The sequence below is a fragment of the Shewanella sp. SM20 genome, from assembly GCF_025654545.1.
Classification (GTDB): Bacteria; Pseudomonadota; Gammaproteobacteria; order Enterobacterales; family Shewanellaceae; genus Shewanella; species Shewanella oncorhynchi.
In genome coordinates, this window is sequence record NZ_JAKKRK010000019.1 from 1 (window position 1) to 57,671 (window position 57,671).

The window sequence follows — 57,671 nt, forward strand, 5'->3', positions numbered from 1 at the left end:
AGCACAGTAAGCTCAATTTTGTATCACCGAGTGAGCGACATGCGATGCAAGATAAAGCGATTTTATCTAAGCGTAAGGAGGTACTAGAAGAAGCAAGATCAAGAAACCCTAAACGCTGGCCAAACGGTATAAGGAACTGTGACGTTATCGGTGAGGTAGTGTTGAACCCAGAAAAAGAGTCTGAAACTGAAACAAGAAATGCAGCTTAAAATTTAAGTAAAGAGTGCCAACTACCTTGAAAAACACCGCGGGCATGGGCATCTCACTCGGGCAGTTTTTTTAATGTTTAAAAAAGCGGCGAATCATCTGCGCAAACATCACCCAATCTGCCATCAAACTGTAAAAAGGATACTGAAATGTCGCGGGTCGATTCTTCTCGAATACGAAGTGTCCTACCCATGCAAAACCATAACCAACAATAGGAATAAACCAGCATAGCCACCAGTCTTGTGAAACCAAGGCAATGCCAATCAGCAGCAGAACTAAACAACTGCCAACAAAGTGTAATTGCCGACAAGTCGGGTGCTGGTGTTGGGATAAATAGAAAGGATAAAAATCGGCGAAACGTTTATAAGAGTTAGTCATCTTGTTGAACCGAATAGAATAAAAGCTGGCCATGGACACTGCCGATACTCAGCTCGCCTATGGATACAAAGTCATGCTGAGTAAACAGTTGCAAGTGGTTCTCCTGAGCGATAAACACACCAATGCCATCCAAATCAGGCTGCTCATCACACCAACTCACCACAGCTTGCACTAACTTATGTCCAAGTCCCTTGTGCTGTTCATTTGGTGCAAGAGCAATAAACTGCAAAATACCGCAGTGCTTACTGGGTAAAAGTTCAATAATACTGGACTCTTTGTTCATTAGTGCTTGAGTCGATTGCCAACCTGTACCTAACAACATCTTTAAGCGCCAATGCCAATAACGCCCTTCCCCTAAAGGCACTTCTTGAGTAACTACACAGGCTAACCCAAAGAGTCTTTCATGGTCGAATAAACCAATGAGAGCTTGTTTTTGTTGCCATAACGTATTGAGTTCTTCCCTGATTGCGGCGCGCAATTTTTGCTCATAAGCGGCTTTGTCTGAGGTAAAGAGTGAATCGACAAAAAAAGGATCATCATGGTAAGCGTTATAGAGAATAGAAGCGGCAATGCGTAAGTCTTCCGCGGTCAAATAGACTGCGCGGCAGTCCTCCAGAATTTCATTGTCCATCGTTAGCATTCCTTGACTTAGCTCACACTTTTTATGCGTAACTGTTAATCTACCAAGGAAACTAAAAAGTGCAAATTTTAATCATAGATTGCATTTTTCAATCAGGCGCTTACTCTAAACGAAGGCACTATACTGAAAAGGAAATAATGATGGATACAACTCCAGTAGACTTAAGCCACTTGTTTGAGCAACTCGGTTTAGACAGTAGCGACGAGGCCATAGCGCAGTTTATTGCAACCCATGATATCGACCATCACATCCATTTAAGCCAAGCGCCCTTTTGGACCCCTGCCCAAAAGAGCTTTATCATTGAAGGTTTAGAAGCCGATGCCCTCTGGACTGAGCCCATTGAGCAATTAGACACTCAGCTACGTAAACGATAAGACTCGTTGGTTCAGATTTTACCGTAAGCCGTTTCACCCCAACCCACTAAGGCATTGTTGCTCAGCACGATAGGCGTGCATTCATCCTTAGTGGTTTTTCCATCGCCATTATTACGCTGGGTACGATAAAACAACACTAAGACTTCTTTATTGGCTTCACCTTGTTGAGCACTTTGTTGAATATAGGCTTCACTAAAATCAGCGGTGCCCATTAAGATCATCACTTGGTCTTTAGGCATGCCTAAGCTCAGTTTGGTTAAGTTAGTGCGATTTTTATCCTGCACTTTCTCCCAAGATTCGCTGCTATCCCAGCCCGATTCTCCATCACCGACATTGACCACGCAGCCGCTAAGACCTAAGCTTGCGAGCCCTAAAAAAGTGATGGCGATAAGTTTGTTATTCAATTTATGGTTCATCATGTGACATCCTGTGTAATTATTATTGAAGCTTAAAAAATGGTATTTCGGCTGGACAATAAGCAAAATAAATGCCACAAGACAACACACTGTTTTTAAATGAAAAAATTAATTATTATTTTAAAATTGGTTTAAATAATTCAACAAATTAAGGAATTTTGCTAATTATGAGTCCCCTTGACCAAGTATTAGCGGCCGCACGTTCGCTCGAAGCCTGCGGTAAAGTACCGAGCCTTGCCTTAATTAAAACCCGTTTAGGTAGTAGCCTACCTTTACCTATATTGATCCAAGGCTTACAGCAATTTAAATCTATGCCTAAGGCGGATCGCGAGCGTTTAGCTGAGTTGCAAACTATCAGCCCTACAACTGACACTCCCGCAACTAACGATACCTTAACCCTTGCAGTGCTCGCCGAGCGCCTGCAGATACAACAGGCGTATTTTGAACGTCATGCTGAGCAGCAAAAAACAGAAATAATGCAATTAAAAAACGAACTGCTTGAACTTAAACAACGCATCAACTTATTAGAAATCCAAGGAAAAACAGCTTAATGTTTGTTACTGAACTGCGCTTCGAATGCTTCGCCGACACCACGATATCTGCCGCCGAGAAGGCCATTAATCAGCTCCTTGAAGCCTATCGAGCTAATGGCCAAATCTTAGGACGAGAATTTGCGGTCGCCTTTAATGACGGTGAGTTTAGAGTGCGTTTATTGATGCCAGAGAAAAGCAGTTTAGCGCACAAATATCACAGCCCTTGGGTCAAAAAAGCCTTAGTAGAATTAACCGACGCTAAACTACTCGCGCCGCGGGAAAAGTTTATTGGTCAGGATATCAATTCTGAAGTAAGTAATACCGAAACACCCAGCTGGCAACTGCTATACACCAGTTTTGTGCATATGTGCTCGCCCCTACGCAGCGGCGACACTTTATTGCCCATTCCCCTGTACCGTATACCCGCAACCTTTAATGGCGATCATAAACGTATTATCCGTTGGCAGAGCGAATGGCAAGCCTGCGACGAGCTGCAAATGGCGGCGGCCACCAAGGCTGAATTTGCCGCGCTAGAGGAATTATCGAGTCCTGACAGTGATTTATTTCGCAGAGGTTGGGATTTGCGCGGTCGTATCGAATATCTCACTCAGATCCCGACCTATTACTACTTATATCGCATTGGCGGCCAAGATTTGGCCTCAGAAAAAACGCGACCTTGCCCACGTTGTGGCAGTCATGATTGGAAACTCGATGAACCTTTATTGGATATGTTCCATTTTCGCTGCGAGCCTTGCCGCATAGTGTCGAATCTGTCTTGGGATCATCAATAACATCTGTTTATCCCCTTGCAGAACTCAACCTAAGATAAGCCAGGCTTAGGTTGAGTTAATACTTAGGTTGATAATAAAAATGTCGCTCACAGAAGTTAACGTTTACCGAAAAGGTTTTGCCACATACGTTTAAAACTGGCGAAAATACCAGGATGTTCTAATGCGGGCATAGGTAATTCTTCATGTTTAACGGGTGGTGCTATCCGTGGCGATAATGCTTCAATAAACGCAGTCAAACTCGAGGACAATTGCTCAGATTGCACTTCACCAGGGATTTCAATCCATACGCTACCATCACTGTTATTGATGGTGAGCATTTTATCTCCCTCATCTAACAGACCGATAAACCAAGTCGGTGACTGCTTCAGTTTTTTCTTCATCATCAGATGACCAATCAAGTTTTGTTGCAGGCAATTAAAATCGTCATCATTCCAGACTTGCAGTAACTCCCCTGTGCCCCACTTAGAGTCAAATAATACTGGGGCGGAGAAATAATGACCGTAAAAATCATTGATCTCTGGCCATAAAGTTAACTCCAGTGCATGCTCTACATTGGCGAAACTGCCTTCAACTTTGCGTTTCACTGGCTGCCAAGAAACGGCCTGTTCAAGATCCGGTTGAAATTCGCCTTGAATACACACAGAAGACTCACCCTGTGGGTAATAACGCGGTAGTTCACCTAAACTCGTTAAGTAAGCTTGATGATAGTTTTGCAAAAATTTATCGAGTGCGGGCAGACAAGACACTTAAGCACAATCCAATTTCAGGTATAATGTGCGCCTATTTTGACATGGAAACAGTATTGATGACACAGAATCACGATCCCTATAGTGATGCGCAAGCGCTTGTTGGCCTGACTTTAGGTAAAGCCACCGACTACCAAGCCGAGTATGATGCGTCGCTGCTGCAAGGGGTTCCACGCTCACTAAACCGTAATGCTATTGCACTCACTGGGACGTTACCGTTTCATGGTGCCGATATCTGGACGGGTTATGAGCTGTCTTGGTTAAATGCCAAAGGTAAGCCTATGGTGGCCATAGCTGAATTTCATTTAAGCTATGAAAGCCTGAATCTGATTGAGTCGAAATCGTTCAAACTGTATCTCAATAGCTTTAATCAAACCAAGTTTGATAACCTAGATTCACTGCAAAAAACCTTAGTGCAAGACTTAAGTCAGTGTGCTCAAGGTGATGTTAGCGTTAAGATTATCGAGCCAAAAAGCTTTGGTATTCAGCGTATTATTGAGTTACCAGGCACTTGTATTGACGATCTCGATATTGAAGTCAGCGATTATAGTTTTAATCCTGATTACTTAGTTAACAGTACAGACGATAAGCAAACGGTCGCGGAAACGCTTAATTCAAACCTGCTGAAATCCAACTGTTTGATCACTTCGCAACCCGATTGGGGCAGCGTGATGATCCGTTATCAAGGCCCTAAAATCGATCGCGAGAAACTGCTGCGCTATTTGATTTCTTTCCGCCAACATAACGAATTCCACGAGCAATGTGTCGAGCGAATTTTCGTCGATTTAAAACGTTTCTGTCATTGCACTAAATTGACGGTTTACGCCCGCTACACGCGTCGCGGTGGTTTAGATATCAACCCTTATCGCAGTGACTTCGAGCAACCAGGCGAAAGCCACAGACTCGCAAGACAGTAATGACCTTCTTAGGCTATTAGATTAACAATCTGAGATAGAAAATAAAATTTAAAAACTGCAACAAAGCTCTGAATCGCTAGCCCTAGCTGCTCGCTAGATTCAGAGCTTTTTTATTCACAGTGTTTGCACTCGTATTGAGCAATAAACGCCGTAACCATTGATGGCTCGGGTTTTGGGTATATTTACTGCTCCACACCATATACAAATCAATTGGCCGAGTTTTCAGGGGCATAGGTAAAATCTGTAAGCCGAACATCTCAGCGTACTGACTGGCGTACCGCAAAGGCGCTATGCCTATCGCCTCACTTTTGCCAACAGTTGCAAACATACTCAATAAAGATGATTGCTCACTGTACATTTTGCGCCTTGGTAACACACCTTCGGTAAACAAATCCCCTGCAGTCAAATTAAAACGCCGCATATTTAAAAAGACGTGTTTCTCCTCAAAATACTGCCCATGGGTAATAGCACCTTGAATACGAGGATGCTGCAAACTGACGATACAAACGAGGGTTTCGGTGAAGAGTAATTTGCTCGAGAGCAAACTTTGCTGCGCGGGCTTAATATCTATGGCAACGGCGACCCGCTCAAGCAAAATATCGCGATATAGCTCATCCTCCTGCGGCGGTGACTCGCGGAAAATGACTTCAATATCCGCATTCTGTAACAAAGCCTGCACGCCTGATTGCAGCGCTTCGATAACTGACTCATTAGCATATACATAAAAGCGCCGCTGGCTCGTGTTGGGATCAAAATGCTCAAACCCCAGTAATACGGTTTCAATATCCGCCATGGGCTGCTCAAATTTACGGTACATCTCCCGTGCCACCGATGTAGGCTCAATTCCCCGTCCAACTCGATTAAACAGTGACTCCCCGACCCAAGCCCTGAACCGGCTTATCGCATTGCTCACGGAAGACTGAGTTAAATCTAACTCCTGTGCCGCTTGGGTGAATGAACGAGTACGGTAAACCACCATAAACACGCGTAATAAATTTAAATCTAATGGCTTTCGTGTCGGCATAAGGGAGTGCACTCATTCACTATATGAATATTACAACCCAAGCTAACTCGAGTTATCTAAATACACAAGCTGGCTATACTCAAACCATCAACGACACTATCCCACTTTTCGGTAGGTAAAATAATGCAAAAATCTTTGATGACAATGAGTATTATCGCAAGCTTCTCTTTAAGCGCCGTGGCCGCTGAACACGAGCATGAACATATCAGCCTGCACTATCAGGGAAAGCCTGCCACCGAGCAAACCATTGCGGTAAATAAAACCTCAGCAGCAAGCCTTAATTTTGCTGACAAAAAAGCCTTTGAAGAGTTTTCTAAAAATCTTATTGCTGAACTCGATGAACCAACAGCAGCCATTTTACGTGCCGATTTCAGCTTTATTGGCGACAAAACCCCAGACACAGTAAACCCTTCACTTTATCGCCAAGCTCAATTGAATATGGTGTCTAACGGCTTATACAAGGTCACAGATGGCATTTATCAAGTGCGTGGCACAGACTTATCGAACTTAACCCTTATCCGCGGTAAAACAGGCTGGATCCTTTATGACGTGCTGCTGACCAAAGAAGCGGCAAAATTATCCCTCGAATTTGCACTAAAACACTTGCCCGAGGGCAATAACTTACCCGTAGTCGCAATGATTTATTCCCACAGTCATGGAGATCATTTTGGCGGATCCCGCGCCATCAAAGACATGTTCCCAAACGTCAAAGTCTATGGTTCCAATAACATCACCAAAGAAATTGTCGACGAAAACGTCCTCGCTGGTAATGCCATGAGCCGCCGCGCCGCCTATCAATACGGCGCAACATTAGAGCGAAACGATCAAGGCATTGTCGATGCCGCACTTGCTAAGGGATTATCCAAAGGCGAAGTGACCTACGTTAAACCCGATGTCACCTTAAATGCCAAAGATAAGTGGGAAACACTCACCATTGATGGTATAGACATGGTGTTTATGGATGCCTCAGGCACAGAAGCCGCCTCGGAAATGGCCACCTATATTCCCTCAATGAAAGCATTGTGGACCGCAGAGCTCACCTACCACGGCATGCACAACATTTATACCTTACGCGGGGCAAAAGTTCGAGATGCGATAAAATGGTCTAAGGATATCAACGAATTACTGACCCATTTTGGTAATGATGCACAGGTTATATTCACTGCCCACTCAGCCCCCGTATTTGGCAATACTGATATAAACCAATACTTAAGAATGCAAAGGGATAACTATGGCCTAGTGCATAATCAAACCCTGCGTTTAGCCAATAATGGCGTGGGTATTCAAGATATTGGCGATGCGATTCAAACCACTATCCCTAAGGCTGTGCGCGATACTTGGTACACAAATGGTTACCATGGCACCTACAGCCATAATGCCAAAGCTGTGTACAACATGTACCTTGGCTATTTCGATATGAATCCCGCCAACTTAAACCCACTACCGACAAAAGATGAAGCGGCAAAATTTGTGGAGTATATGGGCGGAGCTAAAGCCGTAGTGAAACACGCCAAAGCCGACTATGCCCAAGGCGAATACCGTTTTGTGGCCACCGCACTCAATAAGGTCGTGATGGCAGAACCTAATAATAAAGAGGCAAGACAATTACTTGCCGATACCTATGAGCAATTGGGTTATCAAGCCGAAGGGGCTGGCTGGCGCAACATTTACCTCACTGGCGCCCAAGAGTTACGCGTAGGCATTCAACCCGGCGCGCCTAAATCGGCCTCAGCAGATATTTTAGGAGAAATGGACATATCGACCCTGTTTGACTTCCTTGCCGTAAAAGTCGATAGCCTCAAAGCTGCTGAACTTGGGCTAACCAGGCTTAATGTGATTAACCCCGACACCCAAGAAACGCTCTATGTTGAACTAAGCAACGGTAATTTAAGCAATATTAAGGTTGATAAACCAATGGAGGCCGATGCCAATCTTTATATTGATAAACGCTATATTACGGGGATTTTACTCGGAAAAGTCACACTTAAAGAGTTACTGGCCAAGGGTACTGCCAAGTTAGAAGGTGATAAAGATGCCTTCGGTAAGATAGCGTCGACCTTAGTAAAGTTCGATGAAAGCTTTGAAATCGTCCCATTACCAAGCACAAAATAACCAAATAAACGCCCCGAATCTTCAGGGCGTTTTATGGAAAAATTACACTAGCACTAACCATTCTGACACTTGGCGAGTCGAGTTCTGTAAGCAAAAGAGTGAAGTACGGATAGCCATTTTCACGACATGTTCTCTCTCGCGCACTCCTTAAAGGCCAGATTAAAGTAAGATAATTAATTCGCAGACTCTGGCGTTGGGACTGAAGTTTTGCACTCAAGCAATAACTGCTGAAAATGCGCGCCTAAGTCTTGCTGGGCAAATTGCTCGCTCGCGGTCACCATTTGCTTAAGGCTTTGTAAGGCTTGATCTAAACCTTGTTGCTCGATAAGACTTTTAGCATAGGCCGCCGCATCGGCGCCCTTTTGTAGCAAGCTCGCGACCTGATCAAAACTGATGTCTTGCTCCATTACTTTCTGTAAGTCACCCAGCAGTTCTGCCACCTTAGCAGACTCCACCAGCGAGCCTTCAACATTGACTAACTTACCCAGCGGATCTTGGCTGAGTTTTTCAGCCACACAGGCCGAAACTGTGCCTGCTGCCGCGCTTTGAGCCACAACATCTAAGCCATTGGCACGAATTTGCTCAACCACTTGCTGCAACTGTGGATCTTGGGCTAACCAAGCCTGCTCCAATTGCTGCTTTTCATCGCCACCAAAATAACCACAACCAGATAGCAACACCATCATAGTGGCAGGTATTAGGCACTTAATCCGTTTCATTGTTAAACCTCATTTATTTCATTCAAATTCAAAATATTATGGGCGTGACTATACCCAGCAATGTTTAACCGAAGATGAATAAGACCAGTTAACCATAATTGGCAAGTAAGGCTTCTATGCTGCTCAGTTGCGCCGTTAGCATTATGGAAATCTCGGTGTTACCAGCATGCCCTAAGCTCACGGCAAAACGGTACTCCTCGGTCAAACGCCCAAAATAGGTTTGCCAATACAATGAACTTGCATCAATGGTTTGCAGCGGGATATTAGGATAGACACTCAGCAAAGGCGCCACACCATAGAACGGCATCAACGCTGCATCTTGGCATCTAAGCTCAACCGATCCGGCCACCAATTGCTCGAATGGCTTTAGATCAAAGCCGAAGGATTTAAGCGACTGCGCTAAACCTAGGCCAGTCGCCTTAATATAGGATTCCTTTAACGCCCATAAATCGAAAAAGCGCTGCCGCTGACTCGCTTCATCGGCGAGAGCTAACAAAGTTGCAGTTTCTTGGGCGGAAAAATAATGATTTAGGATTGGATAGATATCCGTCTTCGGCCGCGATCTTTCAATATCGACCCCAAATAAACCAGACTCAACACCATGAAACTGAGTCACACCAATCAATAACCAATCGCCGCTATGGCTTAGGTTAAACTCAAGCCCAGTTTGCTGCCGTAATGCCGTCGTTAAGCTCGGTTTACCCTTAGCGCCATATTCGAAACACCACTCCTGTGGCGATAAATCCGCATAGCGAGATAACACGGCCCGCAACGCTGCCCTGACCTGTAATCCCTTCATTTGCGCCTTCGGATCGCGATAACGCGCGACCTTAGCGAGTTCATCATCACTTAACCAAGACTGAGCGAGTGATGTTTGCGGCAATGAAATATCGCTCAGAGGAATAAAAAATAGATCCACATTCACGCCGTTTTTGCTAGATGTTCTGGAGTCGGTCATTTGAGGGCCTTGCAGGACAAAGCCTTGCGGCTGATGGTTATCATTGTCTGGCTTTTTAGAGAGCACTTAGCAACATTCTTATCTCGGTATTGTCTAGGTTCATCGTTATCTGAGTTCATTATGCATCTTAAATAGTTTCAACTAAGCCCTATTTCAATTCTTAGCCACACTCTAATAAGAGCAATTCTTAGCAGCACTCTAATTAGAGCAATTCTTAGAACGACTCTGAACGCCATCCTAAGCGCAAATTTTTGCTGCAATTGCGCCAAGATTTTGCGCCCAAATTAACAGGTTTAGCCGCACAGTCTCATTCATGACGAAAGGGCAGTAAGCCAATATTGGGCTATTTTACCCCGCTAACTCAAAAAAGCGGTCTTTATCGCCCCTAAAAATTTAATTCTTCCACTATCAAAGTATTAAAAAGCCCAAGCGGTCAACGAAAACCCAACATAACGCACAGAAAATACCATTACTCAACGAAAGCCAATAAATTCCAGTCCCAGATGATTGTATCGACCCGAAACCTCAGGTAATCTGCATCCCCATTAAGTGACACAGATGATAAGCACAGGTTTTACGATGAGTGTCACTATGTTTTTCAAGAGTGCAACAGCTGACTCAGCCAAAATGGCTTCTCAGTCCCAATAGATTATGTCGGATGATAATTATTATTAATGGCAGCTCGCGACTCTCAATCTAAAGCGCCGTCTTACGCCCCCAAGAGCACGACTCAAGCGGCGAAAAAAGACAGCGCACCTCGGCATCGCAACGCCACCACCACGCCTGAAATGCGACTCTTTATCCAGCAATCGGATCTGAGCGTCAGCCAGCTGGCAAAAATTTTAAATATTACTGAGGCAACAGTCCGCAAATGGCGGAAGCGTGAGTCCATTAGTAACAGTTCGAACACGCCCCATCACCTCAATACCACGCTCACGCCGATGGAAGAATATGTGGTGGTGGGATTACGCTATCAACTCAAACTCACCTTAGATAGATTGCTCAACGTCACCCAAACCTTTATTAATCCCAATGTGTCGCGCTCCGGTCTTGCCCGTTGCTTAAAGCGCTATGGCATATCGCGGCTCGATGAATTTGAAGCACCGCAAGTCCCCGAACGCTATTTTAATCAATTGCCTGTGACGCAAGGCAGCGATATCCAAACCTATACGGTCAATCCAGAAACCTTGGCTAAAGCCCTCGCATTGCCGAGTACCGACGGCAATACTGTGGTGCAAGTGGTGTCACTCACCATACCGCCGCAACTCACAGAGCAAGCACCAAGCTCAGTACTATTAGGCGTAGACACAGCAAGTGATTGGATTTACCTCGATATTTATCAAGACAGCAATACCCAAGCGACCAATAGATATATCGCCTATGTCCTCAAACATGGGCCGTTTCATTTACGAAAGTTGCTCGTTCGCAACTATCACACCTTCTTAGCCCGTTTTCCCGGTGCCCATGGCACGCCAAAGACAAGCGCGGCTGGATCCCAAAACAAGGTCACCGTATCCAGGTCGACCCGTGGAGACTCTTTATGAGCCATACCCCTTCTGTACCTAATTCTGCGACTGAGTCAAAAAAAGATAAACGACTCAACAAACGTTTAAAAGATATGCCCGTTGCCATCGTCGGCATGGCCAGCATCTTCGCTAACTCGCGTTATTTAAATAAATTTTGGGATTTGATCAGCGAAAAAATCGATGCCATTACTGACATCCCAGACACCCATTGGCGCGCCGAAGATTACTACGATGCCGACAAAAGCAAAGCCGATAAAAGCTACTGTAAACGCGGTGGTTTTTTACCAGAAGTCGACTTCAATCCAATGGAATTCGGTCTGCCGCCCAATATTCTTGAGCTGACAGATACCTCGCAACTGCTGTCGCTGATTGTCGCCAAAGAAGTGCTTGCCGACGCCAATCTGCCCACCGATTACGATCGTGATCGTATCGGCATCACCCTAGGGGTTGGCGGTGGTCAAAAAATCAGTCAGAGCTTGAACTCGCGCCTGCAATATCCAGTGCTTAAAAAAGTATTCAAAAGCAGCGGCCTGAGCGATGAAGACAGCGAAATGCTGATCAAAAAGTTCCAAGACCAATATATCCACTGGGAAGAAAACTCTTTCCCAGGGTCCTTAGGCAACGTGATTGCAGGCCGTATCGCCAACCGGTTTGATTTTGGCGGCATGAACTGCGTAGTCGATGCAGCCTGTGCGGGCTCGCTTGCCGCTATGCGTATGGCGTTGACTGAACTGACCGAAGGTCGCAGCGACATGATGATCACCGGCGGTGTCTGTACCGATAACTCGCCATCCATGTATATGAGCTTCTCAAAAACGCCAGCCTTCACCACCAATGAAACCATTCAACCCTTTGATATCGATTCAAAAGGCATGATGATCGGCGAAGGGATCGGCATGGTCGCGCTTAAACGCCTTGAAGATGCCGAGCGCGATGGCGACCGAATTTATGCCGTCATCAAAGGCGTTGGCGCCTCATCGGACGGTAAGTTTAAGAGTATTTATGCGCCGCGCCCTGAGGGCCAAGCTAAAGCTCTCGAACGCGCTTACGACGATGCAGGTTTTGCCCCGCACAGCATTGGCTTAGTTGAAGCCCATGGCACGGGTACTGCCGCAGGTGATGTGGCTGAATTCAACGGCTTAAAATCGGTATTTGCCCAAGGCAACGACACAAATCAACATATCGCGTTAGGTTCAGTGAAATCCCAAGTGGGCCACACTAAGTCCACCGCAGGTACTGCGGGGGTGATCAAAGCCGCGCTAGCGCTGCACCACAAGGTATTGCCTGCGACCATTAACGTTAGCAAGCCTAATCCAAAACTGAATATCGAAAGCTCACCATTCTATTTAAATACCGAAACTCGCCCATGGTTCCAGCGCGCCGATGCAACGCCGCGCCGTGCGGGTGTAAGCTCCTTTGGTTTTGGCGGCACGAACTTCCATCTTGTATTAGAAGAATACAAACCTGAGCATAGCCGTGACGAGCAATATCGTCAGCGCAGTGTGCCGCAGACGCTATTGTTTGCCGCAGCCAATAAAGCCGCGCTGCTTAGCGAGTTAAAAGCTGCGCTGAGCCAAAGCGTGAACACGAGCGCAAACGCGAATAAGAGCAGCGCTGCGAGCCTGAACGCTATCGCTCAGCAATATCCGCTGCGCCCGCTGGCAGACACAGATGCCCGTTTAGGTTTTGTGGCTAAGGATATCGCTCAGCTGCAAGCTCAGTTAAATCAATCGATTGCGCATTTAGAAAGCGGGCACCTAGAAACCAGTGCAAGCGAGGCGTGGCAGTTACCTTCTGGTATCAGCTACCGTTCTCATGCCTTAATGGCTAAAAATGAATCAAAGAAAGTGGCAGCCCTGTTTGCCGGTCAAGGTTCACAGTACCTGAACATGGGCCGCGAACTCGCCTGCCATTTCCCGGAAATGCGCCAACAAGTGACGGCCAGTGATAAGGTATTTGCTCACCACGGCCAAACGCCGTTATCGAACATCCTTTACCCTATTCCGGCATTCGATGCCGATGCAGTTAAAGCCCAAGAAGCGGCGCTGACCAATACCCTGTTCGCCCAAAGCGCCATAGGCGCGGTTTCAATGGCGCAATATTCGCTATTAACGCAAGCGGGTTTTGCACCCGATATGGTGGCAGGTCACAGCTTTGGTGAACTGTCAGCCCTTTGCGCGGCAGGCGTGATTTCCAATGAAGATTACGTCGAACTGGCCTTCGCTCGTGGACATGCCATGGCGCAAGTGCCGAGCGATACTGGGACTCAAGTTGATTTAGGAACCATGTTCGCGATTATTCTTAAGCAAAAGAATGATATCGATGCGATCAATAGCTGTTTAGCCCAGTTTGATGGCGTTAAAATTGCCAACTACAACGCGCCGACGCAATTAGTCATCGCAGGTGGCACAGAGCAAACTCAGCTGGCCGCGAAAGCCATTAGTGAACTGGGCTTTAAAGCGATTGCCCTGCCTGTCTCAGGCGCGTTCCATACTCCATTGGTTGGACACGCACAAAAGCCATTTGCCAAAGCCATTGATAAAGCTAAATTCAGCGCACCTTCAATCGCGCTTTATGCCAACGGCACAGGTCAACTACACCCAAGTGATGGCAAAGCGATTAAAGCAGAATTTAAGCAACACATGCTGCAATCGGTTCGCTTTAGCGAACAACTGCAGGCCATGTATGACGCTGGCGCCCGTGTGTTTGTTGAGTTTGGCCCTAAGAACATACTGCAAAAGTTAGTTGAAAATACCTTAGGTGAACACTTAAATGAGCTTTGCCTTATCAGCATGAACCCGAATCCTAAGGGCGACAGTGACAGTCAATTACGCTTAGCCGCAGTGCAACTCGCGGTAGCCGGCGTGGCGTTAACTGAGGTTGACCCCTATCAAGCCGTCACGTCACAAGAGATTGCCGAGCGTGAAGCGCCATCAGCGATGAACATCAAACTCACCGCCACTAACCATATTAGTACTGCAACCAAAGCTAAGATGGCCAAATCCCTCGCCACAGGCAGCGTGACTAGCCAAGTGCAATATGTGGATCGCATCGTTGAAACGGTTGTCGAAAAAGAAGTCGAAAAAATCGTTAAGAAAGAAGTCATCGTCGAAAAAGTTGTTGAGAAAATAATAGAAGTGGAAGCGAATCAAGTGGCAGCTGTTGAAATGAAACAAACATCCCCAAGCGTTGTGCAAGGCTTAAGCAATCACCAGCAGCAAGCGACGGCGCAGTTAAGCCCAAGCACACCAAACGTCAGCAGCGATGCGTTAACGGCATTTTTCAGCGCACAATCTCAAGCGGCGCAGTTGCATCAACAGTTTTTAGCTATCCCACAGCAATACGGCGATACTTTCACGACACTGATGACAGAACAAGCCAAGATGGCAAGCCTTGGCATTGCAATCCCTGAAAGCCTGCAACGCTCGATGGAAATGTTCCACCAGCATCAAGCGCAAACCCTGCAAAGCCACGCCGAATTTATGCAACTGCAAAGCAGTAGCAGCCAAGCGGCCTTGGCGATGTTAAACAATGCGCCGATTAACTTTACCCCAGCGGTTGCAAGTCAGCCACGAGCAACTGCGCCGGCTCCTGCACCTGTTGCTCCAGCGCCTGTTGTTGCAACGTCAGTGGCACACAATGCCGCACCAGTGACTCAAGCTGTTGCAACGAGACCAGCGGTTAGCACACCTGTTGCGCCTGTTGTGCAAACCGCTCCCGTTGCTCATGCGCCTGCTGCGACAGTACAAGTTGCGCCAGCAGCTCCTGTTTTAGTTATGCCAGAGATGACATCTGTGGCACCAGCAACAAGCGGCTTAAGTGCTGCACTTGTTCAACAAACCATGATGGCTGTGGTGGCTGACAAGACTGGCTATCCGACTGAAATGCTGGAGCTCAGCATGGATATGGAAGCCGATTTAGGTATCGATTCGATTAAGCGCGTTGAAATCCTAGGCACAGTGCAAGACGAGCTGCCGGGCTTACCTGAACTCAGCCCAGAAGATTTGGCTGAGTGCCGTACCTTAGGTGAAATCGTTGACTATATGAACTCTAAGCTTCCAGCAGTGGGTTCAATTATCGTAGCGCCTATTACTGCTGCAAATGTGGCAACTCAAGTGGCAACAGCCGCACCTGCCGTTAACGGTTTAAGCGCTGCGTTAGTACAACAAACCATGATGGCTGTGGTTGCCGATAAAACAGGCTACCCCACTGAAATGCTGGAACTTGGCATGGATATGGAAGCCGATTTAGGTATCGACTCCATCAAGCGCGTTGAAATTTTAGGCACAGTACAAGACGAACTGCCGGGCTTACCTGAACTCAGCCCAGAAGATCTGGCAGAGTGTCGTACCTTGGGTGAAATCGTTGACTATATGAACTCTAAGCTTCCAGCAGTGGGTTCAATTATCGTAGCGCCTATTACTGCTGCAAATGTGGCAACTCAAGTGGCAACAGCCGCACCTGCCGTTAACGGTTTAAGCGCTGCGTTAGTACAACAAACCATGATGGCTGTGGTGGCTGACAAGACAGGCTATCCGACTGAAATGCTGGAGCTCAGCATGGATATGGAAGCCGATCTAGGTATCGATTCAATTAAGCGCGTTGAAATCTTAGGCACAGTGCAAGACGAGCTGCCGAGTTTACCTGAGCTCAGCCCAGAAGATTTGGCTGAGTGCCGTACCTTGGGTGAAATCGTTAACTACATGAACAGCAAATTGCCAGTAGTTAGCGTGGTAGCAGTTGCACCAGCGGCAAACGTTGAAGCAACGCCTGCACAAGTTCCAGCGAATAACGGTTTAAGCGCTGCCTTAGTGCAACAAACCATGATGGCTGTGGTGGCTGACAAGACTGGCTATCCGACTGAAATGCTGGAGCTCAGCATGGATATGGAAGCCGATCTAGGTATCGATTCTATCAAGCGCGTTGAAATCTTAGGCACAGTGCAAGATGAGCTACCGGGCTTACCTGAGCTGAATCCTGAAGATCTGGCCGAGTGTCGCACCTTAGGCGAAATCGTTGACTACATGAACAGCAAACTACCTGCGGTTGGCTCGATTTCAACTACAACAACAGCGCAAGTCACTGTTACCGCTACAATAAATAACGGCTTAAGTGCTGCACTTGTCCAACAAACCATGATGTCAGTAGTGGCCGACAAGACGGGCTATCCCACTGAAATGCTGGAACTCAGCATGGATATGGAAGCCGATTTAGGTATCGACTCCATCAAGCGCGTTGAAATTTTAGGCACAGTGCAAGACGAGCTACCGGGTTTACCTGAACTCAATCCTGAAGATCTGGCCGAGTGTCGCACCTTAGGTGAAATAGTTAGCTATATGCAAGGTAAGCTAGGCCAAAACGCGGTAAGCCAGAATGCCGCGCCAGTTAGCACTGTCGTTCAGCCTAAACCTACTATCGATTTACCGCCACACAGTGAGGTAGTGCTAAAAAAGTTGCCAGCGGCGGCTGAGCTAACGCAACTATCGTCAAAGCAATCGTCAAAGCAATCAGCGCAACAAGCTGTGACACGAACTTTCGCTAAAGATGCCTGCATTATCATTAGCGATGATGGCCACAATGCTGGCGTACTTGCCGAAAAATTGCATGCTCAAGGTCTAACGGTTGCGGTTGTGCGCTCGCCTGAAAGCCTTGTGGCCAGTGCATCACCGCTCAATAGCCACATTGCCAGCTTCACATTGGCGGCGATTGACGATGCCAACATTGGTGCAGTAATTAATGAGATCAAAAGCTTAGGTACGGTTGTAGGCTTTATTCATCTGCAACCACAACATAAAACCTCAGCAGATACTAAAGGTTTAGTGCTGTCGAATGCCGCCAAGGCATCTGTCGAGCAAGCATTCTTGTTCGCCAAGCACTTACAACCGTTTTTAACAACAGCAGCAACCGCCAATACTGGTAGTAGTTTTATCAGCGTCAGTCGTATCGACGGGGGTTTTGGTTATCTTAACCACAGCCAAATTGCCCGCAGCGAGTTAAACCAAGCAGCATTGGCAGGTCTAACGAAAACCTTGAGCCACGAGTGGCCAAGCGTGCATTGCCGAGCCTTAGATATCGCGCCAGCACTTGATGCCAAGCAACTGGCCAATGCAGTGATCGCTGAGCTATTTGCAACAGATAAGCTATTAGAAGTCGGTGTTAGCCAAGGCGCAGCCCAAGCACTTGAGCGTGTGACCTTAGTTGCAGGCAAGGCTGATACCCGCCACGGCGCTGCAAACTTGACGAGTGCAGATAAAATACTGGTGACCGGCGGCGCAAAAGGCGTGACCTTTGAATGTGCGCTAAGTTTAGCTAAACGCAGCAAGGCGCACTTTATCCTTGCTGGCAGAAGCAGCCAACAAGCCATTCCCGCTTGGGCACAGGGTAAGAATAACAGTGAACTTAAAGCCGCAGCTATTTCCCACATTCAAAGCTTGGGCGAGAAACCCACGCCAAAACAAGTGGATGCCTTAGTATGGCCAGTTCAAAGCAGCCTAGAAATTGCAGCCGCACTAGAAGCCTTTACCGCTGTGGGCGCGAGCGCCGAGTACTTAAGTCTCGATGTTAACAATCCAGATGCGATCGCCAGCACGATAGTGCCGATCACCGAGTTGTCGCCTATTACTGGCATCATCCATGGTGCGGGCGTACTCGCCGATAAACACATCCAAGACAAAACCTTAGATGAGTTAGCACGGGTGTATGGCACTAAGGTCACTGGTATAAGCAATCTACTTGCCGCACTGGATTTAGATAAATTAAAACTGATTGCCCTATTCTCTTCGGCGGCGGGTTTTTACGGCAATACTGGCCAAAGCGATTACGCCATGTCCAACGACATACTCAACAAAGCCGCACTGCAACTGGCGCAGCAACTGCCAAATGCCAAAGTGATGAGCTTCGATTGGGGTCCGTGGGACGGCGGCATGGTGAATCCTGCGCTGAAAAAGATGTTTATGGATCGCGGTGTTTATGTGATCCCGCTAAAGGCGGGTGCTGAGTTATTTGCTAGCCAATTACTGAGCAACACAGGCGCACAATTGCTGGTCGGTACTGACATGCAAGGCACAGTTCCAAGTGACGAGCAAGCAACTCAAGGTAGCAATCTAAAAAAGCCTGAAGCGGATCTGACCACTAACGCGTCGGATCCGCATGCTTTGCCTAACGCTGTAAAACTAAAGCGCACACTGGACCCTAAGGCAATGATCTTTATTGAAGATCACTGCATTAACGGTAATCCCGTATTACCGACTGTGTGCGCGATTCAGTGGATGCGTGAAGCCGCCTTTGATGTGCTCAAGCAGCCTGTCAAAGTGCAAAGCTACAAGCTATTGAAGGGCATTATTTTCGACACTGCCGTGTTACAAAATGGAGTGTTAGAAAGTGCAGCCCCCATCACGCTGGAACTTGAACTTGCACCCTTAGTCAATGCACAAGCTAGTGTACAAATTAATGCCTTAATCAGCTTTGAAGGTCGTCCGCAATATCAAGCTATCCTAGTCGTTGATGATGCTGTTGATGACGCGGCTAACGATTACTTAGCCACTAACAGCAAAGCAACCGCCTTTGACGCGCAAAGCTTGGCAGGACTTTCTGTCATCACAACCGCGAGCAGCCTTTACAGCGACGGCACGCTTTTCCACGGTCCAAGACTGCAAGGTATTGAGTCTGTGTTGAAGTTTGACGATGCAAGCTTAATCGCCAAGGTGAGCCTACCCCATGTTACGTTAGCAGACTGCGGGGATTTTGTGCCTAATCTCACGCCTAAGGGCTCACAAGCCTTTGCGGAAGATTTGTTGCTACAGGCGATGCTGGTGTGGGCGAGACTCAAATATGGCGCGGCGAGTTTGCCATCAAGCATTGGTGAGTTTATCACCCATGCGCCGTTTGCCTTTGGCGATAAAGGCCATTTAGTGCTCGAGGTGGTGAAACACTCTGGCCGCGCCCTTGAAGCCAATATCACGCTGTATCATCAAGATGGCCGCTTAAGCTGCCAGATGAACAACGCCAAAGTCACCATCAGCAAAAACCTTAACGGTGCATTCTTAGCTAATAAAGTTACTGCTAATCAAGCTGCTGCGAATAAAGCCATTGAAAGCGTGGAGGCAAAAGTCGAGTGAATTTAGCCCACACTTTAGCAACGACCCATAGCGGCCCAGCTGACACGGCTATGACTGAAAAGCTTGCCAAGCCATTGCGTATTGCAGTGTTGCTTGGCGATGCGGTCAATCTTTCCCCTCACTCAGCCCAAGTATTAGGGACGTTTGAGGAACGTGAAAGAGTTCAGATTTGCGCTGCCGATGCCAACCAATCAACAGTACATGTGCCGACAGCTCATGAACCAAGAGGGCATGAACCGTCAGTGCATGAGCAAAGCTCGCTCACTGCCTTGTTAGGCCAAGCAACAACAGCCATTGAGCAAGGCAAGCTCGTTGAACTTAAATTCAATGATGGGGAACAGGCACAGCCTTTTACTCAATCGCTGTATTTGCTCGATGGTTTACGCGCCGCCAAACTGCGCCTTCACGCCCACGCGTTCATTGCAGGCTTTGCCGCAGGCAATGAGGCAACAAGTGGCGAGAATGCGACTGTTGCTAATACGGAAGCAGTTGCTAACACGGCGGCTGTTGCTAATGCGGCATTAGCGGCGGCAAAGCGCAATCCAGCACAAACCGTTCAGCATCAGCTTATCGCCAACACGCTCAACGAAGCATTTGTTGCGCTGCGCCAAGGTGTAACCGCCCTCGCCGCACGAACACAAGCGCCGCTTTATGGCAAAGAAGGGGAAAATCAGCAAACGGGCTATTGGTTTAGCGACCAACATCAAGCGCGGGTGTTGTGCCTAAATCTTGTAGCAAAAACGTCAAGTCAAACGGATGAATCTCGACATCTAAACCAAAGTATTGTGCTGACCCAAGGCTCACAAGTTATCGTGCCCAAAGCCCTTGTTGATAAAAACCGGCTGTTTGTGCCGATAAGTGATGACAGTATTTATGAGCTAAAAGCAAAGCTGTTTCAGCTGCTTAGTTCACTAGAGATTGGCGCACTAAACACGTCATTTGCATCACATCAACTCGCATTCTGGTTTGAACGCTATGATGCCAACGCACCACTAGCATTAGTCTTAATGGCAGCATCGATTGATGATCTCAAACTTGAAGCTAAGGCCATGCTTACGGCGCTTGAAAATGATGCGGTGCGTCATCATGGTCAACACTTTAAGACACCAGCGGGCAGCTGCTTTACCGCTAAGCCGCTAGGGGATGCGGGGCTCACCTTCGTGTATCCCGGCGTTGGCACGGTTTACGCCAATATGTTCAATAACTTGCATGAATATTTCCCCACGCTGTATCACCAGCTAGAACGTGAAGGCGATTTAAGCGCCATGCTGCAATCACCGCAGATTTATGCGGCAGATGTTAAAACCGCAGCTGGCATGAGCTTAAGTCAGCAAGCGATTAGTGGCGTGGGCGCCAGTTACCTATTCACTAAGCTGTTGACCCAAGTCTTTAATATTAAACCAAAAATGGCGCTGGGTTACTCAATGGGCGAAGCAGCCATGTGGGCCAGCCTAGATGTGTGGCAAACACCCCATGCTATGATCAACGCCACCGAAAATAGTGATATTTTCAACCATGCCATTTCTGGCGAGCTAACCGCAGTCCGCCGAGCGTGGCAGCTTGCGGATAATGAAGCCATAGTGTGGAACAGCTTTGTGGTGCGCGCTGATAGCCATGAAATCAAGGCATTATTGCCAGAGTTTCCTCGTGCTTATTTAGCCATCACTCAAGGTGATACTTGCGTCATTGCAGGCTGCGAAACAAGCTGCAAAGCCCTGCTTGCCACGTTAGGCAAACGCGGGATTGCCGCCAATCGCGTCACGGCCATGCATACCGCGCCAGCCATGTTAGTCCATGGGCAAGTACAAGATTTCTATACTCAAGCAGTGAAACCTGAGGCGCTGGAAGCGGCGGCGCAAGATTCCCCTATTCGCTTTATTAGCGCAGCGCAAACTGCGCCAGTAACCGTTGATAGTCACAGCATTGGCCGCGCGATTGCCGATACCTTTTGTTCGCCACTCGACTTTAGTGCACTCATTCAAAATGCCACTGAGCAAGGCGCAAGGCTATTTGTCGAAGTGGGCGCCGATAGGCAAACCAGCACACTCATAGATAAAATCAGCCATGCCCATGCAGGCCAAAGCACGGTAAACGAGGCAACAGCCGCCATTGCCTGCAATGCCAAAGGTGCCGATGCGATTACCAGCTTACTCAAGTGTTTAGCTCAACTGATAAGCCACAGAGTACCGCTGTCGCTCGCGTCGCTCATGCAGCCATTAAGTGCTAACGCAGCCCCTTTATCATCAGCAGTATCACCAAAAGGAGAACCCCTGTGAGTTCTCAGCATTCCCCTACTATTGATAAAACTACCGTGCCTATGATTTTGTCAAAAAGTGCGTCAAAAAGCGCATCAAAAATTGCGATTGTCGGCCTCGCGACTCAGTATCCTGACGCCGATAATCCTCAAACTTTCTGGCAAAATCTGCTGGATAAAAAAGACTCTCGCACCAAAATCAGCCGCGAGAAGCTCAATGCCAATCCCGCCGATTACCAAGGTGTGCAAGGTCAGTCTGACCGTTTTTACTGTGATAAGGGCGGCTACATCCAACACTTTGAGTTTGATGCCAAGGGTTATCAACTGCCTGAGTCCGCCTTTGACGGGTTAGATGAAAGCTTTTTATGGGCACTCGATTGCAGTCGTAAAGCCCTGCAAGACGCAGGGATTGCCCCAAGCGATGCAGTACTGGCGCGCACTGGTATCGTAATGGGAACCTTGTCGTTCCCGACCGCCCGCTCCAACGAACTGTTTTTGCCTCTGTATCATCAAACCGTTGAAAAGGCGCTGCAAAACAAACTTAACCAAAGCGCTTTTCAACTGGCTGATTTTAACCAAGCTCACGCTGGAGAAGCGTTAAACGTCGAGCAAGCATTAAACGTCGCCAATGGCGCCGTTGCTCACACAGCTTCAAAGCTAGTCAGCGATGCACTCGGTTTAGGTGGTACTCAGTTAAGCCTGGACGCCGCCTGCGCTAGCTCGGTTTACGCACTTAAACTCGCCTGCGATTACCTGACCACAGGCAAGGCCGATATGATGCTTGCGGGCGCAGTATCGGGCGCAGATCCCTTCTTTATCAACATGGGATTCTCGATTTTCCACGCCTACCCTGATCATGGAATCTCGGCACCCTTTGATAGCAACAGCAAGGGCTTATTCGCCGGAGAAGGCGCAGGGGTGTTAGTCTTAAAACGCTTAGAAGATGCCGAGCGCGATGGCGATAACATCTACGCAGTCGTCAGCGGCATTGGTTTATCGAACGACGGTAAAGGCCAGTTTGTATTAAGCCCCAACAGCAAGGGCCAAGTTCAAGCCTTCGAGCGCGCCTATAGCGCGGCAAATACACTTCCTGCCAATATCGAAGTGATTGAATGCCATGCCACGGGCACGCCGCTTGGGGATAAGGTCGAACTCGCCTCGATGGAGCGCTTCTTCGAGGACAAACTCGCTGGCTCTGCAGTGCCGCTGATCGGTTCAGCAAAATCCAACTTAGGCCATTTACTCACCGCCGCAGGCATGCCGGGGATCATGAAGATGATTTTTGCCATGCGCTCGGGCCGACTGCCGCCAAGTATTAACTTATCAGCGCCGATATCTTCGCCTAAGGGCTTGTTTAGCGCAAAAAATCTGCCAACTGAATTGCATGCTTGGCCAGATAAAGCCGGCAATGACCGCCGCCACGCCGGTGTTTCCGTGTTTGGTTTTGGCGGCTGTAACGCGCATTTGTTGCTGGAATCCTATGCTGCTAATACAAACAAAAAGAGTGAACAAGCCGCAGTAAGTTACCAGCATACGCCATTAAATATCATTGGTTTAGCATCGCACTTTGGGCCTTTATCCTCCATTAATGCACTGGATAACACGATAAGCGCAAAGCAGCATGCCTTTATCCCGCTGCCCGCTAAACGCTGGAAAGGCTTAGACAAACACCCTGATATTCTGGCCAACTTTGGTTTAAGCGGAACTGGCCTCGCAGCCGCACCACAGGGCGCGTATATCGACCAGTTCGATTTTGACTTTCTGCGTTTTAAAGTGCCGCCCAATGAAGATGACCGCCTGATCTCCCAGCAACTGCTGCTAATCAAAGTGGCTGATGAAGCGATTCGTGATGCCAACTTAAAGCCCGGTGGCAAGGTTGCTGTATTAGTAGCGATGGAAACTGAACTGGAATTACACCAGTTCCGTGGCCGCGTAAATCTACACACTCAACTGGCCGACAGCCTTAAAAAACAAGGGATAACACTCACACAAGCTGAGTATCTCGCCCTTGAAAAGATCGCCATGGACAGTGTGCTCGATGCCGCCAAACTGAACCAATACACCAGTTTTATTGGCAACATCATGGCGTCACGTATCGCATCCCTTTGGGACTTTAACGGCCCAGCTTTTACCATTTCGGCGGCGGAGCAATCGGTCGCCCGCTGTATCGATGTGGCCGAAAACCTGTTGTCCCAAGAATCCTTAGATGCAGTGGTGATCGCCGCCGTCGATTTAAGTGGCAGTTTAGAGCAAGTGATCCTTAAAAACGCCGTATCGCCAGTGGCATTTACTGCCACTGACGCAGGCTGGAAAGTCGGTGAAGGTGCTGGCGCGTTAGTGCTCACAACAGCGCAATCAAGTGCAGCCCAGCCAAGTAATGCCGCTGACAATGCTAATGCCAATAGCAGCTATGGCGACAGTTATGGTCACATCAGCGGCCAAGTATTTGGCGCGATTTGTGACATACAAGGTAATAGCAACACTGTGCGTATTTGCGATGACTTGCTAACCCAAGCCAAGGTGAATAGCAGCCAGATTAGCTTGATTGAAACCAGTATTGCGGTTGAGCAACTTGCCGATTCAGAGCAGGTACTCAATACCCTGCTGCCGAGTGTGAGTGAGCGCAGCCAAGCCGCTGATACCCTAGGCCACAACTTTGCCGCTGCGGGAATGGCGAGTATTTTGAGCGCGCTGCTTCAGCTTAAAAATCAGGTGCAGCTTAAAAATCAAGCGCAACTTAACAAGCATTCTTCTCAAGCTCAGCAGCACGCGCTCGTTGCCACGTTTAGCCAAGGTAAATGCTCGCAGTTACTGCTCAGCCAAAGTGCCACGCAAGCATACAATTTGCAGCAAAGGCTTGAACAAGATTTAACGCTTTCTGAGCAAAAACACTTAATAAAACAAGTAACGCTCGGTGGCCGCGATATCTATCAGCATATCCTAGATACGCCGCTCGCAGGCCTTGATGCTATACAACAAAAAGCCCAAGCCATGACAGCACTGCCAGCGCGCAGCCAACGCAAACATTTGGCCCAAATAGCGAGCAAAGACACGAGTCGCTTTGCAACAAGCAGCCCAACCACGGCTCAACAAAAAGAGACATTAAGCAGCATGCCAATGAATGCCCTAAGCACCAATAAAAACGCCACTCAAGCAGAGCTAAAAGACGCGGCATTTTTAAGCAATCAGCAACTCGCCCGTGAAGCCCATTTAGCCTTTTTACAAAGCCGTGCTGAAGGCTTGAAACTAGCCGATGCCTTGATGAAAGCCCAGCTTGCCAGCGAGTTAGCCGTCAATGGCCAAGCTGCGCCAGTACAACAGCAAGCCATTGTTCAGGCATCTGCGACAGCGGTTCTTCCACATCCAGTGCTTTATCCCAATCATGCAAAAGTGCCTGAGTACACGCCGCCAACACCGATAAGCAAGCCTTGCATTTGGGATTATGCGGATTTAGTCGAGTACGCCGAAGGTGATATTGCTAAAGTATTTGGCCCAGATTATGCCATTATCGACAGCTATTCGCGTCGTGTACGCCTGCCAACGACTGACTATTTGCTGGTATCTCGGGTAACGAAATTAAACGCCCAGATGAACCAATATCAGCCTTGCACTATGACCACGGAATACGACATTCCTGTGGACGCGCCGTATTTGGTCGATGGCCAAATCCCTTGGGCCGTGGCGGTCGAATCGGGTCAATGCGACTTGATGCTGATCAGCTACTTAGGTATCGATTTTGAAAACAAGGGCGAGCGCGTTTATCGCCTGCTCGATTGCACCCTGACCTTCCTTGGCGACTTACCGCGCGGTGGTGACACCCTGCGCTACGACATTTCCATCAATCACTTTGCCCGCAATGGCGATACCTTGTTGTTCTTCTTCTCCTACGAATGTTTCGTGGGTGACAAGCTGATCCTTAAAATGGATGGCGGCTGTGCCGGCTTCTTCACCGATAAAGAACTGGCCGACGGTAAAGGCGTTATTCACACCGAAGCTGAAATCAAAGCGCGCAACCTCGCCTTGAATAATCCGAATAAACAGCGCTTTAATCCGCTGCTTGATTGCGCGCAAAGCCAATTTGATTACAGCCAAATCCATAAATTGCTCGGCGCCGATATCGGTGGCTGTTTTAGCGGCGCCCATGCGGCGCATCAAGCCCAACACGGTTTGCAGCCCTCTTTGTGTTTTGCCTCTGAAAAATTCCTGATGATTGAACAAGTCAGCAATCTTGAGGTGCATGGCGGCGCATGGGGCTTAGGCTCAGTGCAAGGCCATAAGCAGCTCGAAGCCGATCATTGGTATTTCCCATGTCATTTTAAGGGCGACCAAGTGATGGCGGGATCATTAATGGCCGAAGGTTGTGGTCAATTACTGCAATTCTTTATGCTGCATATTGGTATGCACCTCGGTGTTAAAGATGGTCGTTTCCAACCGCTCGAAAACGCATCACAAAAAGTGCGTTGTCGCGGTCAAGTGTTACCGCAATCAGGCCTGCTCACCTATCGCATGGAAATCACCGAAATCGGCATGAGCCCGCGCCCCTATGCGAAGGCGAATATCGATATTCTGCTCAATGGTAAAGTAGTGGTGGATTTCCAAAACCTTGGGGTGATGATCAAAGAAGAAGCCGAATGCACTCGTTATATTACGGATAACGATACGAATACTTCACTGATTACAACCACAGCAGCCGCGCCGCTGATGGCGCAGCTGCCCGATTTAACTGCGCCAACCAACAAAGGCGTAGTACCGCTTAAGCATGTAGCTGCGCCCGTCGCGCCAGCGGATTCAAAGTATGCCAACCGCGTGCCCGATACCCTGCCGTTCACGCCGTATCACATGTTCGAATTTGCCACGGGCGATATCGAAAACTGCTTCGGCCCCGATTTCAGCATCTATCGCGGCCTAATTCCACCGCGTACGCCCTGCGGTGATTTGCAGCTCACGACTCGTGTCATTGCGATTGACGGCAAACGCGGCGAGCTGAAAAAGCCATCATCGTGTATCGCTGAATACGAAGTGCCCGCAAACGCTTGGTATTACGCTAAAAACAGCCATCATGCTGTGATGCCCTATTCTGTGCTGATGGAAATATCACTGCAGCCAAACGGCTTTATCTCAGGCTATATGGGTACCACCTTGGGCTTCCCCGGCCAAGAGCTGTTTTTCCGTAACTTAGACGGTAGCGGTAAGTTGCTGCGCCATGTGGATTTACGCGGCAAAACCATAGTGAACGACTCACGTCTATTATCGACTGTGATTGCAGGTAGCAACATTATCCAGAATTTTAGCTTCGAGCTAAGCTGCGATGGCGAGCCTTTCTACCAAGGTAAAGCGGTGTTTGGTTACTTCAAGGGCGATGCGCTGAAAAACCAACTCGGCATAGACAACGGCAAAATAACTCAGCCTTGGCATGTGCAAAATGGTATAACCGCCGATAGCCAAATCAATCTGTTAGATAAACAGCATCGCAGCTTTAACGCCCCACAAGGCCAGCCGCATTACCGTTTAGCGGGCGGTCAGCTTAACTTTATCGACAAGGCCGAAATCGTGAAAGCCGGCGGTAAAGCGGGCCTTGGCTATTTATACGCCGAGCGCACCATTGACCCGAGTGATTGGTTCTTCCAATTCCATTTCCATCAAGATCCGGTAATGCCTGGCTCATTAGGGGTTGAAGCGATTATCGAGCTGATGCAAACCTATGCGATTGACCAAGACCTTGGCGCAGGCTTTAAGAGTCCAAAATTTGGCCAGATATTGTCGGATATCAAATGGAAGTATCGCGGCCAAATTAACCCATTAAACAAGCAGATGTCGCTGGATGTGCACATTACCAGCGTGACAGACGACAATGGCAAACGCATCATTATGGGCGATGCCAATTTGAGTAAAGATGGCCTGCGGATTTATGAAGTCAAAGATATCGCCATCTGTATTGAAGAAGCTTAATGCGGTAAATTCTATTTATTGAATCACTTAAAAATAATCCTGCCGCTGCGTTGGCTTTTTACACCCGAACTTTTTACTCAAGTAATAGCAACGCAGCAGCATTAAAAACGAGACCCAAGATGACTAGCCATACTCTAGATCAATTCAATAGTAATAACGAAAAACTCAGCCCTTGGCCGTGGCAAGTCAACGATGCAGCGCTGAGCTTTGATATCGACTCATTAGGCAAAAAACTCAAAGATTTAAGCCAAGCCTGTTACTTAGTCAATCACAGTGAAAAAGGCTTAGGCATAGCGCAAACGGCCGAAGTGACCACCAGTGACAGCCAAGCGCCATTGGGCTCACACCCTGTCAGCGCCTTTGCCCCTGCCCTTGGCACCCAAAGTTTAGGCGACAGTAATTTTCGCCGCGTCCACGGTGTCAAATACGCTTACTACGCCGGCGCTATGGCAAACGGTATTGCCTCGGAAGAACTGGTTATCGCCCTTGGCCAAGCGGGCATTTTGTGCTCATTTGGCGCGGCGGGGTTAATTCCATCCCGTGTTGAAGCGGCCATTACCCGCATTCAAGCAGCGCTGCCCAATGGCCCTTACGCTTTTAACTTAATTCACAGCCCAAGCGAGCCCGCATTAGAGCGCGGCAGCGTTGAGCTGTTTTTAAAACATAAAGTGCGCACGGTCGAAGCCTCGGCATTTTTAGGTTTAACGCCGCAAATCGTCTATTACCGCGCCGCAGGTTTGAGCCGCGACGCACATGGCGACATCGTCATTGGCAACAAAGTTATCGCCAAAATCAGCCGCACCGAAGTCGCGACTAAGTTTATGGAGCCGGCGCCTGCCAAAATCCTCCAGCAATTAGTAAGTGATGGCCTTATCAGCCAAGATCAAATGGCGATGGCGCAACTTGTGCCAATGGCGGACGACATAACAGCCGAAGCCGACTCTGGCGGCCATACCGACAATCGTCCATTGGTCACGCTATTGCCGACAATTTTGGCACTAAAAGATGAAATCCAAGCTAAATATCAATATAAAACGCCAATCCGTGTTGGCGCAGGCGGCGGCGTCGGTACACCCGATGCAGCATTAGCCACCTTCAACATGGGCGCGGCATTCATCGTCACAGGTTCTATCAACCAAGCTTGCGTCGAAGCGGGCGCCAGCGAACACACCCGTAAGTTACTCGCCACCACAGAAATGGCCGATGTGACTATGGCGCCTGCCGCCGATATGTTCGAAATGGGCGTGAAATTACAAGTGGTTAAGCGCGGCACTCTGTTCCCGATGCGCGCCAATAAGCTTTATGAAATCTACACCCGTTACGACTCGATTGATGCCATCCCTGCGGACGAGCGTAAAAAGCTCGAAGAGCAAGTGTTCCGCTCATCACTCGATGACATTTGGGCTGGCACAGTCGCCCACTTTAACGAGCGCGATCCCAAGCAAATCGAGCGCGCGCTGGATAACCCAAAACGTAAGATGGCATTGATTTTCCGCTGGTATTTAGGTCTTTCGAGCCGCTGGTCAAACACAGGTGAAGTCGGCCGCGAAATGGATTACCAAATTTGGGCAGGCCCAGCGCTAGGTGCATTTAATGCTTGGGCGAAAGGCAGTTATTTAGATGACTATAAGGCCCGTAATGCGGTGGATTTAGCCAAACATTTAATGGTGGGCGCGGCGTATCAATCCCGGATTAACTTGCTGTTATCCCAAGGCGCGAGCATTCCAGTTAGCCTGCAGCGCTGGAAACCATTAAATCGTTTTTAAACGTATTTAGCTCCTATCATCTTGTATTATAAGATCATAATATCTTCAAGCCGACACAAACTCACAGTGTCGGCTTTTATTTGTCTTTACTTATGGACGACATCAGCTCACAGTCTTTGATTCAACGTATTAGGCTGAAACTCTTACCGAAGCTTAGGTAAAAATTGCCTACCCCTCTTTTAATTCACTCACACCATTTTAAATAAAATGATTTAAATTATATTTAAAATCAATTAACTACTTAAAATTTTTAAAGTTGGCATTAAGATCGCAATCAAGTAAGAGCCATTAGCCGTTACCTTACAAGTGACACAAACGGTCATGAGAAGGATTAATACAAGGGCAGGAGGTTATTATGCTAGGTTGGACATTAGTATTTCTAGTTGTTGCCGTGATTGCCGGGTTGTTAGGATTTGCTGGGATTGCTGGCGCAGCGGCGGGAATAGCGAAAATCATTTTCTTCATATTTATTGTGTTATTAGTGATTTCTCTGCTGATCAATGCCCTTAAGGGTAAATCACCGCGACTATAATTTTTTTAGAAAAGGAGATAGATATGAAACCATTTACCCTGATGACAAGTGCTGCATTCGCATTATTACTCGCCCTAGGTTTAACGGCCTGTAGTGATAACAAAGCCGAAGACGCGGGCGAAAAAATCGATGAAGTAATGACTGATACAGGTAATGCCATCGAAGATGCCTGTGAAGAAGTCAAAGAAGGTGTTAAAGCTAAAGATACTAAGTGCTAAACAAACCTCACTTTAGGGTGGCAATAGACTCGTCTACTGCCACCCTTTTGGTTTAGACTCGCTCATTTCTGCATCTCTCATCTCGACATCTATCCATTCAAGTGCAACGATTTTAACCAAGAACAATGGCATTGGAGGACTTGCATGCTAACGAAGATCCACATCAAATATTTGTACACTGCAGGTGCAGTATTGTTAGCCTATTTTGCAGTAACAGACACTTCTCCCCTGCTCACTTTCATTTGTGCATGGACAAGTCTGTCACTGTTTTTAGTCGGTTCAGCCTATTGGTTTAATCTCGCCAGTATTTTTAGAAAACGCCAAGATGGCACTATTCCTTGGTATATTCGTTGGGGTTTTATTCCCTTTTTATTAGGCAGTCGACTCTATAATCACTGGGCCAGAAAATACGATTCAGTACCGCCCATGCAGAGGATTGATGAACATCTGTATCTCGGCTGTAGACTCTTTTCCGCAGATCTGGAAACGATTAAAGCCAATAAGATCACTGCCATTCTGGATGTCACCGCTGAATTTGATGGCTTAGATTGGTCGCAATTTGAAGATCATATCGAGTATTTAAATATTCCCATCCTCGACCATAGCGTACCGACCAGCGCCCAACTCAATCAAGCCGTTAACTGGCTGCACCGCCAAGTGCGCGCCAATAAACAGGTACTCATTCACTGTGCTATGGGTCGTGGCCGCTCAGTGCTTGTACTCGCCGCTTATTTGGTTTGTAAAGATAAACAACAGCACTTCGCCGAAGTACTGCAACAGATAAAGCAAATCCGCAAAACCGCTGGCTTAAACAAATGGCAATTACGCGCGCTAGATCGCATGCTCAGTCAAGGGAAAATTAACATCCACAAAGTGGCGTGGATTATCGCCAACCCAGTTTCTGGTGGCGGGAAATGGCAAGAATACCGCGAGCAAATCCAAGATGAACTCAAAGCCTATTTTGACCTGACTTTAAAACTCACAACAGCAGACGAAACCGCAAATGTCTTCGCCGAGCAAGCCCGTAATGCAGGCGCTGATATCATTATCGCCTGTGGTGGCGATGGTACTGTGACTGAAGTGGCCTCTCAAATCGTCGATACGGATATCGTCTTAGGCATCATTCCTCTTGGCACAACTAATGCCCTCAGTCATGCCCTCTTTGGTTTAGGCAGTAAGCTTATTCCTATCTCTCAGGCGCTGGATAATATTATTCAAGGGCATTGCCAAGCCATTGATACCGCGCGTTGTAATGAGGCGTTAGTGTTGTTGCTTGTAGGCATAGGGTTTGAGCAACAAATGATTGAATCCGCAAACCGTGAGCGTAAAAATGCTCTCGGCCAGTTTGCCTACCTCGATGGCTTATGGCGCGCAGTGAATGCCGATATCACTTTAACCATCCAGCTCAGCTTAGATGATGCAAAACCCACAACATTGACGACCCATAGCCTAATCGTTGCCAATGCCGCACCGTTTACCAGCGTGTTGGCGCAGGGCGATGGCGAACCAAACATGACCGACGGGTTGCTCGACATTACTTGGTTGGATGCTGGCGATGAACCCAAAGAGCAGTTGCTTAGCCTCGCTGAATTAGCGATTGCAGGATGGATGAAAGAAGGCAATAAAAATGTGCGAGATCAACAAGCGAGTGCAAGTAAAGTCCATCATGCCCATGCTAAAAAGGTCACTATCAGCAGCCAGCCTAAGTGTAAATATGTGATTGATGGTGAAGTATTTGAGCCAGCGGATCTCACTATTGAAGTCCAGCCAGCATCTCTTAAAGTGTTTGTTCCTTATCAGGAAACCACTGGGCAAGATGAGTGATCGTTGTGGAGGACATCCAGCCTAACTTTTTAGGCTGGATGACTGAGCATTTATAGAACGAACAAAAAATATAAAATATTCAACAAAATAAATATAACCAGCAGAACCAGTACCCGCATGAAATTAAATTCACTACCTTTGGGAAGTGATTTTTGAGTGGTGTTACTAAAATCCTGAAATTTACAGTCTATTGCCTGCGCACATTGCTGCAACGCTTGTTGTAATTCCTTTCTATCAGTGCTGTTAGCCAATTTTAGTTGCGCGCCCTTAGGCTGCTGCAATTGTAGATAAGCGAGATAATGCTCAACGATATCTTCTGCTTGGCGATTACGCTCGAACTGGTGCCAATGGGTTGTTTGCAGCAGATAGAGTTGCACGGAGTGAATATCCGAAAAGGCATAGGACCGCCAGCGCCATAAGCCAAGCGATTTGCCATTAATAACGCCTTTGCCAAGCCACAATTGTTGTCGTTCGACATCTAACCAACACTGTTGCTGAACAAACGCAGTCGGTAACACGGGTAACAATAGAAACAGTGTTACCCAGCCGAGAACGAGCTGTAGTATCGGATCGGGTTGTAAATAGGTTGCTCTGGCGCAGAGTAAACCAAGCAGTAATAACCCAGCAGCAAACAGCCATAATAGAGGTCGGTACTGAGTACTCAGAGTTTGAATATAAAATGCATTTTTAGAAGGTTGATTGAATTTCACTGAACTTGTTCCTTGTTCCAAAAATTATCTCACCATTCAATATTGACCTGTGCCAGTCACAATAAAAGGCATTGATAGTTTGCACAATCAACACCTAACTCATTTCTAGACGCTTTCGAGTTAAACCAAAGACTCACATCAACGTAAATAAACAGTTGCGATATAACTCATACTGCAAATATAAGCTGCAACTTTGCAGTTGCAGCTAAGGTGTTATTGACCCGCAGCAGTATCCTCACCGGTCCAGAGTCGCATGATACGGTAAGGCGGTTTGGCGGTTTCGGCTTTTCCATTAAAGGCTTTTGCTTTATGCAATTGATTCACTGAAATATATAACCAGCCTGTTTCACCAAATTGCACACTATCTGGAAAATCCAGTAGTGGAGAACTGACCGCTGTTGTTAGCGTGCCTTTGTTATCTAGCATGGAAATGGCATTGTGGTTCAAATTGGTAAAGTAATGATTACCTTGTTTGGACGTTGCTGCGCCATCTGATACAGGCTTAGCTCCGACTAATTTTACCGTGGCGATAATTTTATCATCGTTGCCTGTTTGTAAAGCCGCAGTCGATAACTGATACCAGTGAGTGCCATTCATTGCACCATAATAGAGTGTACTTCCGTCGGCAGATAAACTGATTGGATTGACCGCGACACTGGCGACTTTGCCATTAAACAATGTTGTTTTGTTATCTATGTTCATTACTGCATCCGTTTCGGCCTGCAGCGAGCTATGACCTGAAAAACGTATTGTATGACCATCGTCGATACGCACCGCTAAGAGGCCAGGGTTGGCGATATCGGCTAAATAAATCCAGCCTTTTTGTGAATCGACAACCAGATCCTGCATAAAGCTGCCTTTAGGCGCGAGAGTTTGTGGTAGGACGATTTGTTTATATAGACTGCCGTCCTTAATGTTAAATCCCCAAATCCTTGTCGGGCCTAATTCTAACCCCATATCTGCGGTCCAGAGGTGTCCAGCCTTGTCCTGAGCAATACCTAATAAGGTATCAAATTGAGCAGTATTGGCTGTCGATGTTTTTTGCAAATCCATTGAAGGCCAAGCTTTATAAGCGTTGGTCTCACGATTAACTTCAATCAATTGCAAACCTGATGGTGTATCAAATGGATGTACTGTGGCAAAAATCCGACCTTGTGCAGTGACGCTGACATTGCCAGGTCGTATTGGCAATTCAGCGACTGTTTCAAGACTTCCTACTGCTGGGGTGGCGTTCACAAAACTACTGGCTGTCAAAGAAAGCCATAATGCTGTTGTTAATAAGTGTTTCATATTCTATCTCCGCTTTTTCTGTTTAAGGGCTGTAGAATAGGAGTTATTATTTACAAAAAAAAGAGTATAAAGTTTAGCTCTGTTTCAATATTAATTTGATAATTAATGTTTATTCAGCAGTCGTTTCACCGGTCTCGACTTGCTGCTCGTACTTGCTGAGCTTGTTGTAGAGGGTTTTAACGCTGATCCCCAGTTGTTCGGCGGTATCCGTTTTATTACCCTGAGTGGTTTCTAGTGCTTGATAAATAGCGATTCTCTCTAAATCATCTAAGCGCATGCCTTGGGGGATAACAACTTGTTCACCACCACATAAACCCACTTCATTCGTCTGAGGTAGCTGTAAATGGCTGGGTAAAATATCCTGATCGGCCAGAATATAGGCTCGCTCAATAGCATGTTTTAATTCGCGCACATTACCAGACCAAGGGTACTTAGCAATCATCTGAATACAGTCTTCAGCTAAGCTCTTATTCTGCTTTTCGGCCACGTTACGATAGGCAAGAAAATGCTGCGCAAGCCCAATAATATCCTCGCCACGTTCCCGTAAGGGCGGAACGCGAATGGGAAACTGAGCCAAACGAAAGTACAAATCTTCTCGAAATAACCCAGCCTCTATCGCCACTATGGGATCACGGTTAGTCGCTGCCACAATACGTACGTTTGCACGTTGCACTTTGTCGCCACCCACAGGACGATACTCGCTATTTTCCAACACTCTGAGTAACTTCACTTGATGATCAATCGGCATTTCAGTGACTTCATCGAGAAACAAGGTTCCGCCTTCAGCCTGTTCAAATACGCCTTTGTGATCGCGATTCGCCCCCGTAAATGCACCTTTGACATGACCAAACAGCTCACTGTCGACCAATTCAGGGCTTAATGCACCACAGTTAATTGCAATAAAAGGCTCGTTTACCCTAGGGCTGGCAAGATGTATGGTATTAGCAACCAGTTCTTTCCCGACCCCACTTTCCCCAATAATCAGCACATTACTGCCTGTAGCAGAGACGCGACGAATTGTGCGGTATAGCTTGTGCATAGGAGCTGATGAACCAACAAGCAAACCGTATTGGTCTAGCTCGCTAGCAAAAGGATGCAGTCGATTAGGCGATGACGCTAAATACTGTGCAAAATCAGCAAAAATTTCGCTGATTAGCGGCATATCGTAAGGTTTGCGAAAGTGGTAACCAGCAAAATGAGACATTAACTGATCAAGATTAGGGTTTGGCTGACCATCGGAGAGAAAAATAAACTCAATATTTGACATGGCCGCATTATCCAGCAGCACAAGGTAATCTTCACGACTAAGACTGGATAACTCAATAATGGCAACATCGACGTGATTTGCCCCTAGCTGCTCTATCCAAGGCAAGTCATCGACACTGCGTAGCTTATTAAAGTCAGCAGCGCCAGCAAGTTCGATGATTGCTTGCTCGGCGCCAACATCCTGCAAGTGATAAAAAAGTGTCAGTCGAGCCATGCGTATCTACTCCCTGTATGAAAAACTACTGTATGTCAGCCATGAAATTTTAACAACAGCAACGGTAATAGTTGCCGATGTTCTAAGATGATATCTCGATGAACTGAGAATATCAGTCTAAAAATCAGCCTGTTAAAATATCATTAAAAACGAGAACAGAATATGCATGGTAGCTGAACGAAACGAAATCAGTTTACCCAAGCAGTTAAACAATCTATGTCGAACACTGGCATTAGGAGGCCCATAATGAAGTCTAATGTTGTGCAACATCAGACTGATATCCGCGCCGATATCATGTTGATCGATGAAATCATCAAGCTGAATCAGGAAGGACTCACATTTTACAACCAAGCGAGGAGGTATGTCGAAGACTATAATCTTAAGCGTGTTTTTTCCGCCAAAGCTAACATCCACCAACGAATGTTAACTCGGTTTGAACAGCTGAGACGTTTGGCTGACGAGCCAATTAATGGCCTAAGTCACACCGTGCCCGTCACTTATACTCAAGCAACAGAATTGCTGCAACAGTGCCAAATTTCGCAGGCTATGACCGCCCTTGTCGATATAGAGCAGCAAGTGCTAATCCAAATAAAACAAGCAGTAAGGCAAGCGCATCAGCCACAACTTGCAAACCAACTTGCAGAGGGTGCCGCTTGGCTGCAAATGAGTTACGACGGTACGGGATCGCTCAATCACCATTAATTCCCTGTCGCTAAGTGAGCCATATTTAACCGACTCCCCTCCACTTTTACTACAGACATAATACCGCACTGATGAGTGCGGTTTTTTATGCTCGAATGATGGCTCAGCATGCCAGAAAAAATTACATTTTGTCGGTAAAAAAGACCGACCAAAAGGAAAACGCTAAGGTATAAAAACGCCAAATAAAACAATTAAAACATTAAAAATCATTACCTTAAAAACATTGGCACGATTGGCGCATTATCTAGCTTCGAGAAAACAACGGAGGATATGATTATGAAAACTACAACAGCATCAGTACTAGTGGCTTTACTTGTCGGTTCAATCAGTTTAAATGTGGCTGCCGCCCAAGATTGGAAAGGCGGAACCAAGGATGCGTGGATCGATGGTAAAGCAGAAACCACTTTACTGCTCAACACGAATCTCAATTCCTTCGACATCATTACAGATGTCAAAGATGGTAAAGTGACGTTAACAGGTAAAGTGGAAAGCAGTGTGGATAAAGCCCTCGCCACAGAGCTCATCAAGAGTTTAGATGGGGTGAAAGATGTCGATAACCAACTCACTGTGATGAATGAAAAAGAAGGCACCAGTGAAGTTGTTGCCACCTTAACTGACTCTAAAGTTGCCACTGTCATCAAAACGCGTTTACTGTTTTCAACTGACGTATCCGGCACCCAAATTAATGTGGATGTTGCCAATGGCATAGTGACATTGAAAGGTGAAGTTGCCAGCGATGCCGAACGTCAACTAGCACTGAAAATTGCCGAAAATACCGACGATGTGAAAAAGGTCGTTGATAAAATTAAAGTTGTTAAAAAAGTGTCTTAACTCTCGCGACAACGGCATTTTTTAAATTAAACGTATTTTAAGTAACAGCACGCCGATCTAGACTCAAGGTTCGATAGTGCTTTATGAAAAAAGAATCAAAAAAACCAGCCTCAGCTGGTTTTTTTATGTCCATTTTCAGACTCAATCGAAAAGACTTACTCACTTAAATTAAGAGGAGTGAATTAAGATGACTCGAATGATCATAAAGGAGAAGAGTTACAGAAAACTGAGCTAAAACGCAGGCGTTACTCAAGCTTCAAAGCCAAACTAAGCTTCAAAGTCAAACTAAGCTTCAAAGCCAAACTGGAATGCATAAAAATGTTGGCCATTCTCAATATTGATGGTCATAGTGCCAGTTAACCCCAGCAACTCCCCCGCCCCAGAATGGGGTATCACTTCTAAGATCAGACGATTTTGTCCATCGGTCATAATGCCAAAATGTTGTAATACAAAACTGCCCTGCTTACCGCACAAATTACCAACCACTTGTTCAATGGCCACATAGCCAGCTGAGCCCTTGACTGACGTCATAGCACTGAGCATTTCCCCTTTGCTGCGACCCTCAAGCTCACCATAAAAGGTTTTATCTAAGCCCATACGTCCTAACGTCACACCACCAATACCAGTAGCATAGGGGCTATCAGGAGTGAGCTTAACATCAAATTTCCCAGTGATTTTGCTAACTTGCATGACACTCTCCTTGTCGAAATCTTATGCTGACCTATTACCTGCTAACGCTTGCTATTGAAGCAAACATCACCCACTGACCGAAAAACAACTTAGCATAAGCCTGCGTAGATCCATAATGGCATTTACACGCTACTTATGTATGCTGGTCTCACTCACTACCATCTCTATGGTTTTGACTATTTCAGGGCTTTCAGACATGGGTTGGTCAGACGCTCTATCGCGATAAGTCACAGCAATTTTGAATGGGGCTTCAAAAGGATAAACAGGTTCAATACTATCAACTTCGATTCGATCGCCAAGCATGACACTGCCTAAGTGTTTCAAGCTATTGTGTTTAAAATCCAGATTAAACAATCCAAGATACCAAAATACGCCTGAACCTTGAGTCGTCACAATAAAGGGCGCCACAAAGGGCATAGTTTGCATTTTAGGATCATCTTGAATCGGTGCGTCACTTTGGGTGTCCGGCTCTAGAGCTGGATCGAAATTTAACGGTGTAATGCGTAAGTAATCAAGTAATGCTCGACCTTTTACCTCACCATCTTGGTAGTCGCCCATAGCAAACTCTGTTTGTTTGATCTTAATAAAATGAGTCAATGCAACGGACTTGCCGCCCTCAGGCAGCGTTATTTCAACAGGATTGGCGGTATTTAAGCTAAAGAGTTTGAGCATCACTTCCGATGCATTCGCCACAGGCTTTACCTCAAAAGGTGTCACAGTTTCGATCTCATTCGCCTGAGCCTGAGTTTTTTCATGCGCCATGGCTTCATCGTATTGCATCACCTGTCCATCTTCCATCACCATATAAATATCATCATTGGTCATGTTGAAACGGTAAATACCCGCAGCAAGTAAGGCTAATACCACTAAGGTTGCCGCTATGGTTAATTTTACAAACGTACTCATCTTCTCTCCCCAATCGCGCTCGTTATGCGCTACTTTTCTAACACCGATAAACTTCAAATCAATGTCGGAGCAGTATTACAGATACTGAGTTAAAGCGAAGTGGGTAAAGTGTAAAAAATGCCGCTATTTTGAATTTTGTCAGGCTAAGTTCAGCAACATGCCTTTTACTCGACAAATATGATGGGCCGAGTAAATACTCAGCCCAATACATCACTACTTTTCGTTTTTCCACAAGGCTGGGGTTTGGTTCGGTTGCCAATTGCTTTGGGAGAAATGTGCTTGCACTAGGGAATAGATTTTATCTTGATAGGACACAAACTCAGGTAGTTGATAATTATGCTGCTCCTGCCAAGCAGGGGCATAGTTATCTAGCGTATCAAAACGATACCCTTGACGTTGAGCTTCTTCAACAAAACGCTTAATTTTAGGCAAGTTGATGGTTGCACCTTGTCCGCGGTGAGCATTCTCAAACAGGAAGTCGTGGGTCAAGATAACCACTTTCCCGTTATGTAAACCATCACTACAATCTAAGTTCTGCGTACGACTGTTAAGCGGATTCATCGTCGTTCCTGCGCAGGTGTTGATCACTTGATTGACTTTTGCCACCAGCTCAACCCCATCGGCCATGGATTCAGCAGGAAAAGCAACCCCCCAATCCTCTGGTCCCCAGTCTAGATCCCAGCCAAATATTTTATAGTCACTCTCAGCGAGCATGTTTTGAATTTGCACCGCAACTTGCGAACTGTTGGTCGAGGTTTCTGCGGTACAAGCAAAAGCGGGGTCCCAAGGCGGCACTGTATCGGATGTCGCACACAAGCCGTCGCCTTTGAGTTTACTGGTCACTCGCCAACCATTGGTGTAAGGCAAACGTGCCAACTTAGTCATCTTGTTATTGGGATAACTGGCGGCATTAGGAATAAGTTCAACCACTTTGGCCGTGTTCGTCACAAAATAGGTGAAATCGGTGGCCGCATCTTGATAGGATTTTACAGGCCAGAGTCCAACTTGATTACAATATGCCGCCCCAGATTGCACGCCATCAGTGCAGTTATGCAGCATATGATCGTAACTGTGGTTTGCCAGAATATGACCATCGTCTAGCAAACGTTGTAGGGCGACAGCCGCTAATGCCTCGTTTTCATCTCCTTCGCCATACATATGAAACGCATTAATAAAGAACGTCGCCTTAATATTGGCATCCTTTAACGCATCTAACAGCCCTAAGGTCGCGTCAATTGGACCATCATCAAAGGTAAGGTAAATGGTTTTATCGCTGGCGTAGGCCGCACTTAAGCCAGTACTCAAGCTCGCAACACAAAGCCCAACTGCAACGGCTATCGATTTCAGTTTCATGATTTCATCCTATAAATAATGTTTAAAGATGAATAAGTTAGTTCTCTTTACGCACTGGTTAATTCATAACCTGTAGACAGCGAGTTCACTCATCCGTTTAGCTTATCTATAGTGAGTAATCCCGCCGGCATTAGTTATACCATCCTAGCAACAAGCCATACTTTTCTACGCTAAGTCGATAAATCCTGCCTTTGCACCCAGTTAACCATCCCCTTCAAAGACAATAGAAAAATACCAATCCTAGTGTGAAAAGTACCGCATCAACAATTCGATAACAGGTAAGTTAACTGGAGAAAAAAACAACATAAAAGCACTACAGGGATGCAATAACATGTCAGAAGGTCAACTATTTAAGAGCTCTTTGCTCGCATTATGTATCGCTAACGCCTTGTTCGGGATGAGCTCAACCGCAGTCGCGGCGGAGCAACAAGAGGCAACAGCAGAAAATATTGAGGTAATCCAAGTACGCGGCATACGTCGCTCGATTGAAGCCTCAATGAATACCAAACGCTTCGCCGACTCCACGGTCGATGCTATCACCTCGGAAGATATCGGTAAGTTTCCCGATAAAAATATCGGTGATGCGCTGCAGCGAATTTCTGGGGTGACGGTCGATAGGCAATACGGTGAAGTGAGTGGGGTCACCATTCGTGGTACAGCGCCAGAACAGAGTCGTATTTTGCTGAACGGTCAAACCGTTGCGAGCACCTCTTGGTATGATCTTGGTCCTGCCACTCGAACCTTCAACATGGAATTATTGTCAGCCGAGCAAGTCAGTGCGGTTGAAGTCCACAAAACGCCAACCGCTAGCCTTGAAGAAGGTGCGCTGGGCGGCACTGTCGATCTCAAAACCCGTAAGCCCTTAGATCTCGATGCTCACACTTATCAAGTGGCGGGTGAGTTGAGCCAAAGCAGCCTGTACGATGAAACAGATCCGAGTGGATCTTTCGTCGGAAGCTGGAAAAATGATGATGAAAAATTTGGTATTTTAGGCGCTTACTCAGTAGAAAAACTCACCAGTGGTCGGCATGTATTAGAATCGCTCAGCGGTTACTATGAGTACTTTGCCGCTGATCCTGCACAAAACCAAGAATCAACTGTAGGAGCATGGGGGATTGGCTCACAAGCATTTAGGGCCGAACGTGAACGGACCAGTGCCCAAGTTACACTGCAATTTGCACCGACTGAAAAAACAGAGTTCACTTTAGATTACTTTAATTTTGAACTCGATATCCCCCACGTAAACCATAACTTCTTAACCGTTGGCGCCCGCGGTTCGGGCTCCACCAACGTAGTAAATAACGCCCAAGGCGGCACAGCATCGGCAACAATTCTGCCAGCGTATGCGTCGATTATTTATAACCCTGTGGTACGCCACGCGGTTAATATGAAGTCTGACGTACTCAACTTAACCGGAAAATACGTCGGGGACAGTTTCACCCTTAGCGGCGTCATTGGCCAATCGACCTCAGATGGCGGCACCCAAGGCGGCTCATCTTCTTGGTGGATCCCTGCGACGGATCAAGGCGGCAAAATTGGCGATCCCGCCTTCCCTAATGGCCAAGGCAGTGTCGATGGTGGCTTTAGTTACGATGCCACAGGTCCCTATCAAGTGGTGCTGACGAGCCTAGATGCCAACGATGCTAGCCAGTTCAAGCATGCGCAGGAAGCCAACTACGAAACCACAGTGCAAGATCATAAAGTCACCTACGCCCAGTCTGACTTCGAATATCAACTCGATCATGATTTTATTAATAAAATTGCGGTCGGGATTAAGTACAACACCAGTGATTTCGAGCGTAATGCCTTCAACCGTAACCCCGCAGAAATCCTAGGTTTCGTGCCTAATGGCAACCTAGCCAACTGGAGCGATGGCGTACTGTCTGGCCTGCATTCCCAGAGCGGTGGCAATGTGCTCGACTCCTATGCCAAGTTAGATGAAGACAAATGGTGGGCGTTTATCAGCGAGAAATACGCCAATGGCGAGTTAGTGGAAGTCGCCGATCTCGGTAACACCTTCACTGTCGAAGAGGATATGTTGGCCCTGTACGCCCAAGCGGATTTCAGCGGCGAATTCTATCGTGGTAACTTTGGTTTGCGTTACGTTAACACAAACCAAACCTCAACCGGTTTTGCCGATGGCAAGCCCTACAATGAATCCGTTAATTACGATAATTGGTTACCGAGTATCAACGTCGCCTTCGATCTACAAGAAGATCTAATCCTACGTGCCTCGGCCTCTGCCGTGATGGCGCGTAACAATTACAGCGACCTCAAACCCGGTTTAGCCATAGCGAAAAACTTTGGTACTGCGACCGGCGGTAATCCCAATTTAAAACCCTATAAGGCGAATCAAGCTGACCTTGGCATCGAATGGTACTTCACTGAATCTTCTATGCTGTCGGCAGCATTGTTCTACAAAGATATTGATAACGTAGTGTTTGTCACTGAGTCGACTCAGTACATTGAAGGTTGTGGCGCGTCAGAATCCGAGTGGGATAAATGCCGTGTCACAGCCCCAGCCAACGGCGGTAGCGGCTCAGTGACTGGGCTTGAAATCCAGCTACAACATAACTTTGAAAGCGGTTTTGGCTTCTTAACCAACTACACCTATGTTGACAGTAAAAGCACTCGCCCCGATGGCACAGAGCAGATGATTGAAGGCGTGTCAGAGAACTCTTTCAACGGTTCACTCTTCTACGAAGATGATCTGTTCAGCGCCCGTATCGCCTATAACTGGCGTTCAGAATACTTAGGCGTAGGTAATATTCAAAACGTGTTAAACGACAGCTATCAACAAGTGGATGCCTCGATTATTTGGCATGCAATGGAGAACTTAGATATCTCACTCGAAGGGGTTAACTTAACCAATGAAGTGGTGCAATCCTATGATGTTAAATACGGATTAACCCAAAACACCATCGAATTTGGTTCACGTTATTTCGTCGGTGCCAGCTACAAATTCTAAACTTGAGTCACAGCATAGCCGACCTTAGGGTCGGCTTTTTGCGTTGATAATGCAGAGGTATAAACCATGAAAGTGAAGCAAGCAATCAGAAAAATCATTATCTTAGGGGGTGGAACCGCAGGTTGGATGGCAGCGGCAGCCCTCGCGAATAACCCCGTATTTGCCGCCATTGAGCTCTGTTTAGTGGAATCGGACAACATAGGCACCATAGGCGTTGGTGAAGGTTCAACGCCACACTTAAAACGCTTTATGGACAACTTAGGCATTAGCGAAAAAGATTGGATGGAACAATGCCACGCCAGCTATAAAACCGGCATCGATTTCATCAATTGGAATGGCGACGGGCAGCAATACTTTCACCCCTTCTATTGCCAAATGGATGTGAAACCCGCTGAAGTTTTCTTTATCAACGCCAATGCAAGACGCCGCGGTCATGGCAGTGCAGTAAAACCCGATGCGTTTTTCTCCAGCGGCGTACTGGCGAAACGCAATCTCAGCCCAAGGCCGAATAAAGCGTTGCCCTACGCTAACGAATATGGCTATCACTTCGATGCCACTGAACTGGCCAACTACTTAAAAGAATACGCTTGCCAACGCGGCGTAAAACACCTCATCGGCGATGTCATTGAAGTTTCAACAACCCAAAACCAACATATAGACGCCTTAATGCTGGCGAATGGCGAACGACTTAACGCCGACTTTTTAATCGATGCCAGCGGTTTTAGCGCTAAGTTAATTCATAAAACCCTAGGCGTACCCTTTCAATCCTTCGCCAATGAACTGCTCAACGACAGCGCCGTCACTGCTCCTGTACCAGCATTAATGGACTCCACTCAAACACAGCAAACCCATGATCTACAAAACCATGCATTGCAAACCCAAGCACAGCAAGCCAAGTACCATACCCGCGCAACGGCGCTCAGTGCGGGCTGGCTATGGCAAATCCCACTCACCCACAGGCTTGGCAATGGCTATGTTTATAGCAGTCGCCACCTCAGTGCCAATGCCGCGGCCAAAGAATTATTGCACAGTGTTGATCTGCCTGAATCAACCCAAGTACGGTTTCTCAAGATGCGGGTCGGTGTCAGTGACAAGGCTTGGCACAACAATGTGTTGGCGATAGGACTCGCGCAAAGTTTTATCGAACCACTCGAAGCCACGTCCATCATGATGACCCAATTTACCCTTGAAAAATTTATGTCGTTATTCGAGCGCTATCAATTGAATAAGCAGGCAGAGACCTTAAGTCGACAAACACTCAATCAGGCGGTCATGCAGTTAGTGCTCGGCATAAAGGATTATATTCAGGCCCATTATGTCACCAGCCAGCGCAGCGAACCCTATTGGTTGGCGGCGAGAAAAGTCACCATTTCCCGAAGGCTGACGCAACTATTGCAAGCTTGGTATCAAGGGGAAGACTTTGATTTACTGCTTTACCAATACGATCAGCAACTCGCCTACTTTCGCCCTTCTTGGTATGCGCTGTTAGCGGGAATGGATTACCGCGACCCAAAACTGAAGCGCCCATTTGAGCCGATTTCAGCGGAGATCACGGCGCAAGCGATACGCTACAGCCAAACCTTAGTGGAGCAGTATTTTCAACCTAAGCATCCGTGATAAGAATGGTTAAATTGCCCTTTGTTTACTGCTAAAGCACTGACGAAAACGACTCGGCGTGACACCTTTAAATTGAATAAAGCGCCGATTAAAATTGGATAAATTGTTGAAACCACACTGATCGCTGATGGTTGAAATCGGGCTCTGGTTCGAGAGTAATAACTTGCACGCCTTAGCGATCCTGAGTTGGTTGATAAACTCAGTTAAGGTTTTCTCGGTGCGTTTTTTAAAGAAGCGATGGAAATGATTGGTGCTCATATGCGCCAACTTTGCCAAATCCTGTGCCGACAAGGCCTGAGTGTAATTGTCATAAATATGCTCAATCACTTTATCGAGCTTTTTCACGGTAAAGTCGAGTTTACTACCGTGGGTAAACAAGGTGCTCGACAAGAGTTCTTGCTGACTATCCTGTTGTAATAACGCTAATAATTCCAATAACAAAATATAGCGTCTAAAAGGATTGGCCGTCTCCATCGCGATAAACACACTATGGGCCTTACGCGCCGTTTCCTCACTAAACAACACACCTCGTTTGGCATGGGTCAAAAGTGAATGCAAAGACGCTAACTCACGTTGCTCATTCACAATTTGGTGTAGCCAGACCGCTGGAATTTGTGCCACATAAACAACTTCCTGCACTCTCGCATTCGAAGTGTCGTCTTTTAGCGCGTTGCCATTTGATATCTCGTCAGTTAAAACACCAAGGTTAGCCTCGGATTGCCAACCGTGAGGCATATCTGGGCCGATGATCACTAAATCATAATCGCCATAACGGGCAATATGATCGCCCACATAACGCATACCATAACTGTTGAGGGTTAAGCAGATTTCATACTCGGGGTGATAATGCCAGTTGAGATCCATGTGCTCCCATTCATAACGAAAGTAACGCCAAGAACTGTTTTCATCGGGGATCACTTTTTCACACAGAGGTTTCATCCATTAAACTCCCATTGCTCATTCCTTTACCTAAGCTTCAATCAGCTCTTATAGTTCAACGCCATTCATTAAAACTAGCTGTTATGCCAACCTGTTAAATTATTCAATTACTTAGACCTTATTTTTAATACCAGCTTTGACCTATCAGCGCGGCGAAATCGCTGTGCCTTCGCGCACTATTGTCTATAGCAAGCCAGCCTTGCAGTGATACTAAAATCCGCCACTTCGATACTATTCTATCCAATGTTAATTAAAGGTAACTATTTTACAAGTACACAGGTTATCAGCAGCAGCGATGTACTGCTTGCAACACACTATCTAGCGCCCGTATTAACTGCACCTGAAGTCAATCAGCGCAAACACGATTTGACTATGTGAGAAAAGTATCGACAGAGGCACCATTCGTATCACCACCAAGGCGAGCGTCAAGCCACAATGAATTTCACTTAATTCAATTGGCTAAGCACATGAAACACAAACTCATCATTCTGTTTGTTCTCTGCACTTTCTTTGTGATTTCCTTGATGACCAACAGCATGGGGCCGATTTTCCCTGCGTTAATTGACAGTTATGCTATCGGCCTGACGTTGGCGGGGTTATTTCCCTTTGCGTTTTTTATCGCCTACGGCGTGACATCGATTCCTGCGGGGATTTTGGTGGACAAGTACGGTGAAAAGCGGGTGATCATCTTAGCCTTTAGCCTGGCGTTTATCGGCGCCGTGACTTTTGTGTGTCTGCCCACCTTTAGCATCGCCATGTTTAGCCTGTTTTGTATTGGCACTGGCATGAGTTTATTGCAGGTAGCAGTGAATCCCTTATTGCGACAAGCTGCGGGGCCAGAGCATTTTGCCTTTTTCTCCGTACTGGCCCAACTTGCCTTTGGCGGCGCCGCGACCTTAGCGCCGCTGGTGTATCAGCATTTTGTCGCCTTAGATCAAGCCAGTGTTGCATCAGCCAACTATGTGCAACAGCTATTGCCCGAGAACATGAGTTGGCTCGCCATGTATTGGTTATTCGCCGTGGTCGCGCTCGCCATGGTGCTCTTTGCCAGCCTAGTGAAGATGCCCAAAGTGAATAAACTGGCAGATGAGTCGGCAGGTGCCCTCGAGACCCATTTACGCCTTTTCAAAGATAAAACCGTTTTGAAATTCTTCTTCGCTATCGCCGCCTACGTTGCGCTTGAGCAAGGGCTCGCTAACAGTATCTCAGTCTTTTTGCTGCAATATCATGGTCTTGACACCTTAAGTGTCGGCGCCAATGTGGTTAGCGATTTTTGGTTTTACATGACGCTCGGCTGCCTACTCGGTTTACTGCTACTTAAACTTATCGACAGTCAGATCTTGCTGCTCAGTTTTTCCCTTAGTTCACTGGTATGTTTTCTGGTGGCGATATGGGGACCGAGCCAACTAGCATTAATTTGTTTCCCATTGGTTGGCTTTTTCATTTCTATCATGTGGTCGGTGATCTTCTCGCTGGCGCTCAATTCGCGCACTCAAGATCATGGATCATTCGCCGGCATTCTCTGTACTGGCATCATCGGCGGCGCGTTTATCTCGCCGATCATTGGTGTTATCAGCGAGCTATCCGGCGAATTACGGCTCGGGATGTTAGTGCTGTTAATCCCTATGGCTTACATAGGTTATGTGGCCCTAACGGCTCGCCCCTTGATTAAAAACACCACCCTATTTTCAACAAAAGCGGCCTCAAAGAATGACGAGCCGATGGCAACAAACAACACGAGAGGCAACAAGCTATTATGAGCGTCCTATGTTTAGATCTTGGGGGAACTAAACTGATGTTGGCACAGGTGGAAGGTAAAACCTTACTCGACACTTGGCGGTATCCTGTTCCCGCCGATGGCAACTTTGAACAATTATTCGATTTCCTCGTGACCTGTATCCACAGTCACCTCACGCCTGAAACCTGTGGTATTTCCATCGGGATACCCGGTATGGTGGATATGCAGAGCGGCACTTTACTCGAAGTGCTCAACATCCCTGCGCTGACGGCAACGCAGTTAGCCCAGCAGCTGCAAAATACCTTTGAAATGGATGTTGTTGTGAATAACGACGCTAACCTCTTTGCCCTTGGCGAAGCTGTGCTCAACAGCAATCAAGACATGCTCGGGATTACCTTAGGCACAGGCGTGGGCGCTGGGGTGATTTTTAATGGTCAGCTGTATTCGGGTAAACATTGCGCCGCAGGTGAAATCGGCAGTTTGAGTTATCGCGATGGCATTATTGAGCACTACTGCTCGGGGCAATACTTCACCGTTCATCACCAGATGAGTGGCGAGCATTTGTACCAAAAAGCCTGTGAAGGTGACAGCCAAGCGCTGCAAGCCTTCGTCCATTTTGGTGAACACTTGGCGCACATGATCGCCCAAACCTTACTGGTATACGATCCCAAAGATATCATCCTTGGCGGCTCAGTCAGTCAAAGCTTTCCCTTTTTTATTGAGGCGCTTAAACAAAAATTGCAGAGCTTAGTCTATGGCCCGCAACTGGCGGACTTGACGATTTCAGCCAGTCAACATCACAATGCAGCACTCATAGGTGCGGCGCAGTGGTTTTTACAACAAAAGGACTCAGTTAAGTGAAAGGACTAACGAAAGGGAAAGGTAAAATAAAGTGGCAGAGGATTAAGACGGCCTTAGTCAGCGGCATAATGGCAGTGCTTCCCTTGGGGCCAGTGCTTTCAATATTTATTATGCCATCGGTACAGGCCGCCAACGCCGTGCAGGAGGCAAATCATGTCGCACTTAATCAATTGGCCGATAAACTTCAGCTAAGTTATCAGTTAACCGCCAGTTATCTTGAAACCTGTCCCGCTAAAGAAACCCAATGCTATCGCTCTGCCATTGAGCTAACCCTGCCCACTCAGCTATCCAACGACAAGTTATCCAACGAAGAGCTAAATCATGGCGATTGGCAAATTTATTTCAGCCAACTATCGCCCGTTTATTTTGTCGATGCGGGTGACTTTAACATTGAACATATCAATGGCGATTTACACAAAATCACTCCTAAAGCCAGTTTTAAGGGTTTCGTCGCCAATCAAGTTTATCGTATTGAGTTTTATAGCAAAGGCAGCCAAATCACCCGTTCCGAGTTTATGCCAAACTTCTTTGTCGCTATGGGCTATAAGGCGCAGGTAATAAAGAGCACTCAAACAAGGCGAGATCCAGAAACGGGTTTAGCCGAGCAAGACTACCTGGCGCCTTTTAATGCCGAGAAACAATTCTTACTGGCAAAAAACGATGCAACCCCCTTTGCCGATGGCCAGTATTTAGCCGAGCAATATCAAGCCTTAGCCGCAGACAAAGCACCTGACATTAGCGGCAAACTTATCCCCACGCCACTTCATAGCCAAAGCCTAAACTCGGCGCCTTTATCCCTTGCTAAAGGTTATCGACTCGCGGCTGCAACTGTCGATTTTAAGGGCCGGCAGGCGGCGTTGGATTACCTCGATTCTTTAGGCTTTTCGGCCAAGGACAAAGGCACGCCGCTGTTATTGCAACTCGATACTCAAGCTCCTAAAGTCGCCAGCACTGAAGCCCATGATAGTGAAATTAAAAACAGCGAAGCCTATCGGTTAACCATAACGGCCGAGCAAATCAGTATTCGAGCGAGCAGTGAAGCGGGACTCTTCTATGGCATACAAAGCCTAGCTGGGCTGATCAGTTTAAGTGACGATCAACTGGTCGCCATCGAGATCCAAGACCAGCCTCGCTACGCCTTTCGCGGCCTGCACATCGATTTAGCCCGTAACTTCCACTCGCTCGATTTTATCAAACGCATTATTCCACAGCTCGCCGCCTATAAAATCAATAAGCTGCATTTGCACTTAGCCGACGATGAAGGCTGGCGTTTAGCCATACCCGGCTTACCTGAACTGACCGATGTGGGTGCAAAACGTTGTTTCGATTTAACCGAGCAAAGCTGTTTATTGCCACAACTGGGCAGTGGCATAGCGGACGTAAACCCCGTCGATGGCTACTTAACCGTGGCGCAATACCAAGCAATATTACAACTGGCTGATGCTCACCATATCGAAGTGATCCCTTCACTGGACATGCCGGGGCATTCACGCGCCGCAATAAAATCCATGGAGGCGCGTTATCACCATTACCTAGCAAAAGGAGATAAAGCTAAGGCGGAGGAGTTTTTACTGACTGAATTTGCAGATAAAACCCAATATTCGTCGATTCAGTATTATCACGACAATACACTCAATGTGTGCTTGGCGAGCACCTACCACTTTATCGATACTGTGATTGATGAAGTTAAAAAGATGCACCAAGCCGTAGGCGTTCCCTTAGTGCATTACCACATAGGTGCCGATGAAACCGCGGGCGCTTGGGTCGAATCTCCAGCGTGTATCGCAATGAAGCAACAAAAAACCGATGAGTTAGCCGGACTGCATTCGCTCAATGGTTACTTTATCGAGCGCGTCGCTAATATGCTGGCAGATAAAGGGATTATTGCCGCAGGTTGGAATGATGGCATGGGTGAAGTTCGCCCCGAAAACATGCCCGCCCAAGTGCAATCTAATGCTTGGTCGCTGATTTCGGATAACGGTCATCAAATCGCCCATAAGCAAGCCAATTTAGGCTGGAAGGTGGTGATTTCAACGCCAGAAGTCACCTATTTTGATTTCCCCTATGCTAGCCATCCAGATGAGCGCGGCAATCATTGGGCCTCGAGGGCAATAGACAGTTTTAAGGTGTTTAGCTTTATGCCCGACAACCTGCCCGCCCATGCCGAGCGCTGGCGCAATAGTTTAAATCAGCCATTTATCGCGGACGACAGCCACAGCCAGCTCAAGCCGGGACACGGTTTTTACGGCTTACAGGGGCATCTTTGGAGCGAAATGGTGCAATCGGATGAGCAAGCAGAATACATGCTATTCCCGCGCATGATAGCCCTTGCAGAACGGGCATGGCACAAGGCACCGTGGGAATTAGCCTATGATTATCAAGGTAAAATCTATAGCCAACAGACTCAACATTTTGCCAGCCAACTCAATGGCCAAGCCGAGCAAGTGCTCAAACAGGATTGGCAAACTTTCGCCGCTGTGTACGCCAATAAAGTGCAGCCTAAGTTAGCAAAAGCGGGAGTTTTCTACCGCATAGCACCACCTGGGATTCTTGTTGAAAATCAGCTGTTAGTGCTCAATAGCTTATATCCCAATGCCGAGCTGGAATACCAACTCGACTCAGGACCTTGGCTAAGCTACCGCCAAGCTTTCAAGCTTAATGATGTCAAACACATCCGCGCTAGAGTCAAAGATGGCGCACGTTACTCTCGCCCATCGACTTGGCAAAATCACCTCTAATCATTACTCACAGAAGTCGACCATCACACGTGATGGTCGATGGGTTAAGCATGAGCTTACATTGAGGCTTTTCAATAACAGCGCAACTCAGGCTATAATCTCGCTATTCGCGATGACACTCTCGTGATAATACTTTATCAAGCCTAAGGATCTGCCAACCGATGACAACTGCTTCTACTAGCCCCTTTGCCGTGTTAAACCAAACCACAGCGACCTCGTTTAATGAACAGAAAAATCTGATTAAACGGGTATTTAAAGGTAAGCCAGTGCAATGTCCTAGCTGTAAACAGACACTTAAAGTCATATTGCCTGAGCAGGCAAAGGCAGAACAAGCCGCAGGAATTTACTGTGCTAAAGGCTGCACAGATATCGAACTCGATATGGAAGCCGTCGCGGGACTCTAATCATTCCAGAGCCAACCCACACTGGCATTAGCCTCACATCGACGGCCAAGCGACGATTACAACAGTCCCCTGTGATTAGCCGTTATAAAGTAAATATCTTTCTAATTATCAATGAGATTATTTGAACTGATCACGGCAGTTGCTTAAGCCGCCCACGAAAATAGTGTCGATAATAGCCCACCAAATTACTGCCAATAAAGAGTACCTCCATTAACACTGCCACGGGCGATCCCACTAAGGCATTGTGAACGAGCCAAAAACTGGTTCCGACTATCATAAGCAGTCTGAGATCTTTATCCCTTTGACAGAATGCGGCGCGGGTTTGAAACAAGGTACCTATACAACTGATCACTGTCGTTACCCCATTGAAGGTCACAATGCTCATCACAAGTGCAGCAATAGAGAAACACCATAGAGCTACTTTTGAGGTGGTAAAAATACTGGTGAGATAACGCACTGTGGCTATGCCCATTAAGCCTGCGGCAGTCCATTGCTCCAGCAAACAAAAATGAATTGAAATCAAGATGCCAGACACAAAAAGGCAGGCGACTATCCGCTCCCGCGCCTTAAATTGAAACGAAATCAGATCGAAGATAATGGCTATCGCCACCAAAATTTGAGACAAAGTAAACGCAGTCAACTTATTAAGCTCCTTCGCTTTAAGTAATAATGCGCACTCTGATTGAAAGCTTTGTAGACTTGAGAGCGCAACTTAAGGCGCAGCATCATGGGAATCGCGCTTTAGCGCATTAACTTAAGTTAACTGGGAGCAAAAACCGTTAAAGAGAGTCTTGAAGTCGTCTACGCATACGCGACAAACTGATTGCCGTAATGCCAATATAATTAGCTAGCTGACCTTGGCTTAACCGCTCAAGCCAAAGTGGTGAATGTTCGCGTAAATACAGATAACGTTGCTCAGGTGTGTGCAGCAGTAAAAAGGCTTCCTTTTGTTCTTTATACAATAATTGCTGTTTAAGTAACCCAAGTTGCACTGACTGCAGCGAAGTATCATCCAATAGGGATAGTGGCATTTGGATAAGTTTACAGGCGCTTAAGGCTTCTAATTGGTAACGAGCGGGAATTTGCTTAAGCCAACTGACATACAAAAAACACAATTCACCCTCGAAATAAAACTCCTTACAGCGCTCTGTGCCCTCCTGAGTATAATGGCAAGCGCGCACTATACCATCCACAACAAAATACGCCTGTGACTGCGCTTCACCTTGGCCGAGTAGCACCTCTCCCGCCTTAGCAGTAAACGCATTGAACTGTGGCGAATAATGATCCACAGCGCCTTGACTCGCCCCTAACTCAAGCAAAAATTGTTGCAGTGGCTGGCAAGTTGGCACCTGCAATACAGCAGTCTTTTTTACGTCATCAGGTTCAATCATGCGAGCTACTCAGCGATTTATCACTAAACACTTAACCACTGCCATTCGAGTAAGGGTTCAGCACTCGCTTGCAGACCTCGGCTCAGCGTGACGTTAAATACACTTTTAGCGGGAATCACTCCCACGCCCTTGGGGGTGCCTGTCATCACAATATCGCCTTCATCGAGACTGATAAACGCTTGCAACTCGGACAATATGGTCTGAGGTTTGTAGATCATTAAATCGATATGCCCCTCTTGCACCAAGTTATCGTTGATACTCAAAGTAAAATGCAGCGGCGCCTCGGCATCATCAATCGCCACAAAGGGGCTAAATAATGCGGCCCCATCGAAGGCCTTTGCCCGCTCCCAAGGCAATCCCTTGGCTTTTAACTTGCTTTGTAAATCACGTTTAGTGAGATCTAAGCCAATGGCAACGCTGCTAAAACGGCCATCTTGAAACATAAAACACAGCTCGGTTTCATAGTGCAAGGCTTCGCCTTGATGCTCAGAAAGTAGCACAGTCGACATCGCCGAATTGGGCTTTAAAAACACCACCATGTCGTCGGGTATGTCATTGCCCAACTCATGGATATGGTCGACATAATTACGTCCAATGCAGACAATTTTTGTCGGTACGATACGCTTTTCACCCAACACGACTGATTTCATTTTTAATCCTTTTTACGATACGGTTGAGATTATTTTTAAATAATCAAACCAAGAAGTTAACCTTAACTAGCGCTAAACTCTCAATAGAAAAATTCACTTTACTTGTGACGAACTCTGCTACACTTGAATTAATATTTCAATAAAAACAGCGATCTAATCATTAATAAACCCATTTTACAGGGACAGTCCTAGAAGAGGTTTTCGCACTATGTTGACGCTTACCATAAAACAAAAAATCATTTTTAGCTTTAGTGCCATCGGCGCGCTGCTCATCGCTGGTAGTAGCTTTTTCTACTATTCACTCTCCCAAGTACAAACCGCCTATCAAAATATCGAAACCTTAGCCGTACCGGTGCAAAAGCAGAGTAATAGCTTGCAACTGGTGCTATTAAAAATGTCACGCCTTGCCACCTTGGCCCATAGCCAGCAAGACACCGCCGCCTTAACCAAAAGTCAGCAAGCGTTTACGGCGCTGCAGAAGAAATATCAAAGTATCGAAAATGAGTTAACGGAGCGAGTGGCAGATCAATCTAAGATGCAGACTTCCCTGCACGAGGCGCAGGCTAGATACCAAGCCTATTTGCAACAAAGCCAAGCCATGTTTAGTGCGAAACTCGCCAATGAACAAGCAAAGCAGCAATACCAACAACTTTTCCAACGCTTTAACGATGCCAAGACCAACGCCAGTAATGCGATGATCGATCTCGAAACCCTGTCCATCCCCGATAATCCCACTCTGCTCGAAGAGATTGTCGGTACAGGCACGCGTATCGACGACATGTTGTATACGCTAACCAACACTATGGGAGAGCTGATCCACACTCAAAGTTTGGAGGTGATCCAATCGCACCAGCAAGATGTCAGCATCTTACTGGGTAACCTCACCACTAACTTTACCTTTTTAAAACAACAAACTGATGGGCTTGATACATTAGGCTTGCTGCAAACCTTCGAACAGCAATATGCGATTATCAATACCTTACTCGCAGCCCCTGCCGAGCTTTATAAAACACAAGAAGCCGTGGTTGAGGCGCAGCTTCAAGCCGAGCAACATTACCTCGATGCCGATAAAGAATTTAATGCGAATAATCTCGCCTTAGACAAGTTAATCACCTTAGCCGATCGCCGATTTAGCAGCCTGCAAACTATTGCTAGCAATGCCATTGAGCAAGGGCAAACCTTAGCGATAGTGCTCGCATTGGTGTTTATCGTTATGGTGAGTTTTATTTCCTTCTTCACCTCCAAGGCCATGCTCAATCCATTAGCCTTAGTGAATGGCGCACTCGCAAGCATCGCCCGTGGGGATTTATCTAAACGCATTCACAAACGCCATGATGATGAATTTGGCGCCCTAATTGATAACATGAATACCTTGAGTGACGATCTTGCCAAGCTCTTAACCAATATCAGCCAAAATGCCCATTCATTGGACAGCTCAGCCACCCAAACCAATGAGCAAGGTCAGCGCATCGCCAATGCCGCAACGGCGCAAATCAGTCGAGTCGATGAAACGAAAGCCTTAGCAGAACAGATGTTTACTAGCTCAAATCTAGTGACAGAACAGGCCAGTGAGTCGGCGAGACAAATCAGTCAAGCCTCGAAATACGGTAATCAAGTGAAGCAAATTGCCGATGATAATCGCAATAAAATTGCCGAACTGAGCGCCCGTTTAAGTAGCTCAGTTGAAGTCATGTCTCGCTTGAGCATTCAAAGCGATAATATTGGCAGCATTTTAACCACCATTAGCAGCATTGCCGAACAAACCAATTTGCTGGCACTGAACGCCGCCATTGAAGCCGCCAGAGCGGGGGAACATGGTCGTGGTTTTGCCGTCGTAGCCGATGAAGTGCGATCACTTGCCTCACGCACCCAAGCCGCCACCGCCGAAATTCAAACCATGATCACGGCCCTGCAAAAAGAAACGTCCACGGCAGCCGATGCAATTACTACGGGGCAAAATCAAGCAAATGAGTGTGTCGGACAAAGCCAAACCCTGCAGGATGCTATCGCTCACATAGAAAGCACCTTACATACCCTCAATAAAATGAGTCTAGAGATCACCCACGCCGCCCACGAGCAGTTAGATTACAGCCAACGGATTGAGTCGAGCATGAGTGAGGCGGCACAATCTGCAGACCAAAATGCCAATGAAGCCATGGACATGGCCAAACGCAGCAACGAAGTCACTCTGCTTGCCCATTCACTCACCAGCTCAGTGGAGCGGTTTAAACTGTAGAGGTGATGGGACCTAGGTTCTAGATTCTAGGCATATTCCATCAGGAATTCATCGAGTTGTTCGTTGGCAATTTCAATTTCGTCACCTTCGAACTGGGCGATATGAAACATACCCTCACCTTCGTTAGTCACAGGGATATTACTTATTCCTATGATAATACCGTCGGTTGGCGCGCGAATGGCCACACTGTCACCGCCGTGGGGACTAACGATATGGGCAATGATATAACCCTTAGTCACCCGCTGGCCAAGTTTAAGCTTCATATTCACTAAACCATCGGATTCACTGCGAACCCAATAACTGCGAATAGCACTGACACTCGCGCCTTTGTTACTCACTCGCCCTTTAAGCATATCTAAACTGCGCATCACATTGAGCACACCTTTGAGGCCAGATTTTATCGACAACTCGCTAAAACGTAACGCCTCTCCAGCCTCATATAAAATACAAGGAATGCCCTGTTGATTAGCATAACCTCGCATAGAAACACTGCGCGCTTTAGAATGCATAATAAGCGGCGCACCAAAGGCATTCGCCATGGCGAGCATAGTCTCATCATTAGTATCACAGCGAATTTGCGGCAAATTATCCCTATGGACGGCCCCAGTATGTAAATCAATCACATGGGTTGCATGAACTAATAACTGAGTGGCAAACAGATTAGCTAAACGGCTTGCGAGCGCCCCTTTACTAGAACCAGGAAAGCAACGATTTAAATCGCGCCGATCGGGTAAATAACGGGATTGCTGAATAAAACCAAACACATTCACTATTGGCACCACAATTAACGTGCCCGTCAGATTCTTGGGATTCACTCTGGCTAATAAACGCCGACAAATTTCGATACCATTGAGTTCATCCCCATGAATGGCGGCACAAACCAGTAAAGTCGGGCCAGGTTTGGCTCCGTGAAACACTTCCACATGAATATCGAGTTGCGTATCGGTATACAACTTAGCGGCAGGCAGCTTGATCCCTAATTGCGTCCCAGCTGTGACTCGTTTTCCCGCTAATTCAAATGCTTCACGTCTTTTTACCATGGCAACTCCCTTGTTCTATCAAATGTTATCCCGCGCGGTTGGCTCATGTTTACCGCATTTTTGCCAAAATGATCCGCTATTACATATCAGCCGACTTTAAAGACTAAAGTGGGATTTTAAACGAATTATTGCGGCTCAAATTGGTTCAGCCAAGATTTTAAAATCTGCAGTAACACAGGCCTATCTTCAGCACTCACGCCCGCGAACAACGCACTTTGACATTGAATATGCTGAGGTAATGCCTTATCAATGAGCGACTTACCCTCGGCAGTTAACGAGACATGGACGGCGCGGCGATCTTCCTTACTGTGCTCCCGCTCAATCAGCCCCTTATTTTCGAGTCTGTCTAAACGACTGGTCATAGCGCCAGAACTTAGCATCATGCTCTGATAAAGTTGCGAAGGCGAGAGTGTGAACGGCTCTCCCGAGCGCCTTAACGTCGCGAGCACATCGAACTCCCCCTGACCTAAGCCAAATTCGGCGTGGCATTGCAGCAGTACCACTTCGATATATTTCGTTAAACGAGCGATTCGCCCGAGCACAGCCATAGGGATCAAATCCTCAGTAACCCCTTGCTGTTGCCACTGTTCAACAATTCTATCGAGGCCATCTTCTTTAGTATTCGAATCCGCTTTCTTTTTATCCGTAGAACTCGCGTTAGTATCCGCAGGACTGGCATTAGTTAGCGTCATTTTAGCTGTCATAGGTTTATCTCAATATAAAGATTCTTTACATCATTCTTTACATCTTAGTCATTTTCTCGCAGAATTAAAATATCTTTATATCAAGATACATCTGAAAGAGATTCTTTTTGAATTGTAGTGATGTGGTTTCAACCTACTGTTGTTGAAAGGAAATCATCATGAGTATGCTAAATGCTGCTACAAATCACTTTTTCAGCAAATCAAACTCAGCTTATTTTTGGAGACAATCCATGCGATCCCCCCTGACAGAGAAAGTGAATTTATTGCTGCTCGGACTCGCGTTCATCCTTATTGGTCTAAATCTACGGCCCATTCTCGCCTCCGTTGGGCCTTTACTGCCCAGCATACAAAAGGATATCAGTTTAAGTTTTACCTTAGCGTCTATGCTGACATTGCTGCCTGTGCTCGCCATGGGACTGGGT

General features: G+C 46.9%; 42 protein-coding genes and 1 pseudogene (1 of these 43 running past the window's edge). 24 read left to right on the plus strand and 19 right to left on the minus strand.

The annotated features are described in order from the left end of the window. Positions 1–209, plus strand: a pseudogene (locus tag L5M18_RS09675) (IS3 family transposase); the annotation flags it as partial. Positions 210–279: 70 nt separating this feature from the next. Here L5M18_RS09675 and L5M18_RS09680 read toward each other — a convergent pair. Together L5M18_RS09680 and L5M18_RS09685 are read right to left on the minus strand one after the other, a co-directional pair. Further along, positions 280–585, minus strand: coding sequence for a DUF962 domain-containing protein (locus tag L5M18_RS09680; protein WP_263196743.1), 306 nt, complete (start codon positions 583–585; stop codon positions 280–282). After that, complete coding sequence (locus tag L5M18_RS09685) at positions 578–1,216, minus strand: GNAT family N-acetyltransferase (RefSeq protein ID WP_028760619.1); 639 nt, start codon at positions 1,214–1,216, stop codon at positions 578–580. The genes L5M18_RS09680 and L5M18_RS09685 overlap by 8 nt, the downstream gene beginning before the upstream one ends. A 149-nt stretch (positions 1,217–1,365) precedes the next feature. Between L5M18_RS09685 and L5M18_RS09690 the strand changes: the two genes are divergently transcribed. Then, complete coding sequence (locus tag L5M18_RS09690; protein ID WP_028760620.1) at positions 1,366–1,599, plus strand: DUF2789 domain-containing protein; 234 nt, start codon at positions 1,366–1,368, stop codon at positions 1,597–1,599. A gap of 11 nt (positions 1,600–1,610) precedes the next feature. Here L5M18_RS09690 and L5M18_RS09695 read toward each other — a convergent pair whose 3' ends face one another. After that, positions 1,611–2,018, minus strand: a complete 408-nt coding sequence (locus tag L5M18_RS09695; protein WP_028760621.1) for a DUF3192 domain-containing protein — start codon at positions 2,016–2,018, stop codon at positions 1,611–1,613. 164 nt (positions 2,019–2,182) lie between these two features. On the opposite strand from L5M18_RS09695, the gene L5M18_RS09700 reads away from it, so the two are divergent. Next, positions 2,183–2,566: an ELKS/Rab6-interacting/CAST family protein gene (locus tag L5M18_RS09700; protein ID WP_263172270.1), complete on the plus strand. Its 384-nt coding sequence runs from the start codon at positions 2,183–2,185 to the stop codon at positions 2,564–2,566. After that, positions 2,566–3,339 (plus strand): Zn-ribbon-containing protein, encoded by a 774-nt coding sequence (locus tag L5M18_RS09705; RefSeq protein ID WP_263196744.1) that lies wholly within the window; start codon positions 2,566–2,568, stop codon positions 3,337–3,339. The genes L5M18_RS09700 and L5M18_RS09705 overlap by 1 nt, the downstream gene beginning before the upstream one ends. 95 nt (positions 3,340–3,434) lie before the next feature. Here L5M18_RS09705 and syd read toward each other — a convergent pair whose 3' ends face one another. After that, the gene (gene syd, locus L5M18_RS09710; protein WP_263196745.1) at positions 3,435–4,085 is read right to left on the minus strand and encodes a SecY-interacting protein; all 651 of its coding nucleotides are present in this window, start codon (positions 4,083–4,085) and stop codon (positions 3,435–3,437) included. 59 nt (positions 4,086–4,144) lie between these two features. Here syd and queF point away from each other — a divergent pair, with 59 nt between their 5' ends. Further along, entirely contained in the window at positions 4,145–5,002 is an 858-nt protein-coding gene (gene queF / locus L5M18_RS09715; RefSeq protein WP_263180963.1) for an NADPH-dependent 7-cyano-7-deazaguanine reductase QueF, read from the plus strand. An 82-nt stretch (positions 5,003–5,084) separates the two neighbouring features. Here queF and L5M18_RS09720 read toward each other — a convergent pair whose 3' ends face one another. Further along, positions 5,085–6,026: a LysR family transcriptional regulator gene (locus tag L5M18_RS09720; RefSeq protein WP_263196747.1), complete on the minus strand. Its 942-nt coding sequence runs from the start codon at positions 6,024–6,026 to the stop codon at positions 5,085–5,087. A gap of 123 nt (positions 6,027–6,149) precedes the next feature. Here L5M18_RS09720 and L5M18_RS09725 point away from each other — a divergent pair, with 123 nt between their 5' ends. Continuing rightward, positions 6,150–8,138, plus strand: coding sequence for an alkyl/aryl-sulfatase (locus tag L5M18_RS09725; RefSeq protein WP_263196748.1), 1,989 nt, complete (start codon positions 6,150–6,152; stop codon positions 8,136–8,138). A gap of 173 nt (positions 8,139–8,311) precedes the next feature. Here the strand turns inward: L5M18_RS09725 and L5M18_RS09730 are convergent, their stop codons facing one another. Both L5M18_RS09730 and L5M18_RS09735 read right to left on the minus strand, forming a co-directional pair. Further along, the gene (locus L5M18_RS09730; protein WP_105249737.1) at positions 8,312–8,857 is read right to left on the minus strand and encodes a hypothetical protein; all 546 of its coding nucleotides are present in this window, start codon (positions 8,855–8,857) and stop codon (positions 8,312–8,314) included. An 88-nt stretch (positions 8,858–8,945) separates the two neighbouring features. Next, on the minus strand, positions 8,946–9,815 hold the full coding sequence (locus tag L5M18_RS09735) for a 4'-phosphopantetheinyl transferase family protein (RefSeq protein ID WP_317629894.1): 870 nt from the start codon (positions 9,813–9,815) through the stop codon (positions 8,946–8,948). A gap of 674 nt (positions 9,816–10,489) precedes the next feature. Between L5M18_RS09735 and L5M18_RS09740 the strand changes: the two genes are divergently transcribed. From L5M18_RS09740 to L5M18_RS09775, 8 genes are all read left to right on the plus strand, one after another. Next, positions 10,490–11,359, plus strand: coding sequence for a transcriptional regulator (locus L5M18_RS09740; RefSeq protein WP_263196750.1), 870 nt, complete (start codon positions 10,490–10,492; stop codon positions 11,357–11,359). Beyond that, positions 11,356–19,458 carry a type I polyketide synthase gene (locus tag L5M18_RS09745; RefSeq protein WP_263196752.1) on the plus strand — a complete coding sequence of 2,701 codons (8,103 nt, stop codon included), beginning with the start codon at positions 11,356–11,358 and terminating at the stop codon, positions 19,456–19,458. Before L5M18_RS09740 ends, L5M18_RS09745 begins: the two co-directional genes overlap by 4 nt. Further along, a complete protein-coding gene (locus L5M18_RS09750) occupies positions 19,455–21,734 on the plus strand; it encodes a PfaB family protein (RefSeq protein ID WP_263196754.1) in 2,280 nt (759 codons plus the stop codon). Before L5M18_RS09745 ends, L5M18_RS09750 begins: the two co-directional genes overlap by 4 nt. Positions 21,735–21,775: 41 nt before the next feature. Continuing rightward, positions 21,776–27,661, plus strand: a complete 5,886-nt coding sequence (locus L5M18_RS09755; protein WP_263196794.1) for a beta-ketoacyl synthase N-terminal-like domain-containing protein — start codon at positions 21,776–21,778, stop codon at positions 27,659–27,661. A 119-nt stretch (positions 27,662–27,780) separates the two neighbouring features. Further along, positions 27,781–29,427, plus strand: coding sequence for an eicosapentaenoate synthase subunit PfaD (pfaD, locus tag L5M18_RS09760; protein ID WP_263196756.1), 1,647 nt, complete (start codon positions 27,781–27,783; stop codon positions 29,425–29,427). Positions 29,428–29,782: 355 nt separating this feature from the next. Beyond that, positions 29,783–29,959 carry a DUF1328 family protein gene (locus tag L5M18_RS09765; protein WP_028760636.1) on the plus strand — a complete coding sequence of 59 codons (177 nt, stop codon included), beginning with the start codon at positions 29,783–29,785 and terminating at the stop codon, positions 29,957–29,959. Between the two features lie 23 nt (positions 29,960–29,982). Continuing rightward, a complete protein-coding gene (locus L5M18_RS09770; RefSeq protein ID WP_028760637.1) occupies positions 29,983–30,177 on the plus strand; it encodes a hypothetical protein in 195 nt (64 codons plus the stop codon). 144 nt (positions 30,178–30,321) lie between these two features. Then, on the plus strand, positions 30,322–32,001 hold the full coding sequence (locus tag L5M18_RS09775; RefSeq protein ID WP_263196757.1) for a diacylglycerol kinase family protein: 1,680 nt from the start codon (positions 30,322–30,324) through the stop codon (positions 31,999–32,001). Positions 32,002–32,051: 50 nt separating this feature from the next. Here L5M18_RS09775 and L5M18_RS09780 read toward each other — a convergent pair whose 3' ends face one another. From L5M18_RS09780 to L5M18_RS09790, 3 genes are all read right to left on the minus strand, one after another. Next, positions 32,052–32,711, minus strand: a complete 660-nt coding sequence (locus L5M18_RS09780) for a hypothetical protein (protein ID WP_263196759.1) — start codon at positions 32,709–32,711, stop codon at positions 32,052–32,054. A 213-nt stretch (positions 32,712–32,924) separates the two neighbouring features. Next, positions 32,925–34,001 carry a major royal jelly family protein gene (locus L5M18_RS09785; protein WP_263196760.1) on the minus strand — a complete coding sequence of 359 codons (1,077 nt, stop codon included), beginning with the start codon at positions 33,999–34,001 and terminating at the stop codon, positions 32,925–32,927. 109 nt (positions 34,002–34,110) lie between these two features. Further along, positions 34,111–35,481 (minus strand): sigma-54 interaction domain-containing protein, encoded by a 1,371-nt coding sequence (locus tag L5M18_RS09790; RefSeq protein WP_028760641.1) that lies wholly within the window; start codon positions 35,479–35,481, stop codon positions 34,111–34,113. 246 nt (positions 35,482–35,727) lie between these two features. On the opposite strand from L5M18_RS09790, the gene L5M18_RS09795 reads away from it, so the two are divergent. Together L5M18_RS09795 and L5M18_RS09800 are read left to right on the plus strand one after the other, a co-directional pair. Next, positions 35,728–36,183 (plus strand): hypothetical protein, encoded by a 456-nt coding sequence (locus tag L5M18_RS09795; RefSeq protein WP_028760642.1) that lies wholly within the window; start codon positions 35,728–35,730, stop codon positions 36,181–36,183. Between the two features lie 276 nt (positions 36,184–36,459). After that, on the plus strand, positions 36,460–37,014 hold the full coding sequence (locus L5M18_RS09800) for a BON domain-containing protein (RefSeq protein WP_105249747.1): 555 nt from the start codon (positions 36,460–36,462) through the stop codon (positions 37,012–37,014). Positions 37,015–37,299: 285 nt separating this feature from the next. Here L5M18_RS09800 and L5M18_RS09805 read toward each other — a convergent pair whose 3' ends face one another. The 3 genes from L5M18_RS09805 to L5M18_RS09815 form a co-directional block, all read right to left on the minus strand. Then, on the minus strand, positions 37,300–37,704 hold the full coding sequence (locus L5M18_RS09805) for a DUF3224 domain-containing protein (RefSeq protein WP_263138089.1): 405 nt from the start codon (positions 37,702–37,704) through the stop codon (positions 37,300–37,302). Between the two features lie 129 nt (positions 37,705–37,833). Then, positions 37,834–38,610, minus strand: coding sequence for a hypothetical protein (locus L5M18_RS09810; protein WP_105249748.1), 777 nt, complete (start codon positions 38,608–38,610; stop codon positions 37,834–37,836). 213 nt (positions 38,611–38,823) lie between these two features. Then, positions 38,824–39,963 carry a polysaccharide deacetylase family protein gene (locus L5M18_RS09815; RefSeq protein ID WP_263138088.1) on the minus strand — a complete coding sequence of 380 codons (1,140 nt, stop codon included), beginning with the start codon at positions 39,961–39,963 and terminating at the stop codon, positions 38,824–38,826. 331 nt (positions 39,964–40,294) lie between these two features. Between L5M18_RS09815 and L5M18_RS09820 the strand changes: the two genes are divergently transcribed. Then, positions 40,295–42,931 (plus strand): TonB-dependent receptor, encoded by a 2,637-nt coding sequence (locus L5M18_RS09820; RefSeq protein ID WP_263196762.1) that lies wholly within the window; start codon positions 40,295–40,297, stop codon positions 42,929–42,931. A gap of 66 nt (positions 42,932–42,997) precedes the next feature. Further along, positions 42,998–44,548: a tryptophan halogenase family protein gene (locus L5M18_RS09825; RefSeq protein WP_263196763.1), complete on the plus strand. Its 1,551-nt coding sequence runs from the start codon at positions 42,998–43,000 to the stop codon at positions 44,546–44,548. 9 nt (positions 44,549–44,557) lie between these two features. Here L5M18_RS09825 and L5M18_RS09830 read toward each other — a convergent pair whose 3' ends face one another. After that, positions 44,558–45,487, minus strand: coding sequence for an AraC family transcriptional regulator (locus L5M18_RS09830; protein ID WP_263196764.1), 930 nt, complete (start codon positions 45,485–45,487; stop codon positions 44,558–44,560). A gap of 467 nt (positions 45,488–45,954) precedes the next feature. On the opposite strand from L5M18_RS09830, the gene L5M18_RS09835 reads away from it, so the two are divergent. The 4 genes from L5M18_RS09835 (at position 45,955) to L5M18_RS09850 (ending at position 51,228) form a co-directional block, all read left to right on the plus strand. Further along, positions 45,955–47,247: an MFS transporter gene (locus L5M18_RS09835; RefSeq protein ID WP_263196766.1), complete on the plus strand. Its 1,293-nt coding sequence runs from the start codon at positions 45,955–45,957 to the stop codon at positions 47,245–47,247. Then, positions 47,244–48,086 (plus strand): ROK family protein, encoded by an 843-nt coding sequence (locus L5M18_RS09840; protein WP_263196767.1) that lies wholly within the window; start codon positions 47,244–47,246, stop codon positions 48,084–48,086. Before L5M18_RS09835 ends, L5M18_RS09840 begins: the two co-directional genes overlap by 4 nt. Continuing rightward, positions 48,083–50,824 (plus strand): family 20 glycosylhydrolase, encoded by a 2,742-nt coding sequence (locus L5M18_RS09845; RefSeq protein WP_263196769.1) that lies wholly within the window; start codon positions 48,083–48,085, stop codon positions 50,822–50,824. The genes L5M18_RS09840 and L5M18_RS09845 overlap by 4 nt, the downstream gene beginning before the upstream one ends. Positions 50,825–50,985: 161 nt before the next feature. Beyond that, on the plus strand, positions 50,986–51,228 hold the full coding sequence (locus L5M18_RS09850; RefSeq protein ID WP_006080930.1) for a hypothetical protein: 243 nt from the start codon (positions 50,986–50,988) through the stop codon (positions 51,226–51,228). Between the two features lie 130 nt (positions 51,229–51,358). On the opposite strand, the gene L5M18_RS09855 is transcribed toward L5M18_RS09850, so the two are convergent. The 3 genes from L5M18_RS09855 to L5M18_RS09865 all read right to left on the minus strand — a co-directional run bounded on the left by L5M18_RS09855 (position 51,359) and on the right by L5M18_RS09865 (position 53,269). Further along, on the minus strand, positions 51,359–51,868 hold the full coding sequence (locus tag L5M18_RS09855) for a YgjV family protein (RefSeq protein ID WP_263196771.1): 510 nt from the start codon (positions 51,866–51,868) through the stop codon (positions 51,359–51,361). 139 nt (positions 51,869–52,007) lie between these two features. Then, positions 52,008–52,619, minus strand: a complete 612-nt coding sequence (locus tag L5M18_RS09860) for a Crp/Fnr family transcriptional regulator (protein WP_263196773.1) — start codon at positions 52,617–52,619, stop codon at positions 52,008–52,010. A gap of 23 nt (positions 52,620–52,642) precedes the next feature. Then, entirely contained in the window at positions 52,643–53,269 is a 627-nt protein-coding gene (locus L5M18_RS09865; protein ID WP_259510285.1) for a fumarylacetoacetate hydrolase family protein, read from the minus strand. Positions 53,270–53,477: 208 nt separating this feature from the next. Here L5M18_RS09865 and L5M18_RS09870 point away from each other — a divergent pair, with 208 nt between their 5' ends. Beyond that, a complete protein-coding gene (locus tag L5M18_RS09870) occupies positions 53,478–55,505 on the plus strand; it encodes a methyl-accepting chemotaxis protein (RefSeq protein ID WP_263196776.1) in 2,028 nt (675 codons plus the stop codon). A gap of 26 nt (positions 55,506–55,531) precedes the next feature. Here the strand turns inward: L5M18_RS09870 and L5M18_RS09875 are convergent, their stop codons facing one another. Next, positions 55,532–56,545, minus strand: coding sequence for a succinylglutamate desuccinylase/aspartoacylase family protein (locus L5M18_RS09875; protein ID WP_028760658.1), 1,014 nt, complete (start codon positions 56,543–56,545; stop codon positions 55,532–55,534). 125 nt (positions 56,546–56,670) lie between these two features. Next, entirely contained in the window at positions 56,671–57,249 is a 579-nt protein-coding gene (locus L5M18_RS09880) for a MarR family winged helix-turn-helix transcriptional regulator (protein ID WP_198572063.1), read from the minus strand. Positions 57,250–57,479: 230 nt separating this feature from the next. Between L5M18_RS09880 and L5M18_RS09885 the strand changes: the two genes are divergently transcribed. Next, positions 57,480–57,671, plus strand: the 5' portion of a protein-coding gene (locus tag L5M18_RS09885) for an MFS transporter (RefSeq protein ID WP_263196778.1). The gene runs 1,014 nt beyond the window's last position; only the first 192 of its 1,206 coding nucleotides appear in the window; the start codon lies at positions 57,480–57,482; its stop codon lies beyond the right edge, outside the window.

Bases quoted from the DNA above. Each gene is read 5' to 3' on its own strand.
- L5M18_RS09835 (WP_263196766.1), top strand. From the start codon at position 45,955: ATGAAACACAAACTCATCATTCTGTTTGTTCTCTGCACTTTCTTTGTG.
- L5M18_RS09820 (WP_263196762.1), top strand. From the start codon at position 40,295: ATGTCAGAAGGTCAACTATTTAAGAGCTCTTTGCTCGCATTATGTATC.
- L5M18_RS09730 (WP_105249737.1), bottom strand. From the start codon at position 8,857: ATGAAACGGATTAAGTGCCTAATACCTGCCACTATGATGGTGTTGCTA.
- L5M18_RS09720 (WP_263196747.1), bottom strand. From the start codon at position 6,026: ATGCCGACACGAAAGCCATTAGATTTAAATTTATTACGCGTGTTTATG.
- L5M18_RS09830 (WP_263196764.1), bottom strand. From the start codon at position 45,487: ATGAAACCTCTGTGTGAAAAAGTGATCCCCGATGAAAACAGTTCTTGG.
- L5M18_RS09805 (WP_263138089.1), bottom strand. From the start codon at position 37,704: ATGCAAGTTAGCAAAATCACTGGGAAATTTGATGTTAAGCTCACTCCT.
- L5M18_RS09850 (WP_006080930.1), top strand. From the start codon at position 50,986: ATGACAACTGCTTCTACTAGCCCCTTTGCCGTGTTAAACCAAACCACA.
- L5M18_RS09815 (WP_263138088.1), bottom strand. From the start codon at position 39,963: ATGAAACTGAAATCGATAGCCGTTGCAGTTGGGCTTTGTGTTGCGAGC.
- L5M18_RS09870 (WP_263196776.1), top strand. From the start codon at position 53,478: ATGTTGACGCTTACCATAAAACAAAAAATCATTTTTAGCTTTAGTGCC.
- L5M18_RS09860 (WP_263196773.1), bottom strand. From the start codon at position 52,619: ATGATTGAACCTGATGACGTAAAAAAGACTGCTGTATTGCAGGTGCCA.
- L5M18_RS09775 (WP_263196757.1), top strand. From the start codon at position 30,322: ATGCTAACGAAGATCCACATCAAATATTTGTACACTGCAGGTGCAGTA.
- queF (WP_263180963.1), top strand. From the start codon at position 4,145: ATGACACAGAATCACGATCCCTATAGTGATGCGCAAGCGCTTGTTGGC.
- L5M18_RS09740 (WP_263196750.1), top strand. From the start codon at position 10,490: ATGGCAGCTCGCGACTCTCAATCTAAAGCGCCGTCTTACGCCCCCAAG.
- L5M18_RS09795 (WP_028760642.1), top strand. From the start codon at position 35,728: ATGAAGTCTAATGTTGTGCAACATCAGACTGATATCCGCGCCGATATC.
- L5M18_RS09690 (WP_028760620.1), top strand. From the start codon at position 1,366: ATGGATACAACTCCAGTAGACTTAAGCCACTTGTTTGAGCAACTCGGT.
- L5M18_RS09880 (WP_198572063.1), bottom strand. From the start codon at position 57,249: ATGACAGCTAAAATGACGCTAACTAATGCCAGTCCTGCGGATACTAAC.
- L5M18_RS09680 (WP_263196743.1), bottom strand. From the start codon at position 585: ATGACTAACTCTTATAAACGTTTCGCCGATTTTTATCCTTTCTATTTA.
- L5M18_RS09785 (WP_263196760.1), bottom strand. From the start codon at position 34,001: ATGAAACACTTATTAACAACAGCATTATGGCTTTCTTTGACAGCCAGT.
- L5M18_RS09765 (WP_028760636.1), top strand. From the start codon at position 29,783: ATGCTAGGTTGGACATTAGTATTTCTAGTTGTTGCCGTGATTGCCGGG.
- L5M18_RS09825 (WP_263196763.1), top strand. From the start codon at position 42,998: ATGAAAGTGAAGCAAGCAATCAGAAAAATCATTATCTTAGGGGGTGGA.
- L5M18_RS09790 (WP_028760641.1), bottom strand. From the start codon at position 35,481: ATGGCTCGACTGACACTTTTTTATCACTTGCAGGATGTTGGCGCCGAG.
- L5M18_RS09875 (WP_028760658.1), bottom strand. From the start codon at position 56,545: ATGGTAAAAAGACGTGAAGCATTTGAATTAGCGGGAAAACGAGTCACA.
- L5M18_RS09745 (WP_263196752.1), top strand. From the start codon at position 11,356: ATGAGCCATACCCCTTCTGTACCTAATTCTGCGACTGAGTCAAAAAAA.
- L5M18_RS09705 (WP_263196744.1), top strand. From the start codon at position 2,566: ATGTTTGTTACTGAACTGCGCTTCGAATGCTTCGCCGACACCACGATA.
- L5M18_RS09800 (WP_105249747.1), top strand. From the start codon at position 36,460: ATGAAAACTACAACAGCATCAGTACTAGTGGCTTTACTTGTCGGTTCA.
- pfaD (WP_263196756.1), top strand. From the start codon at position 27,781: ATGACTAGCCATACTCTAGATCAATTCAATAGTAATAACGAAAAACTC.
- L5M18_RS09755 (WP_263196794.1), top strand. From the start codon at position 21,776: ATGATTTTGTCAAAAAGTGCGTCAAAAAGCGCATCAAAAATTGCGATT.
- L5M18_RS09865 (WP_259510285.1), bottom strand. From the start codon at position 53,269: ATGAAATCAGTCGTGTTGGGTGAAAAGCGTATCGTACCGACAAAAATT.
- L5M18_RS09685 (WP_028760619.1), bottom strand. From the start codon at position 1,216: ATGGACAATGAAATTCTGGAGGACTGCCGCGCAGTCTATTTGACCGCG.
- L5M18_RS09725 (WP_263196748.1), top strand. From the start codon at position 6,150: ATGCAAAAATCTTTGATGACAATGAGTATTATCGCAAGCTTCTCTTTA.
- L5M18_RS09840 (WP_263196767.1), top strand. From the start codon at position 47,244: ATGAGCGTCCTATGTTTAGATCTTGGGGGAACTAAACTGATGTTGGCA.
- L5M18_RS09700 (WP_263172270.1), top strand. From the start codon at position 2,183: ATGAGTCCCCTTGACCAAGTATTAGCGGCCGCACGTTCGCTCGAAGCC.
- L5M18_RS09695 (WP_028760621.1), bottom strand. From the start codon at position 2,018: ATGATGAACCATAAATTGAATAACAAACTTATCGCCATCACTTTTTTA.
- L5M18_RS09735 (WP_317629894.1), bottom strand. From the start codon at position 9,815: ATGACCGACTCCAGAACATCTAGCAAAAACGGCGTGAATGTGGATCTA.
- L5M18_RS09810 (WP_105249748.1), bottom strand. From the start codon at position 38,610: ATGAGTACGTTTGTAAAATTAACCATAGCGGCAACCTTAGTGGTATTA.
- L5M18_RS09770 (WP_028760637.1), top strand. From the start codon at position 29,983: ATGAAACCATTTACCCTGATGACAAGTGCTGCATTCGCATTATTACTC.